Origin of the sequence: Polaromonas sp. CG_23.6, from assembly GCF_029892315.1 — a bacterium.
Lineage (GTDB): Bacteria > Pseudomonadota > Gammaproteobacteria > Burkholderiales > Burkholderiaceae_C > Polaromonas.
This window is the reverse complement of the sequence record NZ_JARXUY010000001.1, coordinates 515,923-572,657: the sequence shown is the minus strand read 5'-3', so window position 1 is coordinate 572,657 and position 56,735 is coordinate 515,923. Positions and strand designations below refer to the sequence as shown.

The window sequence follows — 56,735 nt, the reverse complement described above, 5'->3', positions numbered from 1 at the left end:
GCTCGGCGAGACCGGTTGCCCCCGGGGTTGCACCGAGTGGCGACAAACCCCGCTCCAGGCTTTCAACATACTGCAAAACCGCTTGCTTGATGAGCCAGTGCGGCGCCCTGCCCTGCTGGGCTGCGGCCTCCCGGATGCGGTCTCGGAGCGTTTCGTCAACTTTGAGGCCGAGCGTGACTGTAGACATGGGTTGCACCTTTGTTGCAAAGTAAGTGCAACCAATTTTACGCAAGGTACAACCCGAACAGAATGCGGGTTAACCCTTTTATTTTGGGCATCTGGAGCAGGAAGTGGTGCCGATCCTTAAAAACGCTGATCTGTGTGAATAAGTCAAAAGCACTCCGCCCTGGAATGCGGTTTTCCACACGGGCTCCGTAATTTGTGCGGCCTACAATCGAAAACCGTACAAAAAAGAGCTGACGGCCGCACTGACCGTCCTAGCTGGAGACTTATCGATGTCCATACCATCTGCTGCGACGCCCCACGATCTTGAAAACGAGCGTAACGAAAAGCGCGCTGAATTGCGCCGTGCCGCGCTTGAGTACCACGAGTTCCCCACGCCCGGCAAGATCGCCATAAGCGCCACCAAGCAGCTGACCAACCAGCACGACTTGGCGCTGGCTTATTCGCCGGGTGTCGCCGCGCCCTGCGAGGAAATCGTCAAGGACCCGAACGCCGCCTTCAAGTACACCAGCCGGGGCAACCTGGTCGCCGTGATCACCAACGGCACGGCCGTGCTGGGCCTGGGCGACATCGGCCCTCTGGCGTCCAAGCCGGTGATGGAGGGCAAAGCCGTGCTGTTCAAGAAGTTCGCTGGCGTTGATGTGTTCGACATCGAGATCGACGAAAAGGACCCGGTCAAGCTGGTCGAGATCATTGCTTCGCTCGAACCCACCTTTGGCGCCATCAACCTCGAAGACATCAAGGCGCCCGACTGCTTTTATGTCGAGCGCGAGTTGCGCAAGCGCATGAAGATTCCGGTGTTCCACGACGACCAGCACGGCACCGCCATCACCGTCGGCGCAGCCATGCTCAACGCCATGAAAGTGGCCGGCAAGGACCCGAAAACAGTCAAGCTGGTGACGTCCGGCGCCGGGGCAGCCGCGCTGGCCTGCCTGGGCCTGCTGCTCAAGCTCGGCATTCCGCGTGAAAACGTCTATGTCACCGACCTGGCCGGCGTGGTGTACGAAGGCCGGACCGAGCTGATGGACGAGGACAAAATCCAGTTTGCACAGCCCACGGCGGCGCGCACACTGGGCGAGATCATCGAAGGCGCCGACATTTTCCTGGGCCTGTCGGCGGGCGGCGTGCTGAAAAAAGACATGGTCGCGAAGATGGCGGCGCGGCCCATCATCTTTGCACTCGCCAATCCGAATCCGGAGATATCACCCGAAGACGTCAAGTCCGTGCGCGATGACGCCATCATCGCCACCGGGCGCACTGATTACCCGAACCAGGTCAACAATGTCCTGTGCTTCCCGTATATCTTTCGCGGTGCGCTCGACGCAGGTGCCTCGACCATCACCATCGAGATGGAAATCGCCGCTGTCCATGCCATTGCAGAACTCGCGCAAGCCGAGCAAAGCGAAGTGGTGGCGGCCGCCTATGTCGGTGAAAAGCTGTCGTTCGGCCCGGAATACCTGATTCCCAAGCCCTTCGATCCGCGCCTGATGATGAAGATTGCGCCTGCGGTGGCAAAAGCGGCGGCCGACAGCGGCGTGGCTTTGCGCCCGATTCAGGACATGAACCTGTACCGCGAACGGCTGCAGAGCTTTGTCTATGCCTCCGGCACGATCATGAAGCCGATTTTTACTGCTGCCAAGGCAGCCGCCCGCAAACGCATCGCCTATGCCGAAGGTGAAGAAGAAAAGGTCCTGCGCGCCTGCCAGATCGTGGTCGATGAAGGTGTGGCCCGGCCAACGCTGATTGGCCGCCCGGCGATCATTGCCCAGCGCATCGAGAAGTTTGGCCTGCGCCTGAAGGAAGAGCTGGATTACGACGTTGTCAATGTCGAGCAAGACCACCGCTACCGCGACTTCTGGCAGACCTACCACCGCATGACCGAGCGCAGTGGCGTGACGGTGCAGATGGCCAAGATCGAAATGCGCCGCAGGCTCACCCTGATTGCCGGCATGCTGCTGCTCAAGGGCGATGTCGATGGCCTGATCTGCGGCACCTGGGGTACCACGGCGCACCACCTGGCCTATCTGGACCAGGTAATCGGCAAGCGCCAGGGCGTCAACACCTATGCCTGCATGAACGGGCTGATGCTGCCGGGCCGTCAGGTGTTTTTGCTCGACACCCACGTGAACTACGACCCGACGGCGGAGCAGCTGGCGGAAATCACCACCATGGCCGCCGAGGAAATGATGCGTTTCGGCATCAAGCCCAAGGCGGCCTTGCTGTCGCATTCGAATTTCGGTTCGTCCAACCACCCGAGCGCGCTGAAGATGCGCCGCACGCTGGAGCTGCTGCGCGAACAGACGCCGTGGCTGGAAGTTGATGGCGAAATGCATGGCGACGTCGCACTCGACGCCAAAGCCCGCAGGCTCATCATGCCCAACAGCAGTCTGAATGGCGAAGCCAATCTGCTGGTGCTGCCCAATATCGACGCCGCCAATATTTCCTACAACCTGCTCAAGACCGCCGCCGGTGGCAACATTGCCATTGGCCCGGTGCTGCTGGGCGCCAACAAGCCGATGCATATCCTGACACCGACTGCCACGGTGCGCCGGATCGTCAACATGACGGCTCTCACGGTGGCAGACGCCAACGCTGCGCGATAAGCCAGTTCCTTTACGGCCACAACAACATCAGAGGGCTTTTGAGCCCTCTTTTTAATGCCTAAAATTTCAGCAATTGCTTGCCTTTTGTTTCAGCATGCGGCAAACTACCCTTCTTGAAATTTAAGGGTTAACCCGAAAATCTGGCTGGTTGACGCTGAATTCAAGAAAGGTATTTTTCATGCAGGGATTGCGCAGTAATGGGTCCGGACGCTGGCGTCAAGCTGGCTTGACGGTGCTGCTGGCGGTTTCGGCCGGTATGGCGATAGTGCCTTTTGGCGCGGCCCTTGCCAGAACCACTTCTTCGCCGGCGCTGGCCGACACCGTTGCGCTCGCCGAGTTGCCTCCCCAGGGACGCAGCATGCTGACGCTGATTTATCAGGGCGGACCTTTCAGGCATGACAAGGACGGCGTGGTGTTTGGCAACCGTGAACGGCTGCTTCCGGCAAATGTTCGCGCTTATTACCGCGAATACACCGTCCGAACACCTGGAGAGCGCAGCCGAGGTGCCCGGCGCATCGTGTGTGGTGGCTTGCAAGCCGCAGCGCCCGATGCCTGTTTTTACACCGATGATCACTATGCGAGTTTTCGCAAAATCGTTCATTAACCAGAACTGTGGTTGTTATTTTGACTTTAGAACTAAGAGAAAGAGAAGCGGAGATGGATACACCACTTCGTAAGGACGACGAAATACCTTTGAAGGGCATAAGGCCCAACATTGTGCAGTCCATACGCGCCTTCCGGGTGCCCGAGTTGCAGGAAGCGGCCACGAAGCTGAACCAGCATTTCCTGTATGCCAACCTGGGCAACGCCCAGAGCAAGCAGGACATCCTGGACATGATCGCGGCCCAATACACCTTTCCGGCGCATTTCGGCAAGAACTTTGACGCCCTGTACGACTGCATGACCGACCTAGTGCACAAGTCAGGCCCGCAGCCCGGCTTCATCGTCGTGCTGGAACAGATTCCCGCACACGCCAAGTTCGACAAGGAAGCGCGCGAGCAACTGCTCGACATCTTCAGGGACGCGTCCGACTACTGGGCAGACCGCAAGATACCGTTCCGCTGCTTCTATTCTTTTCTGTAGCCCGCTCCCCGGACATTGGCCAAGGGGATCGGGCGAATCAGGCCCAGCAAGTCGTGCTAGATGGTGATGAACCGATGCCGACCGACAAACTTCTCGATGTGTCGCCGTTGGCGTTGCGCATGAGCAGTCCTTTCAATGCAAGCTACTGGCTTGCAGCAGCCTGAACCACGGTTCAGGCTGAAAACAAAAAACCCGCAACTTGCGGGTTTTTTTATGGCCAAAAACAACCATTTGCACTTATCTGACGAACCTATGCAGCTACTGTTTTTACAGTGCTTCAGTGTCTTTAGTCTGAGCAGTGCCGGCTTCAACCTGCTGCGTCAGCGCCAGATACTCAGCCACCGGCACTTCTTCGGCACGCCGCTTGACATCGAAGTCACCGGAAAATTCTTTTTGTTCCAGCCACTTCCCCAGCGTGTGGCGCAGCAGCTTGCGCCGCTGGCTGAACGCCACCCGGACCAGTTCGCTGAGAAGCTTGACGTCGAGCTTTTCCGGCTCGGCATGCGGCACCATGCGCACAATGGCGCTGTCCACGCGCGGCGGCGGATCAAAACTCTGCGGCGGGACGTGCAGCACGTTTTCCATGGCATAGCGCCACTGCAGCATGACGCTGAGCCGGCCATAGTCGCTGGTCGAGGGCGAGGCCACCATGCGGTCGATGACTTCCTTTTGCAGCATGAAATGCTGGTCCTCAATCACATCGACCGCATCGAGCAGGTGAAACAGGATGGGCGTGGAAATGTTGTAGGGCAGATTGCCGACCACTCGGAGCTTGGGAGCCCCCACGCTCGCCGCTTCAGGAGACTCCAACCGGATTTGCTCAGCCAGTTGCCTGAAATCGACCCGCAACACATCCGACTCGACCACGGTCAGCTGCGGATTCGTGCGCAACTGGCGCGCCAGATCGCGGTCCAGCTCAATCACCGTCAGGTGCCCAAGCTGCGCCACCAGGGGCCGTGTCATCGCCGCAAGCCCAGGCCCGATCTCGACCATCGGCTGGCCGGGCAACGGTGCAATCGCGTCAACAATGCCGTCGATGATCAGCCGGTCGGTCAGGAAATGCTGGCCGAAGCGTTTGCGTGGGATGTGCTTCATGCAACGCAAACCATTGAACCGCGTGAAGCAGTGAGCACGATGGTTTTCTCTCTACTCCAGCAGGGGCCGCGGAACCGGCTTTGCCGGGCCGCAGGCTGCAGGCTGCGGCTCCAAGCCCGCCTGCGCGGGCTTGGACAGCCTGCAGATGCGCCGCCTCTGGCGGTGTGGCGCCCTGCAAGGGCAGCAGCCCCCTCGGGGGGCAGCGCAGCACACGAAATGGCAAGCGTGGGGGTCATTGAGGCACTTCGCGGAATTCCACGTAGGCACGGCCGCGAATGTCCTCGGCCCAGCGCACCAGCGCTTCCTCCTGCTTTTTCTCGCGCACCACGCCGCGCACCATCTCGCGCTGTTCGCGCGGTGACACGGGCACCTCGCGGCGCTCCAGCACCTGCAGCAGGTGAACGCCGAAACGCGACACCAGCGGGTCGGACACCTGGTTGGGCGCCAGAGAATTCATGACTTTTTCAAACTCCGGAACAAAGGCGCCGGCAGGTGCCCAGCCCAGGTCGCCGCCCTCTTTGGCCGAGCCGTCCTGGCTGTTCTCGCGCGCCAGTGTCGCAAAGTCGGCCTGGCCGGCCTCGATGCGCTTTTTGAAGCCCGCAAGTTTCTCGATGGCAGCTGCCTCGGTCAGCTGGGGCGTCAGCCGCAGCAGGATGTGGCGCGCATGGGTTTGCGCAACGACGGCGTCTGGCAGGCCACCCTGGCTTTTCTCGATCACCTTCAGGATGTGAAAGCCAGCGGGGCTGCGCACCGGACCGGCCAGCTCACCGGCGCGCAGATTTTTTGTCGCCTCGACAAACAGCGGCGGGTAGCGGTCAGCACTGCGCAAACCCATCTGGCCGCCATTGCCGCGCGACGCCGAAACCTCGATCGCCAACCCGGCGAAGTCGGCGCCGGAACGGGCGCGTTCCAGCACCTGCTGGGCCTTGGCCTGCAGGATGGCGATCTGGTCGGGCGTGGCTTTTTCAGGCACCGCCACCAGGATTTCAGCCAGATTGAGCGCCGCCGGCGCTGCGCTGGCCGCACCCGGCTGACCTTGCTGATCGCGCAGGTAGGCGTCGATCTCCGACTCGCTGACATTCACCTTGACTTCGCGCTGGCGCAGGCGGCTGATCAGCAGTTCGTCGCGGATCTCGGAGCGGAACTGGTCATAGTCGATGCCGTCGGCCTTCAGCCGCAAGCGCAACTCGTCAACCGTGATCTGGTTCTGTCGGGCCACCGTCTGCACCGCGCCCTCGACGGCGTTGTCGTCGATCTTCAGGCCCGAGGCCTGCGCGGCCTGCAGCTGTGCCTTGTCGCTGACCATGCGCTCGAGCAGCTGAGGCAACAGTTGGTTGCGCGGCGGCACGGCGCTGCCCTGCTGCTTGAGCAACTGCTCGGTGCGCAGCAGCTTGGCACGCACTTCGTTGTTGGTGATTGGCTCGGAATTGACCACGGCCACGATGAAATCGGCCTGGCGCTGGGCGCCTTCGCGCGGCGCCGTGCTGGCAGACGGCGGTGCAGGCACCACAAGCCGCGGCGTGGCCGAAGGGCGGGTGATTTGGGCGTGCACGGCGCCCAGGGGCAGCGCCAGCAGAAGCACCAGCGCGGCGGACAGCGGCCGGACAGTAAAAAAGCGGTGTTTAGTCATAAGTGGTGAAGCGGCTGGGAGGGCTGATTTTGTCACGCAGGTTCTGGTAGCGTGGCACGTTGTTCTTGAGGGTTTCAAGCGGGCTCGAGCCAAGGCGTGAAAAACCCACCAATTCAAGCTGGAACAAGATGCGCGTGCTGGACGTCGCGGTGCTGTTTTGCGAGCGCTGCAGCACGACGCGGCCAATCCAGCAGCAGCCATCGTATTCAACACCCACGACCGCGTCGACCAGCTTTTTCTCCAGCGTACTGTAGTTCAGCCGACCCACGCTGTAGTAGCGCCCGCCGCCCTGGCCGCGTCCGGCGCCCAGGTCTTGGCCCTTGTCGCCCCACAGGTCATTGATCGGCCACTGCCAGCCAACGTCGACCTGCTGGCTGATGTTGCGCTGGCGGCGAAAGGCGGCGCTGACGGTGCGGTAATTGCCCGGGTTATAGCGCACGCCGATGGACGCCAGTTCCGACTCCTTGATCTTGGGGTTGTACTGGACCGTGCCGTCGAACGACCACTGGGGTACCCAGTTGACCGAAGCGCCGACCAGCAGGTCGCTGACGCGGTCGGTCACCGGCAGTGCGCCGGGCACGGGTGTGGTGCCGATGCCGGGGAGGCTGACGCGCTGGTCGTCGAAGCGCAGGCGCTGCGCCACGCCCAGGCGCACCGCCTCGACGCCGGTGGCCGGGTCCAGCAGGCGCGAGGTCAGGCCCAGCGTGAGCAGGTTGGCGTCCGAGATGCGGTCGTTGCCGACAAAGGCGTTTTCGGTGAAGACGGTGGCGAAGTTGAAGCTGTTCGCGCCCGAGTCGTAGTTCGGCAGGAAATCCTGGTTGCGGTAAGGCGTTCGCACATAAAAGGCGCGCGGCTCCAGCGTCTGGGTGAAGCTGCGGCCGAAATAACTGGCGTCGCGCTCGAAGGTCAGGCCGCTGTCCAGGCTGAAGGTCGGCACGACGCGCGTGGCCGACGTGGCGCCATTGGCCAGCGGCGACTCGAACTGGTAGCTGCTGGCATGCAGTTGCACCTTGGGCGTGACGTAGCCCCAGGGTGCCAGCCACGGGCGGCTGACCTGGAGTTTGGTAAACGCGCGGTTGCCATTGGGCTGCTTCGTCAGGTTCTGGTCGGCGGAAAAGCGTGTGAAATCCGTTTCAGCCGACCAGTCAAAGCCGCTGCCCAGCCCCAGCAACGGGGCATCGACACGGGTGTAGGCCGCCGTCAGTTGCGGCAGGCGGTCATACGGCGGGATGATGGGCGAGTTCACATCCTGCAGCGTCTGCCACTTCAGCGCCCGCACCGCCGATGAAAAATAGCCTTTGTTCCAGCTGAGCGTAGCGTCCTGCGTCAGCAGCCGCTGCGTGACCTGGCCGGTGGCCACCGGAAAGTCGCGCCAATAGTCGTTGTCGCTGACCTTGTTCAAATTCAGGTTCAGCCCCACGCCGCCGATGGATGGCACGCCGGTGTCGATGGCGCCGCTGTGCTGCAGCGAGTACGACCAGCGGTCGCGGTCGCGCAGCTTGTCGCCAGGCAGCACATTGGCGCGCAACTGGCCCTTGTAGGTCGGCTCCAGGTAGCGGAACTCGCCGGCCAGATCAACGCCGCGCTTGGTCATGATGGCGGGCGAGAAGGTGGCATCCCGGTTGGGTGCGATGTCGAAGTAATACGGCTGGCGGACTTCAAAGCCGTTGAGCGAATCCAGGCCCAGCGTGGGCGGCAGGAAGCCCGATTTGCGCTTGTCGCTGAGCGGAAAGCTGATCTTGGGGAAGGCCAGGATCGGCACCTCCTTGAAACGCACGACAGCGCCCGTGGCCACGCCGACTTCGCGGTCCAGGTCAAAGTCGACACGGGTCGCGGTCATTTCCCAGGCCGGCTTCCAGCTTTCCTCGTTGCCCCGCTCACAGGTGGTGTAGGTGGCGCGGAGCGCACTGAAATGCTTGTCGTCGATGAAATCGACGCGCTCGGCCTGGCCGTTGCCGCCGTTTTGCAGAAAGCGGTAGCGCGGCGTGGTGAAAAAGCCTTCGAAACGGTCGAGCTTGAGTTGCAGCTCGGGGCCTTCAAAGCGGTTGCCGGCATTGTTGATGCGCACATTGCCGGTGCTGATGAGCTGGTCGTCGGGCTGGTAGTACTCGATGCGGTCAGCGCGCATTGATGTAGCGCCACGGCGCAGTTCGGCATTGCCCTTAATCACGGTTTCCAGGTCCGGTCGGCCCGAAATGGTGTCGCCAAAGACGAAGGTCGGTCCCTCGTCTCCGGGCTCTTTTGAAACGCTTTCGGCCAGCAGGGGCGAGCTTTTGAGCGCCAGGGGCGCGGACGCCATGGCGCTGTCGGCCACCACGGCAGCCGTTTGCGCATGGCCGGGTCCGGCGACGGCCAGCCCCAGCGCGGCAAGCATCGCCAGCCGGGAGACCGCATGGGCTACCGGGGAAAGAATAAAGAAGGGGCGGGATGCGTGGCGCATCGTTTGTATGAGATAAACCCGTTTGTAAAATCAGGGTTGATTATCCATGACCCTCCTGCCCCGGCCCGCGCCGGGCTGCCGCACCGACCAAGGGCTTTGAAAACATGACCGCTTCCCTTCCTCCCGACTGGCTTGACCCCGCGCGCGCCAGCGCCTTTGCACGGTGGCTCGCCGCCGTGGCGCCGCACCACGGTTTGCAGCCAGAGACCGTCCGGCTGGCGTCGGCCGATGCCAGCTTTCGCCGCTACTTCCGCGTGGATGCCGCCAACGGCGCGGGCAGCTTCATCATCATGGATGCGCCGCCGGCCCAGGAAGACTGCGCGCCTTTCGTCAAGGTGGCCGGCCTGATGTCGGACGCCGGCCTGAAGGCGCCGCGCGTGCTGGCCTGGGACGCGCCGCTGGGCTTCATGCTGCTGAGCGACCTGGGTGCGCAAACCATGATGGACGTGATCGCGCCGCCCGCCGCCGTCGATGCCCGCATCGAGGCGACGCCGGCGCATTTCGATCTCTACATGCAGGCGGTCGACGTGCTGGTGCAGTGGCAGCTCGCGTCCCAGCCCGGCGTGCTGCCGCCTTACGACGACGCGCTGCTGTCGCGCGAACTGGCGCTGTTTCCCGAGTGGTATGTCGGCAAGTACCGGGGTTTTGCGCTGGATGCCACGCTGATGGGCAAGCTCGATCCGCTGTTCGCGCAAATCAAGGCCAGCAACCTGAACGCGCTGGATGGCGCACGCGTCTATGTGCACCGGGACTTCATGCCGCGCAACCTGATGGTCGACGCCAACGGCGACCTCGGCGTTTTGGACTTTCAGGACGCGGTGTACGGCCCGGTCACCTATGACATCGCCAGCCTGATGCGCGACGCGTTCCTGAGCTGGGAAGAAGAATTTGTGCTCGACATCACCGTGCGCTACTGGCAAAAAGCGCGCAAGGCGGGCTTGCCGGTCGGCGATGATTTCGGCGAGTTCTACCGCGCCGTCGAATGGATGGGCCTGCAGCGCCACCTCAAGGTGCTGGGCATTTTTGCGCGCCTGAGCCTGCGCGACGGCAAGCCCAAATACCTGGCCGACACGCCGCGCTTCATCAAGTACGCCCGTGCCACCTGCGCCCGGTACCGCCAGCTCGGGCCGCTGATGGTGCTACTCGACGAAATCGAGGGCAACGAAACCCGTGTGGGGTATACATTTTGATGCCAAACTGGCCTTTCGCGCAGGCTGGCCGTGCGCAAGAAGCTATTGATTTGATAGTCAATCCAGCGTCTTTACCAACGGCGCCAACGCCATGAGCGCCCGTTTTTACGCCGACATCGCGCTTGTTCCCGGCCAGAGCATCACGCTGCCCGACCAAACCGCGCGCCATGTACAAGTGCTGCGCCTGCAGCCCGGCGGACACATCACCTTGTTCAACGGCCGGGGTGATGCAGAAGGCGAATTCGACGCCACGGTCGAGCGCATGGGGCGCAGCGAGGTGGACGTCACCATCGGCGCGTTCACCGCTACGGCGCGCGAGGCCGGCCGCAGCATTCATCTGGTCGTCGGCATGCCGGCGAACGACCGCATGGACTGGCTGATCGAAAAAGCCACCGAACTCGGCGCGGCCAGCATCCAGCCGGTGATGAGCGAGCGCAGCGTGTTGCGCCTGAAGGCCGAGCGCGCCGACAAGAAGGTCGCCCACTGGCAAGGCATCGCGATGGCTGCCAGCGAGCAGTGCGGGCGCAATCGCCTGCTGCGCGTGCAGGACGTGGTGACGCTGTCCGACTGGCTGAAAAAGACCGCCGCCCTGCCCGCCGAGGCCGGCATGCGCTTGCTGCTGTCGCTGCAGGACGGCAGCCGCCCGCTGCGCCAGGCCATTGCCAGCGTGAAGCCGGGCAGCGCCCTGACCTTTCTGAACGGCCCTGAGGGCGGACTGAGCCCGGCCGAGGAAGCCGCCGCCATCGCCTGCGGCTTCAGCCCGGTCACGCTGGGGCCGCGTGTGCTGCGCGCCGAAACTGCGCCGCTGGCCTGCCTGTCGCTGCTGAATCTCGACTGAACCCCGACGCAATCTGGACTGAAAACATGAACCGCAACCTCTGGCTGCTGACAATTTGCCAGGGCTTGTTCCTGACCAACAACGTCACCTTCATCGCCATCAACGGCCTGGTCGGCTTGAGTCTGGCGCCTCTGGGCTGGATGGCCACGCTGCCGGTGATGGCGTATGTGGTCGGCGGCGCGCTGTCGACCGGGCTGGTGGCTCACACCCAGCGCCGCTTCGGCCGCAAAACCTCGTTCCAGCTCGGGTTGCTGGTGGGCCTGGCGTCGGCCCTGCTGTGCTGCTACGCGGCCTACAGCCGCAACTTCTGGCTGCTGGTGGCAGCCACGCTGGTGGCGGGCTACTACAACGCCAATGCGCAGCTCTACCGCTTCGCCGCTGCCGAACTGGCGCTGCCGGCATTTCGCGAAAAGGCGATTTCGCTGGTCATGGCCGGCGGCCTGATCGGTGCGGTGGCCGGGCCCAACCTGGCGGCCGGCACGCGCAGCCTGACCGAGGTGCCGTTTGCCGGCGCCTATCTAGCGCTGGCGGGCGTGGCACTGCTGGCGATGGCCTTGCTGGCCTTCATCGACTTTCCAGCGCCACCGCTGAAACATGCCAGCGGCGGCGGCCGGCCGCTGGGCGTCATCATGCGCCAGCCGGTGTTCATCGTCGCAGCCGCCGCCGGCGCGTTGGGCTACGGCGTGATGAACCTCCTGATGGCCGCCACGCCGATTGCCATGCAGGTCTGCGGCCTGCCGTTTTCCGACGTGGCCTGGGTGCTGGAATGGCATGTGATCGGCATGTTCGCGCCAGGCTTTTTCACCGGCCACCTGATCAAGCGCTACGGCACGCTGCCCATCATGGCGACCGGCTTGGCGCTGAACATCGCCTGCGTGCTGATCGCGCTGTCAGGCGTCGAGTTCCAGCAGTTTGTGGCGGCGCTGTTTTTGCTGGGTTTGGGCTGGAACTTCCTGTTCACCGGCGCCACCACGCTGGCCCTGACGGCCTACCGGCCGGAAGAAAAAGACAAGGCGCAAGGCGCGCTGAATTTCTGCGTGTTCGTGGTGCTGGCGGTGTCGTCACTGGCGTCGGGCGTGCTGGTGACGACGCAGGGCTGGACGCTGCTGAATATCGGCTCGCTGCTGCCGCTCGGGCTGACCGGGCTGGCGCTGGGCTGGCTGGGGCTGCAGCAGCGCCGGCTGCGCCAGGCTTGAGGCATGAAGCGATGACATCACTGTCATCGCTGTCATCCCGGGCCTGACCCGGGATCCATTGGCGCGCCGTCAAGGCGTTTTTAAAACGCCAGACGTTGGCCGATTCAGCTGGGGGGCGGTGGCATGGATTGCGGATCAGGTCCGCAATGACAGCCAAAGAAGAACCAGGGCCTGTTTCAGCCTGGCCCCTGCCTCAGCCCGGCACGCTGGCCATCACCTGCGCCACCGCCGCCGTCAGCTTCTTGGCATACGGCACATGCAAAAATTCATTGGGTCCGTGGGCATTGCTCTTGGGGCCGAGCACGCCACAGACCATCATCTGCGCTTTCGGGAACCCTTTGCTCAGCATACCCATCAGCGGAATCGTGCCGCCCTGGCCAATCGTGCCGCAGGGCGCGCCAAAGAAGTTCTGCGATGCGGCGTTCAAGGCAGTTTCAAACCACGGCGCGGTGCTGGGCGCATTCCAGCCGGTGGCGCCGCCGTTGCTTTCAAACGTGACTTTCGCCTGGTAGGGCGCGTTGTCTTCGAGCAGCTTTTTCAGTTCCTGCACCGCCACGCCGGCATCGACCAGCGGCGGAAAGCGCAATGACAGCTTGAAGGCGGTGTAAGGCCGCAGCACGTTGCCGGCGTCGCGAAAGGACGGAAAGCCCTCGGCGCCGGTCACGCTGAGCGTCGGGCGCCAGGTGCGGTTCAGCAATGCCTCGACGGGGTCGGTGGTGGTCGGCAGCGCAAAGGCGGCGGCCCCTTCGCAGTCGTAATGCGCCCACGGAAAGCGCTTGTAGATTTCGTCGCCCAAAATAGCCGCCGTGGCCTGCGCCTGAACCAGCCGGTCGGCAGGCACTTCACAGTGAAAGCTTTGCGGCAGCAGGCGGCCGGTGGCGCTGTCTTCCAGCCGGTCAAGCACGTGGCGCATGATGCGAAAGCTGGACGGCACCAGGCCGCTGGCGTCACCGGAATGCACGCCTTCGGTCAGCACCTCGACCTTGAGCACGCCGGCCGCATTGCCGCGCAGGCTGGTGGTCAGCCAGAGCTGGTCGTAGTTGCCGGCGCCCGAATCCAGACAGACCACCAGCGCGACCTCGCCGAGACGGTCCTTGAGCGCATTCACATACGGCAGCAGGTCGTAGGAGCCGCTTTCCTCGCAGGTTTCAATCAGACCGACGATGCGCGGGTGCGGCACGTTCTGGCTTTTCAGCGCCTGCACGGCGGCGATGCTGGCATACACCGCATAGCCGTCGTCGGCGCCGCCCCGGCCGTAGAGCCTGCCATCTTCATAGGTGGCTTTCCATGGGCTCAGGTCGTTGCGCCAGCCGGTGAATTCGGGCTGCTTGTCGAGGTGGCCGTACATCAGCACGGTCTGCGTGGAGCCGGCACGCGTCGCCGGGATTTCAAAAAACAGCACCGGTGTGCGGCCTTCGAGCCGGACGATTTCGAGTGTCAAGCCTTCGACCTTTTGCGCTTCCACCCAGGTGGCAGCATGGCGCATCACGGTGTCGATGTGGCCATGCTTCTCCCAGTCGGGGTCGAAGGTGGGTGACTTGGCAGGAATGGCGATGTAGTCGGTCAGCTGCCGAACGATGTCCTCGTCCCACTGGGTGGTGACCTGGGACAGGGCCTGGGCAGCGTTGAGGATATGGGCGGGAATTTCGCGGTGCAGGGGGGCATTCATGGCGGGGACTCCGAAGTAGCAGCTCAGCACAAAGCTGTGAAGCCGCTACTTTACGCCGTCGGCCAGCGGTGCGCCAGCCGGCATCAAGCAATGCATCGAATCTGACGCCGGGCAAAGCCGCGATCCATTGATCCGGTTCAACTACACATGCCCACAATAAGCGGACACGGGTTTTCACTGATTTGTCATTAAGTTTTTGTTAAATGGGTAACACTTTCCCGCAAGACGCGGGAAGTAGGGGCTACGAAGTCCTGTGACCACACTTTTATAGAAATTCCCAATGAAAAAGTCTCTCATTACGCTGGCGGTGCTGTCTTTTGCAGGTGTTGCTTCTGCTCAATCTTCTGTCACCCTGTATGGCGTGGCCGACCTGTTTTTTGGCCAGACGGAAAAAGGCGCACCCGGCAAGCAACTCAAGCAAACGGTGGTCGATTCCGACGGTCTGAGCAGTTCGCGCTGGGGCTTCAAAGGCGCTGAAGACCTGGGCGGCGGTTTAAAAGCCAATTTCGTGCTGGAAGGCGGCATGAAGATGGACACCGGCGAGCAGAAAACGGCTGGCTCTGTCTTCGACCGTGTCGCCACCGTGGGCCTGTCGGGCGCTTTCGGTGCCGTGACCATGGGCCGTCAGGCCACGCCTTACGACGCACTGCGTTCCAGCACCAACAACACCTACGACTCCAAAGCGTTGACCGCCACGGACATCGTCTGGGGCAAAGACAAAAACTACAGCGAAGTGGCTGCCTACGAATCTCGCCTGAGCAACTCCATCGCCTTCACCTCGGCCAACTACAGCGGCTTCAGCGGTGCGGTGGCGGTGAACTTTGGCGAAAACAAGGGACTGGGTCTTAATAACGTCAGTGTGGATGCCGGACAAACCGTCAGCCTGCATGCGAAGTACGCCTCGGGCCCGCTGCTGGTGGGCGTGGCTTACCAGGAGCAAAAAACACAAACCGCTGCGACGACTGCAGCCTCAACGGGCACCACAAGCACCAAGTACACGCTGATTGCCGGTTCGTATGACTTCGGGCTTGCCAAGCTCACGGCCGGTTACAACACGGCCAAGGCCGACGCAACGAACGCGAAAGACAAGCAATACCAGGTCGGCGTGACCGTCCCCTTCAGCAAAGCTGCCAGCGTGGCATTCGGCTACGCCAAGGGCGATGGCGAAATTGCCGGCACGGATGGCAAGAACGGCTCGGGCTACAGCCTGGTGGGTGTGTATGACCTGTCCAAGCGCACGACCTTGTATGCTGGCTGGATGGACACCAAGGCAAAGAATGCGGCCGGCGCTGAGACTTACAAGAACTCGGCCGTCGCCGTTGGCGTGCGTCACAAGTTTTGATCTGAAAGCTGGCTGCAAGCCGGCTTGAAACTGAACTAAAAAAGCCTCTGGCGGTGACGTCCAGGGGCTTTTTTGATGAACTGCTGGCAGTTTTTCAGGCGCAGTGGGCCATCGCCTCGCCCAGCCGCACCGCGCCGCCCGGCGCCCAGTCAGGGTTGAAGCGCAACGGCCCCTTGGGGAACAGCAAAACCACCGTCGAGCCCAGCAGAAACCGGCCCATTTCCTCGCCCTGCTGGAGCATCACTTCAGGCTGGCCGGACGCCGGATACAGCCATTCGCGCACCACCTTGCCGCGCGGGGGATTCACCACACCGTGCCACACCGTTGCCATGCTGCCGACAATCGTCGCGCCGACCAGCACCAGCACGAACGGCCCGCGCGCCGACTCGAACACGCAGACCACGCGTTCATTGCGCGCAAACAGCCCCGGCACGCCGCGCGCCGTGACCGGGTTGACCGAGAACAATTCGCCCGGCACGTAAATCATGCGGCTCAGGCGGCCTTCGCACGGCATGTGGATGCGGTGGTAGTCCCGGGGACTGAGGTAAATCGTGGCAAAGCTGCCGTTGTCATAGTGCGCCGCCAGCGCCGCATCGCCGCCGACCAGCGCAGTGGTCGAATAGTGGTGGCCCTTGGCCTGGAAGATCTGGTTGCCCGCAATCGGGCCGAACTGGCTGATGGCGCCATCGACCGGACAAACCAGCTCGGCCTGCGCAATCGGCCGCGCACCGGGCTTCAGGGCGCGGGTGAAGAATTCGTTGAAGGTGCGGTAAGTGCTGATGTCCGAATCGAGCGCCTCGTCCATGTTCACCCGGTACTTGGCGACAAAGCGGCGAATGATCTCGGTCGTCACCCAGCCGCGCTCACGCGACGCAACAAAACCGGCGAAGTGGGTGAGCGCCTGTTTGGGCAACAGGTATTGGGGCAAAACAGCAGAACGGTCGGACACAGGCACTGACGAAAGTGAAAGGAAGGACGATTCTATAGAGGCCTGCTCAAATGGCCTGCAATCATTTGCGCCCCCCTGCAGCAGCCATCAGTTCGGCGGATATCCCGCGCTGGTCAAGGCAGCGGCCACGGTTTGCGGGTCCTGGGTGGTTTCAACGGTGACTTTTTTCGCCGGAAGGTCGATGTGGACTGTCGCGCCAGCATCGAGTTGCTTGACGGTCTGGGTGATGACACCGGCGCAGTGGCCGCAGCTCATGTCGGGAACATTGAATTCCATGGGATTTCCTTGGGAAGTAAAAGTTAAAAAGAACTGGGGACGCTGTTTTTCGCGCCTTTGGGGAAATGACGCCTGCCAATGCAGTGCTTCGCCAGATTCCCAGGCTGCAGTCTGAACCTTCCCACGGTGGCAAAGTCAACGGGTTTTGTGCAAATCCTGAAATCCTTCAGGATTAATATCGACCAATGCTTGACCCTGCCATGATAGGAAGGTTCAGACTTGCCCTATCGTCATATTTTCAGGAGACACGCATGAGCGTCAGCCACACCCTGCCAGCCCCGCTGGCCATTGCATCCACTTTGAAGGAATGGCGCTTTCCCGTGGAAGGCATGACCTGCGGGTCGTGCGTGGCCCGGGTTGAAAAAGCCCTGGCCGCCACGCCGGGCGTCGAGGAAGCCAGCGTCAATTTCGCCACCGAGCAAGCCAGCGTCAAGGCGGATCGCGAAGTCACGCTGGACATATTGAAGGCGGCGGTGGAAAAAGCCGGTTATGCCGTGGGCAGCACGGCAGGTGCCGCGCTGGGCGAGGCGTCGGTACGCTTGAAGATTGGCGACATGACCTGCGCATCGTGCGCGGGGCGGGTCGAAAAAGCCTTGAGGCAGGTGCCCGGCGTGCTGTCGGCCGAAGTCAATTTGGCGACGGAAACTGCTGAAGTCACCCTGACGGATGACGCGGCCGCGCTGCCGCAACTCATAGCGGCGGTGGAAAAAGCCGGCTACCGGGCAGAGGCGAATGCCGATGCCGCCAGCGGCGCCAGCCCGGCCACACCGTCCGGCGCGCCCTGGTGGCCGATTGCCGTGGCCGCCGCGCTGTCGGCGCCACTGGCGCTGCCGATGGTCGGCATGCTGTTTGGCCAGTCGTGGATGCTCGACCCCTGGGTTCAGTGGCTGCTGGCCACGCCGGTGCAGTTCTGGCTGGGGGCGCGTTTTTACAAGGCCGGCTGGAAAGCCGTGCGCGCCGGCGCGGGCAACATGGACTTGCTGGTGGCAGTGGGCACATCAGCGGCCTACGGGTTGAGCGTTTACCTGCTGCTCACGCAGGGCGCTGACGGCATGCCGCATCTTTACTTCGAAGCGTCGGCCGTCGTCATCACGCTGGTGCTGCTGGGCAAATGGATGGAAGCGCGCGCCAAGCGCCAGACCACCGAAGCCATCCGGGCGCTCAATGCGCTGCGGCCTGAAACCGCGCGGCTCCGCCGGGATGGTGTGGACACGGATGTGCCGATCAACAAGGTCAGGGTCGGCGATCAGGTCGTCGTACGGCCGGGCGAACGCATCGCGGTCGATGGCGAAATCATCGAAGGCATGACGGAAGTGGACGAGTCGCTGATCACCGGCGAAAGCCTGCCGGTCAGCAAGCAGGCCGGCGACCACGTCACGGGTGGCGCGGTCAATGCCGAAGGCTTAATCATCGTGCGCACCACCGCCATCGGCGCTGAATCAACGCTGGCGCGCATTGTTCGGATGGTCGAGTCGGCGCAGGCCAAAAAAGCGCCGATCCAGCGGCTGGTCGATCAGGTCAGCGCCGTGTTTGTGCCCGTGGTCATCGGCATTGCAGCGCTCACGCTGCTCGGCTGGGGGCTGGCAACGGGCAACTGGGAAACGGCCATCCTGAACGCCGTCGCGGTGCTGGTGATTGCCTGCCCGTGCGCGCTCGGGCTGGCAACGCCGACCGCCATCATGGCCGGCACCGGCGTGGCGGCGCGGCACGGTATTTTGATCAAGGACGCCGAAGCGCTGGAAGTGGCGCACCAGGTAAAAATCGTCGCTTTCGACAAGACCGGCACGCTGACCGAGGGCAAGCCTGAACTGGTCGCCCTGGAGCCCGCCGGAATGTCGCGCGATGAGGCCCTGGGCTGGGCCGCCGCCATCCAGGCGGGCAGCGAGCATCCGCTGGCGAAAGCGGTCACGCAACTGGCTGTGCAGGAAGAACGCAGTGTGCCGGCGGCCTCCAAGGTCCGCGCAGTGGCCGGACGCGGCATGTCAGCGGTGGTCGAAGGCCATGAACTGCGCTTGGGCAGCCCACGCTTCATGCAGGAGCTGGGCGTGGACCTTGGCGCCTTCGCCGCGCGCGCCGAGGCGCTGGAGGCTGAAGGCCGCACCGTGTCTTATCTGGCCGATCTGACTGGCGTGCCCGAGCTGCTGGCGCTGCTGGCCTTTGGCGACACCGTCAAGGCCAGCAGCGCCACCGCCGTCGCCAGCCTGCACGCACTCGGCATCCAGACCGCGCTGGTCACCGGCGACAACCGGGGCAGCGCCGAAGCGGTGGCGAAGCAACTCGGCATCGACATCGTGCATTTCCAGGTCTTGCCTGAAAACAAGGCCGACATCATTGGCCAGCTGAAAGACCAGGTGAAGGACAGCGGCGGCCACGTGGCGATGGTCGGCGACGGCATCAACGACGCGCCCGCGCTGGCCGCCGCCGATGTCGGCATTGCCATGTCCACCGGCACCGACGTGGCGATGCAGGCCGCCGGCATCACCTTGATGCGCGGCAACCCGGCGCTGGTGGCCGACGCCATCGACATCTCACGCCGCACCTATGCCAAGATCCGGCAAAACCTGTTCTGGGCGTTTTTCTACAACGCGGTCGGCATTCCGCTGGCGGCGTTTGGAATGCTCAGTCCGGTGATTGCCGGCGCGGCGATGGCTTTTAGCAGCTTTAGCGTGGTGATGAATGCGCTGCTGCTGCGGCGCTGGAAAGGAAGCTCGCAATGACAACTGCCCTTAAAAGCCCCGAAAAATCCGTAACTTCTGTGATCGCAGGCCCGTTCAACATCGGCCAGGCCGCCAGCCAGTCGGGCGTGTCGGCCAAGATGGTCCGGCACTACGAATCGCTGGGCCTGCTGCCTGCCGTGCACCGCACCGATGCCGGCTATCGGCAGTACGGCGACAAGGAAGTCCATACCCTGCGCTTTATCCGCCGCGCCCGGACGCTGGGCTTCAGCATGCTGGAAATTGCCGAGTTGCTCAAGCTCTGGCAAAACCAGCAGCGGGCCAGCGCCGACGTGAAACGCATCGCACTGGCCCATGTCGCCGACCTGGAGCGGCGCATCGCCGAAATGGAAGCGATGCGGCAGACGCTGGCGGAACTGGCGCATTGCTGCGCCGGGAACAACCGGCCAGACTGCCCGATTTTGAGCGGCTTGGCGGGATAGGCGTGTGGCTTTTTGCTATTTATTGAGTAGCTTCTTGCACTTTCCCTGATTGGGGATAACGCCTATTTTTCTTAAATTATGGCCAATGCCCAGCGTGGTTGATCCGTCATTTCCGCGCACCTGGAAATACTGTTTGGCGGACGTGATGTCCTGGCGCGAAAGCAGCATTCGCTTTTTTGGAACGGCTTACTGATGAAAAAAAAGTCCATTTATGCGCAAAAAGAGCGTGGACTTTTTCAAGGCCGAGGCGGCAATGCATCACAAGCCATCAGCAGCCCATGCCATTTTTCGCAACTGGTCTACAATCTGGTCTATATCAATCGCAGGCCATCTCATGCAGCTTCAATCCATAGGTTCCTACGAAACTAAAACGCATTTGGCGGATTTGTTGCGCCGGGTGCGCGATGGGCAGGGCTTCACCATCACCCAGCGAGGAGAGCCCGTGGCGGACCTGGTGCCTGCGGGCACCAGCGCCCGCCGTTTGGGCACACTGGCTGCGGCGCGCATGCAAACCTTGATGCATGAGGCCCCCCCGCTTCAAACTGTTGACATCAAAGCGTTGCTTGAGGCTGGCCGCGACTGATGCGGTTTGTACTGGACAACTCGGTGGTCATGCGATGGTTGTTCAAGGATGGCAGCGACGAACGGCTGGCTTACGCTGCCCACGTATTGGAACTGTTGACGCAGGACACTGGCGAAGCGGTAGTCCCCGGTATCTGGTCTCTGGAAGTTGCCAACGTACTTGTCAAAGCCCAGGCCAAGGGTTTGGTGTCGGAGGCGCGCGCCAGCGCCTTCGTGGGTTTGCTGGGAGAAATGGCCATCACCGCAGACCCAAGCACAGCCTCAAGGGCTTTGGGCGATACCCTGCAACTGGCGCGGCGCTTCAAGCTATCGTCTTACGATGCCGCTTATCTCGAATTGGCCTTGCGTGAAGGCCTCCCCCTGGCGACGCTGGATGCGGATTTGCGACAAGCCATGGTGCAGGTCGGCGGCATGGTCGTCGGACCCTGAAACACCCGGCCAACGCGCCGGATATTGACGCACCAGACCCTGGGTGTTCTCGATGGTGCAGCGCTGCCCTGCGCAGCGCGGCTCGCAGACCCCAAGGCGCGTCGGGTCAACGCCACGCACGTCGCCCATGCGTATGTCAATCCGCTTCAGCGCCGCATCCGACCAGCGCCTGCAGACACTAAACTTGAAAACAGCCTTTCCGTAACGGATGTCACTGGTGGCAAGGAAACCAGTCCAATGTGGACCTCTCAGGTTGATAGTTCAGATTTCCAGCGCGCGCTGGAGAACTCTCTGCGGACTACTGGACTGCTCAGCCCTGTTGGCCGCTATGGTCCTTACCAGCCAACGGCTGACTAGACGGGTCTTGATCAGCCGATGGTTGGTTTCAACATGACGGTCACCGCAACGGTCAGCTATTCACTTATTGAGCGAAGCTCAGGAAGAGAGATTTTCTTGCGCTCGATTCCGACGCCGTACACCGCAAAAATGGGTGATGCGTTTGTTGGGAGCGAACGACTTAAATTAGCAAACGAAGGCGCGGCAAGGAAAAACATTGAAGACCTGATAGCCGAACTGCTCAAGTCAAGAATCCAAGTTTCATTAAAGTAGCGGCTGGACAGCGAAGCCGCCACACGAAAGCGCCATGACACGCTTGCCTGGAAATTTATGGCCAGGCTTTACTCAACTATATTTTTAATAGCAGCTTAAGCTTATGTCCATTGCGCAAATGGCACTTTTCATCATGAAATCAGTCAGAAATAGAGGCGATTTTTGACCCGCAGCCTTTTCGATGAACCGCTAACGCACTACACCGCGCCCGAATCCATCGCACCAGGCGCTTTTCTGCTGCGGGGTTTTGCCTTGGACCAGGCTGAAGCGCTGCTTCAGGCCGTGCAGCAGATCATCGCGGTCGCGCCCTTGCGCCATCTTTTGACGCCGGGCGGACACGTCATGTCGGTCGCAATGAGCAACTGCGGCGCACTGGGCTGGGTTTCCGACCGCACGGGCTACCGTTACAGCAGCGCCGACCCGCTCTCGGGCCAGCCCTGGCCGTCCATGCCCGCCTGTTTTGCCGACCTGGCGACGCGGGCAGCGGCTGAGGCGGGTTATGAAGGCTTCGCGCCCGACGCCTGCCTGATCAACCGCTACGAACCGGGCGCGCGCATGTCGCTGCACCAGGACCGCGACGAAAGCGACCCGGGCGCGCCCATCGTCTCGGTGTCGCTGGGACTGCCGGCGGTTTTTTTGTTTGGCGGTTTGCAGCGCAGCGACCACCCTGCCCGCTGGCGGATGGTGCACGCAGACGTGGCGGTGTGGGGGGGCGCATCGCGGCTGGCGTTTCACGGTGTGTCACCGCTGGCCGACGGCGACCACCCGCGCGCGGGGCGCCAGCGCATCAACCTCACGTTTCGCCGCGCGGGTTGATGTTTGAAATGGTGGCTTGGCGCGACAGGCTTCTCACTCGCCAGCACGCCCGCCATGACGCGGATGCGCGGACAGTCCGGTGCTTGCGCGTAACCCGGCGGCTGGGACATTCCGGTGTCAAACTGCGCTGGAATGACCAGGCAGGCCGTTTGCTTTGAGCAGAGCCTTCAGCGCGCAGGCTGATTCGCGGGATCGTCAGCGCCCGCAGCCGTCTTGCATTCCTCGAAAATCCGGGCACTGCAATGCCGGCAGATGTCCGGGTCGAGCTTGCTGAAAATGGTGGAAATGGCTGTGAATTTGTCTGAGAACTGGTGCTCCCATCCCAGCACGTTGGTAAAGCCGGTCTTGCGCCACATGCTGATCACCTCCGGGCGCGGCCGGTGAAAGTACAGGTTGCCGCCCATGGCCCGGCGCGCGGCCAGTTCGGACTCCCACAGTTCAGCACCCGCCAGGTCAATGAAGTTCATGCTCTTGGCCATCACCAGCAGGTGCTTTTGCGGATTCGGCTGACTGCGCAGGGCGTGCAGGATGTCGGCAACATGCTGGGTCGCGCCGAAATACACCTCGCCCTCCATGCGCAGCAGCTTGAGTTGCGGGCACTCCGGGAGGAATGTGGCCCCCACGCTTGCCACTTCGTGTGCTGCGCTGCCCCCCGAGGGGGCTGGCCTGGCTTGGGGCGGCCCGGCGCTGGCGGCCGTTGCCCCCACGCTTGCCACTTCGTGTGCTGCGCTGCCCCCCGAGGGGGCTGGCCTGGCTTGGGGCGGCCCGGCGCTGGCGGCCGTTGCCCCCACGCTTGCCACTTCGTGTGCTGCGCTGCCCCCCGAGGGGGCTGGCCTGGCTTGGGGCGGCCCGGCGCTGGCGGCCGTTCCCCCCACGCTTGCCACTTCGTGTGCTGCGCTGCCCCCCGAGGGGGCTGGCCTGGCTTGGGGCTGCCCGGCGCTGGCGGCCGTTGCCCCCACGCTTGCCACGACATGCTCTGCGCTGCCCCCAGATGAAGGCGCTGCCCTGGCGTCTTCGAATGATTGCGGCGCATCGTCAATCACCACCAACTGCCGGTCTGGTCCGCGGCTGTCAAAGCCCATGCTGCGCATCGCGGGCCGTGAGGTGCGGTACAGAAACGACATCAGCGACAGCAGCATGCCGAGCAAAATGGCCATTTCAAGCCGGATGGTGACGGTGGCGACCATGGTGGCCAGGGCCACGCCAAAATCGGTGCGACTCAGGCTGAACAGCTGGCGCCAGCGCGCAAAGTCCAGCAGGCTCACCGCCACCAGCAGCAGCAGCGCCGACAACGCGGCCATCGGAATTTGCGCCAGCAATTGCGAGCTGACCGCCACCAGCGCCAGCAGCAGCAGCGCCGAGAACACCGACGCCAGCGGTGTTCGGGCACCGGCTTGCAGATTCGGCATGGAGCGGTTCATCGAGCCGCAGGACACATAGCTGGAAAAAAACCCGCCGATGATGTTCGACAGCCCCTGCCCTCTGAACTCGCGGTTGGCATCGATGCGCTGGCCCGAGTGCATCGCCACGGTCTTGGCAATCGAAATCGCTTGCCCCAGCGCCACGATGGTCAGTGCAAACGCCAGGCCGACCAGGTCCGACGCCTGCGCCCAGCTGATGTGCGGCAGCTCGAAACGCGGCCATGGCGTGGCGATTTGCCCGATCAGGCGCAGTGCCGAAGCCGGTGTTGCGCCGCCGCCCAGAAAGCGAGTCCACACCCACGCCAGCGCCGTCGCCACCACCAGCCCGATCAGCATGTAGGGCCAGTTGCGGCGGTAGCGGCGCAGTCCCAGCGCAGCCGCCAGCGTGATGGCGGCCACGGCCAGTGCAGCAGGTTTGGCAGACAGGAGTTGCGTGAACACATGCGCCAGCACCGCGCCCGCACCGTGTTCGGGCGAGGCGGCAATCCCCAAAAAATCGGGCAAGGCATGCACGCCAATCAGCAATGCCGCCCCGGAGGTGAAACCGAACAGCACGGACGGCGAAATGAAATTGGCCAGCATGCCCAGCCGCAGTGCGCCAATCAGCCACTGCAGCACACCCACCATCACGGTCACGGCCAGCGCCAGTTGAATGTAGGACGGGCTGAAAGCCAGGGCCAGCGGCGACAGCATGGCAAACAGTGCCAGTGAATTGGCGTTGGTCGGCCCCGACATGACATGCCAGCTGGAGCCAAACAGCGCGGCAATGATGCACGGCACCACCGCCGTGTACAGGCCATATTCGGGAGGCAGCCCGGCCAGCGTGGCAAACGCAATGCCCTGCGGCAGCACCAGCACCGCGCCCAGCAGGCCGGCCATGGCATCGGCGCGCAGCGTGGTCGGCGTGACCCAGTGGACCCAGTGACCGAACAGTCGCTCCAGCAGTCGGCTGGCGAAGCGGCGCGCCGAGGCAGCGCGGGGACTTTCAGGGGCGGCGTTCATGGTCTTGAGCATACCGCTGGCCGATAGCGATGATTACGCTGATTACGCTGAAAGCGCCGGCAGCGCACGGCAGGCTTGAGGCCGGCGCCGCCGTGGTCAAGCCCAGCCCAGCAGCCGCAGCGCAAGGCCGGCAGCGGCCGAAGCGGCAATCACCGAAATCACCCCCCACTTGAGCCGCCACAAGGCCAGCGCCGCCAGCGCGACCAGCGTCAGCGCCACGGCGTCAGGTTTTTCATCAAAACCGCTGCCTGCGCTTACGGGATAAGCGACAGCAGCTATGAAAAACAGAGCAAGATTGGCAATCACCCCGACCACGGCGGCCGTCACGGCCGCCAGCGGTGCAGTCAGTTTGAGGTTGTCACGGGTTGATTCGACCCACGGCCCGCCCGCCAGGATGAAGATGAAGGACGGTAAAAAGGTGAACCAGGTCGCCACGCAGGCGGCCACTGCAGCGCCCAGAAACAAAGCCTCCGGCCCCAGCACCTGCTTGGCCCAGCCGCCAACAAAGCCGACAAACGCCACCACCATGATGAGCGGGCCGGGCGTGGTTTCGCCCAAGGCAAGACCGTCCATCATTTGCGCCGTGCTCAGCCACTGGTAATGCTCGACCGCCATCTGGTTGACGTAAGGCAGCACGGCGTAGGCCCCGCCAAACGTCAGCAGCGCGGCCTTGGTGAAAAACCAGCCGATCTGCGTCAGCGTGTCGCTCCAGCCGTAGGTCAAAAACAGCGCGGCCATCGGCAGCAGCCAGAGCGCCGCGCCCGCCAGCAACACCATGGCCAGACGCGACAGGCTGAACAGCGCATGGGGTGGCGTGGGCGTGTCGTCATCAATCAGGGCAGTCTCGCGCAGGGCGGGGTTGGCCGACGCATGGCCTTTGCCGTGCGCCAGGCTGCCCGGGGCAATGCGCGCCAGCACGGCGCCGGTCAGCATCGCGCTCAGAACGACCAGCGGAAAAGGCAGCTTCAACGCCCAGATTGCTATAAAACTCATAGCTGTTATCGCCCATGGGACGGGCGAAAACATTGGATTTCCTAATGATTTTGTGGCAATGCGGTGCAGCGCGTGCAACACAATTGCCGCCACCGCCGGCTTGATGCCATAGAAAATCCCCGCCACCAGCGGCTGCTCGCCAAACGCCATGTAAACCCAGCTCAAGGCAATCAGCAGCACCAGCGACGGCAGGAAAAACAGGCTGCCCGCCACCACGCCGCCCCAGGTCCGGTGCATCAGCCAGCCCAGGTAGGTGGCCAGCTGCTGCGCCTCGGGGCCGGGCAGCACCATGCAAAAGTTGAGCGCGTGCAAAAAGCGCTTTTCAGACACCCAGCGGCGCTTTTCCACCAGCTCGCGGTGCATGATGGCGATCTGTCCGGCCGGGCCGCCAAAACTGATGAAGCCGAGTTGCAGCCAGAAGCGAAAGGCTTCGGCGAAGGAAACGGGAGATGGCTTTTTAGCCGTGGAATGGTTCATGTGTCGTCTTGATTTATTTAATGCACCGGGCGGTGTTCAAGCGCGCTGCAGCTTGAACACCGCCCGGCTGGCGCGTGCGTTGGGCCAAAAGCGGATTTCCTGGCCGTCCTGCAGGCCGAAGGAATCCAGAATCTGCAACTGGTTTTGACGGGCCAGCGCGGCAAAGTCACGCAGTGTGCCGACGCGGATATTGGGCGTGTCGTACCACTGGTAGGGCAGCACCTTGGTCACAGGCATGCGGCCACGCAGAACGGCCAGCCGGTTCGGCCAGTGGCCAAAGTTGGGGAAGGCAACGATGCCGATGCGCCCCACGCGGGCCGTTTCGCGCAGCATGACTTCGGCGTTGCGCAGATGCTGCAGCGTGTCGATCTGCAGCACCACGTCGAACGAAGCGTCGCCAAACAGCGCCAGCCCTTCTTCAAGGTTGAACTGGATCACGTTGACGCCACGCGCCACGCAAGCCTGCACGTTGGCGTCGTCAATCTCGACGCCATAACCCGAGCAGCCGCGCACTTTGATCAGGTAGTCGAGCAGCGCGCCGGTGCCGCAGCCCAGGTCGAGCACACGGGACTCCTTGGGCACCAGTCGGGCAATCGACAACTGGTCCGGTGACAGCGGAGAGCCGGTTTGCGTGGTTCCGGTCATGCGGCCACCTTGCTTTCGAAATAAGAGCGCACTACGCCCATGTAGCGTGCGTCATCGAGCAAAAAGGCATCATGCCCGTGCGGCGCGTCGATCTCGGCGTAACTCACATCGATCTGGTTGTCGAGCAGGGCCTTGACGATTTCGCGGCTGCGCGCCGGGGAAAATCGCCAGTCGGTGGTGAAGCTCACCAGCAGAAATTTGGCGCTGGCGTTGGCCAGGGCACGGCTCAGATCGCCGCCGAATTCAGCCCCCGGGTCGAAATAGTCGAGTGCCCGGGTGATCAGCAAATAAGTGTTGGCGTCAAAGTATTCGGCGAACTTGTCGCCCTGGTGGCGTAGATAGCTTTCAATTTCAAACTCGACGTCCTGGGTGGTGTAGCGGTAGGGCGCAGCGTTGGCCAAAGCGGCTGGCAGTCCGTCCAAGCCAGGGCCGCGAATCCGGCTTTGCCGGTTCGCAGGCGCAGCGGCCCCCTCGGGGGGCAGCGAACCACGCGCAGCGGGGAGCGTGGGGGCTCGTAACTGTCGTCCAAACTTCGCGTTCATCACGTCGTCGCTCAAATAGGTGATGTGGCCGATCATGCGGGCGATGCGCAGGCCGCGCTTGGGCAGTACGCCGTGCCGGTAGAAGTGCCCGCCGTGAAAGTCGGGGTCGGTGACGATGGCGCGGCGCGCAACTTCGTTGAAGGCAATGTTTTCGGCCGTCAGGTTGGGTGCGCTGGCCACCACCACCGCATGGCGCACGCGCTCGGGGTACTGCAGTGTCCAGGCCAGTGCCTGCATGCCGCCCAGGCTGCCACCCATGACGGCGGCCAGCGTCTGGATGCCGAGCACATCAAGCAACCGGGCCTGGGAGTTGACCCAGTCCTGCACCGTGACGACCGGAAAATCGGCGCCGTACACCTCGCCCGTGTCCGGGTGGGTCTGCATCGGTCCGGTGGAGCCGAAGCACGAGCCCAGGTTGTTCACGCCAATGACAAAAAACCGGTCGGTGTCCACCGGCTTGCCGGGGCCGATCATGGTGTCCCACCAGCCTTCGGACTTTTTCGTGACCTGCCCGGCTTCGTCCAGGTAGACGCCCGCCACATGGTGCGAGGCGTTCAGCGCATGACAGACCAGCACCGCATTGGACTTGTCGGCATTGAGCTGGCCATAGGTTTCATAACTCAGGTCGTAGGCACGAATCGAGGCACCGCTGCGCAAGGGCAAGGCCTCGGCAAAATGCATCGATTCCGGCGTGGCGACAAGTAGAGGGGCAATAGGCACTGTAGTTGGATCCACGGTAAAACAGACTCAAGATCAGGACAGGAAAAACAGCCAGACGAGGCATAAAAAAAGAAAACCCGGCATCGCCAAGGCGAGTCCGGGTTGAGGGGGAGAATCGTCTTTAGCCGTACTTTTTAAGCGCCCGCAAGCTGAGCAAATCGGCGCTTTATCAGTATAGCAATCCGGACATCCGGCAGACCCTTAGGCCGGCATCAGCAGCGCCAGCCCGCCCAGCGCGGCAAAAACCAGTGCCGACACGACATGCACCACGCGCAGCGGAATCAGGTGCATGAAGCGGCTGCCGAGCCAGACCACCGGCGCATTGGCCAGCATCATGCCCAGCGTGGTGCCGGCCACGACCCAGAAGTAGTAAGCCTCATAGCGTGCGGCCAGCATCACCGTCGCGATTTGCGTCTTGTCGCCCATTTCAGCCAGAAAAAATACCAGCAGCGTGGTGGCAAACACGCCGAAGCGGGGCGGCTTCCTGTCAAGGTCTTCTTCATCGAGCTTGTCCGGAATCAGCATCCACACCGCCATGGCGATAAAGGAAACCCCCAGAATCCAGCGCAGGATTTGAGGACCGAGAAAGGTGGTCGCCCAGGCGCCAAGTGCGCCAGCCATCGCATGGTTGACCAACGTGGCCACCAGGATGCCGAAAACGATGGGCCAGGGTTTTTGATAGCGCGCGGCCAGCACCAGCGCAAGCAGCTGGGTTTTGTCACCCATTTCGGCAAGGCCGACGATACCGGTGGAGACGAGGAAAGCTTCCATGCAAAAAAACAGCCCAGGCCGGCTCAAAAAAACCAATGACTGCACGACGTCCCCGGCCCGAAGCTTTTAAAAGTTCTGGAGGCTGTGCAGTCAAAGGTCTCGCCAGGCTTGAAAACTGTTTGCGCCATGCTGGCCTTGTTGCAAGGCCCCACAAGTCTGTTGACGCAAACCCCTCTCAGTGAAGAAGGGCGGCTACTCCCCAATGACAGCCAGAATTATAGGGGTGGCTTGCAAGACCAGCGAAGGTGGAATTCCATTCGGGGAATGACCGCTCCGCACCATAACGGCGTTTTTTTGACGGCGCATTTCTTGCTTTGTTTTGGTGCGGTTTTTCGAATTCCTCAAAAAACGCACCAACAAATCATATTTATTCAAGAGGCGCGTTATGGAAGCACCAAATCAGGGCTCAAATGCCTTGTTCATTTTGTTAGGCGGCATCATGGTGTTGGCGATGCATGCCGGTTTTGCATTTCTGGAACTCGGCACGGTGCGTAAAAAGAACCAGGTCAATGCACTGGCCAAGATCCTGGTCGATTTTTCAGTCTCTACCGTGGTTTATTTTGCCGTTGGCTACGGCGTGGCGTACGGCACCCACTTTTTTGTGGGTGCTGAGGAACTGGCCGCCAAAAACGGCTATGAACTGGTCCGTTTCTTTTTCCTGCTCACTTTCGCCGCTGCCATTCCGGCGATTATCTCGGGTGGGATTGCCGAGCGCGCACGCTTTTATCCTCAATTGATTGCAACGGCGGTCATCGTCGGATTTGTCTATCCCTTTTTTGAAGGCATCGTCTGGAATCAACACTTTGGCATACAGGGTTGGATCAAGTCGTTGACCGGAAGCGAATTTCATGATTTTGCCGGTTCTGTCGTCGTTCATGCGCTGGGTGGCTGGCTGGCGCTTCCTGCCGTGCTGTTGCTTGGCGCACGCAGCAACCGTTACCGAAAGGACGGCGCGATATCGGCACATCCGCCCTCAAGCATTCCTTTCCTGGCGCTGGGCGCTTGGATACTGATCGTCGGATGGTTCGGCTTCAACGTGATGAGCGCGCAGACACTTGACAAGATTTCCGGTCTGGTCGCAGTTAATTCATTGATGGCGATGGTGGGAGGTACATTGGCAGCGCTGGCATTTGGCAAAAACGACCCGGGTTTTGTGCACAACGGGCCGCTGGCCGGACTGGTGGCCGTGTGCGCAGGGTCCGATGTGATGCATCCACTGGGCGCGCTGGTTGTCGGCGGCGTGGCTGGCGCCGTGTTTGTCGTGATGTTCACGCTGACGCAGAACAAATGGAAAATCGACGACGTGCTCGGTGTCTGGCCGCTGCATGGAATATGCGGCACTTGGGGCGGGTTGGCTGCAGGCATTTTTGGCAGCAAAGCGTTCGGCGGCCTGGGCGGTGTCAGTTTTGGCGCGCAACTGATTGGAACGGCAATGGGCGTGACATGGGCAGTGCTAATGGGATGCGTCGTGTATGGCGCACTCAAAATGACTTTGGGATTGAGATTGACGCACGAGGAGGAATTCGAAGGTGCCGACCGCTCAATTCACCGCATTAGCGCAACACCTGAAAACGAAGTCAATTGGTAACTTTATGCAACCAGTGCAAACAAAAGAAATTCGGGCTTTTGTTGTGTTGGATATAGAGGTCGGTTTGAAACAACTTCGAAGTTAAAAAAATCTTCTCAAATATAAGTATATGTACCTACCAAATTTTAATAACCAAGACTTTCAGAACGAATTCCAGTGTTGTTCTTTCGGGGAAGTAAAGCATAATGTGCGGGTACAAATTTAGAGTTTGTACTTGTTAGGTGATCGGTCAGTTTCGCGCGCTACAGCGGTACATTGAAAGTTTGTTGTGCTTTCGGGACCCCATCGCTTTTATTTATGTGTTTTAGAGGAGTCCCTTCATGGGCAACAAACTATACGTCGGCAACCTGCCTTACTCGGTGCGTGACGAAGACCTGCAGCAATCTTTTGGTCAATTCGGCGCTGTGACCAGCGCCAAAGTCATGATGGAACGCGACACCGGTCGCTCCAAGGGCTTTGGCTTTGTCGAAATGGCCAGCGATGCGGAAGCACAAGCAGCCATCAACGGCATGAACGGTCAACCTTTGGGTGGCCGTAGCGTCGTGGTGAATGAAGCCCGTCCGATGGAGGCCCGTCCTCCACGCACCGGCGGCTTCGGCGGTGGCGGCGGCTACGGTGGTGGCGAACGCTCCGGCGGTGGCGGCTACGGTGGTGGCGATCGTTCCGGCGGTGGTGGCGGTGGTGGTGGATATGGCGGCGGCGGCGGTCGTTCTTCCGGTGGTGGCGGCGGCGACGGTGGTTTCCGCAGCCCATACGGTGGCGGCGGCGCTGGCGGCGGACGTTCCGGTGGCGGCGGCGGTGGACGCGGCGGCTACTAAGCCCTGCTATTTCCCGACAGGCCAGCTGGCCTGTAAAAACAGCGCTTTTGGTTTCTGACCAAAAGCGCTTGAAACGGCTTCAGGACTCAGGTTTTGAAGCCGTTTTGCATTTCAGCTCACAATTTTCCAAGGCCAATAAAGAACCGGGGTGGTTCTTTCCCTACTGGAAATCTGGATGTGATTGGTTAATTTTCGTGACCGCCCTGCGCAAAGCGCAAGGTCGTGATCAGTGCAGGAAATTTCTGCATCCAGCCATTGCGTTCATCAGGTCTGAATCTCATTTGGGCGAGCATTTCATCGGGCTGGCAGCAGCAAATATTTGCCCGCTATGGCGCGGGAGCAGGTGCAAGGGATCGGTTTGCTGAATTTGGCATCAACACGCCACGAACCCGGCCCGTCAAAACGGCGACCTGGTCCAGATTGTTATAGCTAAAGACATTGCCGGTGAACTGGTCAGCCCCTCGAATCAACACCACAGGCAAATGCGACTGGACGCGTTCTTCATTCAAAAAAGCATGAAGAAATTCACCACGAAACTCCAGCCTGGGTGATTCCTTTCCCTGTGCATCACGACTTGCTTTACGTACAACCCGTGCGTTGCCAGTCAATTGAACCTCCGAGCCGTCGCCATTTGAATAAGCCCGGTTGGCAGTGGCAGTCGTGAGTTGACTGTTGATGTTGATGCTGTGAATACGTGCCTGATCGATTTCCAAAATGTCGGTATCTACAAAATGACGGGCTTCTGTTCCCGTAATTTCACTTTTGAGTTTGCCGTCTACATCAAAGGTTTTAATAGTGAAATTCTGCATGAAATAATCAATTTCATGGCCCACTTCCCTGACGGCCTCCGGCGCGCTGAAAGTTGGCGTATTGCGCACCAGCCAATAGGTTCCCAAAGCCAGCGCTCCCATCATGAGAAGCGGCATGTACATAGCCGTCCGGTCCCAGAGCGATAGAACTCTTCGCCATCCACTTTTATGCGGCATTGAGACATTGCCGCCGCTGGTACGGCTGATCGAGCTTTCCGTCATTCCAAATACCCGCGCAACAGCCCGGCATAGTGGCCGCTGGCCACCAGCAGCAAATCACAAAATTCGCGAACCGCCCCCTGGCCTCCGCGGGCCTGTGTGATGTGATGGGCGCGTGACCTGACTTCAAGATGGGCATGGGCAGGCGCGCAACTCAATGCCGCCCTGCTCATGACCGGCAGGTCGGGCCAGTCGTCGCCCATTGCAGCAGCGGCATTCCAGTCCAGTCCAAGCGCTGTGAGGGTTTGCTCGGCGGCCGGGCGCTTGTCTTCGGTTCCGAAGTGGCAATGCTGGATTCCCAGCGCGCGCAGTCGCCCACGCAGCACGGCGCTGTCCCGGCCCGTGATGACAACAGGCGTAATGCCTGCTTTTTGCAGCAACTTGAGTCCGTGACCGTCCAGCGTGTTGAAGCGCTTGATGGTTTCGCCAGACGCTCTGAACCCATCTTCCACCCGAGCGTGTTCGTGTCCGTCCGGATATTCCGAAAAATACAAGCCGCCATCGGTCAGGACGCCATCCACATCAAAAAATGCCACCTTGATGCTTTGGCCTTTCAGCAGAAGTTCCGGTGGAAAATTCAGGAACGGCACAGTCGTTGTAAGACAAGTAGTTGGCATGTCAGATGACCTTTGCACGCATCAGGTCGTTGGTACTGAGAGCGCCACAAAGCCTTCCAGCTTCATCCACCACCAGCATGCTGTTGATGCGGTGCAGTTCCATCAACGCCACAGCTTCCACGGCAAGCGCGCTTTTGCTTACGGTGCGCGGATCGACATGCATCACGTCAGCGGCGTGAAGGCTTCGCAAATCCGCGCCTTTCTCAACCAGCCGGCGCAAGTCGCCATCTGTAAAAATTCCAAGGACCTGCTGGCTTCTGTCCACGACAGCGGCAGCGCCCAATCCCTTGGCGCTCATTTCGCGCATGAGTTCGGTAAATGAAGTTTCTGCAAGCACCTGCGGAACAGCGCTGCCGCTGCGCATCACGTCGCTCACATGGGTCAGCAACTTGCGGCCCAGCGCACCGCCAGGGTGTGAACGGGCAAAATCTTCTTCGCGAAAGCCGCGCGCATCAAGCAGCGCCACGGCCAGCGCATCGCCCATGGCGAGTTGCGCCGTGGTGCTGGCTGTGGGCGCAAGATTCAGCGGGCAGGCTTCCCTGGCAACGCTGGTATCAAGCGTGATGCGGGCCTGTCTGGCCAGCGTGGATTCCCGGCCGCCAGTCATGGCAACCAGCGCCACGCCCAAGCGGCCCAATACGGGAAGAATCGCGACCAGTTCCTCGCTTTCGCCACTGTTTGAAATGGCCAGCACCACGTCGCTGGCCTGGATCATCCCCAGATCGCCGTGGCTGGCTTCAGCCGGATGCACGAACAAGGCGGCTGTACCGGTCGACGCCAGCGTGGCAGCAATCTTTCGCCCAATATGACCGCTTTTCCCCATGCCCATGACGACCACGCGGCCAGGGCAGGCCACCATCAACCCGACCGCCTGAACAAACTCATCGCCGATGCGGCTGGCCAGGTCCAGCACAGCCGCGGCTTCGATTTCAAACGTTTTCCTGGCCAGGCTCAAAGCCTGCCCGGCATCAATAGTCGCAGCATCAAAATTCATGGCTGCATTCTATCGATGCCGGTCACCGACAGCCATGCCAAAAGGCCCTCAAGACTGGCCAGTCATGCAATAGCCTTCAGCTACCATCACTCAATGAGTGCGCTTGAACTGACCCTTTTGTACCTGCTGGCCGCCGTACTGGGGGTGGTTGTTTGCCGCTCGTTCAAATTGCCGCCCATGCTGGGCTACCTTGCCGTCGGCGTGGTGATCGGCCCGCATGCGCTGGCTCTGTCGCAGGACTCCGAAGGCGTGCGCCACCTGGGCGAATTCGGCGTGGTGTTTCTGATGTTCGTGATCGGGCTGGAATTCAACCTGCCCAAGCTGCGATCGATGCGCCGCCATGTGTTCGGCCTTGGCCTGCTTCAGGTTGCGCTCACGATGCTGCTGGTCACGGCCGGTTCGCTGTTTTTAACGGTCATGGCGCCGACGCTCTGGAGCATGCAGTGGCAAACCGCATTGTCGCTGTCCGGCGCCATGGCCATGAGCAGCACCGCCATCGTGGTCAAACTGCTGGCCGAGCGGCTGGAAATGGCGTCCGAACATGGCAAGCGGGTGATGGGCGTGCTGCTTTTCCAGGATCTGGCCGTGGTACCGCTGCTGGTGCTGATTCCGGCACTCGGTTCGCCTGCCGACGAGTTGTTCATGAGCCTGGGCATTGCCGCGTTGAAGGCTACGGTGCTGCTGGGTCTGCTACTGACAGGCGGGCAGCACGTCATGCGCTGGTGGCTCACGATCGTGGCGCGGCGAAAAAGTGAAGAGTTGTTCGTACTCAATCTGCTGCTGGTGACACTGGCGCTGGCATGGCTGACCGAACTCGCTGGACTGAGCCTGGCGCTGGGCGCTTTTATCGCAGGCATGCTGATTTCCGAAACCCAGTACAAGCACCAGGTCGAGACCGACATCCGGCCTTTTCACGATGTGCTGCTGGGCCTTTTTTTCATCAGCGTGGGCATGATGCTGGACTGGCACCAGGTCGTTGACCATTGGGCGTTGGTGTTGCTGCTGCTGACACTGCCAATCTTGTTCAAACTGATCCTGGTCACGCTGCTGGCACGCGTTCTGGGCGCGACCGAGGGTGTATCGCTGCGCACCGGCCTGTACCTGGCGCAAGCCGGTGAGTTTGGTTTTGTCTTGCTGTCGCTGGCGCAAGACAGCAAGCTCATTCCGCCCGCCTTGATGAACCCCGTCCTGGCCAGCATGGTGCTGTCGATGCTGGCCACGCCCTTCATCATCCTCTACGCCAACCGTATCGTGATGAAGCTGGTCTCAAGCGAATGGCTGCAGCAGTCGCTTCAGATGACCACGATTGCCAGCAAGTCCATGAGCGCCAACAGGCACGTGATCATTTGCGGCTACGGGCGTTGCGGCCAGAATCTGGGCCGCATGCTGGAACGCGAAGGCATTCCCTATATTGCGCTGGACCTGGACCCGGACCGCGTGCGCCAAGCTGCTGCCGCAGGCAGCTCGGTGGTGTTTGGCGACGCGGTTCGCTTGCAGGCATTGATCGCGGCCGGACTGGTACGGGCCAGCGCCGTGGTAGTGACCTATCTGGACACAGCCAGCGCCTTGAAAGTGCTGGCCAACGCACGCACGCACGCGCCCACGGTGCCAATTATTGTGCGCACGGTGGATGACCGCGACCTGGAAAAGCTCAAGGCAGGCGGTGCAACGGAAGTCGTTCCGGAGGCGATTGAAGGCAGCCTGATGCTGGCCAGCCATGCACTGGCGCTGGTAGGGGTTCCCATGCGCCGCGTGATCCGCGTGGTGCAGGACCAGCGTGACGAACGCTATAACCTGCTGCGGGGTTATTTTCGGGGTGCTGACGACGACACGGCAGACGAGCTGGAGCAGGAGCGTCTGTCTACCGTGATGCTGGTTCCGGGTCTCAGTTCTGTTGGCCAGACACTCGGCGACATGGCACTGCAGATGGTCGATGTGCGCGTGGTCAGCCTGCGGCGAAACAATGGCAAGACGCTCAAGCCGCTCGACGACATCAGCCTCGAGGGGGGTGACACCTTGGTCCTGTCGGGCAAACCGGAGGCACTGGCGCTGGCCGAGCAGAAACTTTTGGACGGCTAACGATTCACACCTGCATGCTCAGACGACACTTTACCGGCGTATTGCTGGCTACACCCTGGCTGGCGCAGGCGCAACCCGATGCGCTGAGCGCGCGATTGCGCGCTGGCGCTTGCGTTGTGCTTTTGCGCCATGCGCCAACTGACTCCGGCATTGGTGACCCCTCGGGCTTTCAACTGGACCAGTGCAGTACCCAGCGCAATTTGAGCGCGGAAGGACGTGCCGACGCCGAACGCATCGGCGAATGGTTCAAATCGCGCGGTTTGGAACCCAGCGCCGTCCAGTCCAGCGCCTGGTGCCGCTGCAAGGACACTGCAGACCTGGCGTTTGGCCGTCACAAGGTATGGCCGGCGCTCAATTCATTTTTTACTGAATCCCGCACCAGAGAACCCCAGACAGCGCAGTTGCGCGCTGCTTTGAAGGAAATACCCGCAGGTAGGTTTGAGGTGTGGATCACGCACCAGGTCAACATGACCGCACTGACCGGGGAAGGCATGGCAATGGGTGAGGCGCTGGTGCTGGACACCACAGGAACTGTCCTTGCCCGAAGTACTTTTGCTTGAAACTACAGCGGTCTGCACAAGGTCCGTTGAATCAAGACCTCTTTTGCAAAAATGACATGTCACCCGGCTCACTTCTTGCCGGTCAGCTTCTTTCATTTTTTTAGCCAACGGGATGTCGGGACAGGATTTTTGGTTCACAGCGCAGCCCGACACGGTTGTTATGGCAAGGGTGGAGTCGGATTTACCTTGCTCGCTGCAGCCCTCTCGTTGAGCCGCCAGTCGGCTGAAAAAACCGTCATCTGGTGAGTTCTATTTCCCAATGCAGAATTTGGAAAAAATCTCGCCCAGCAAATCATCAGCGCTGAAGGCACCCGTGATCGAACTCAGATGCAACTGCGCTTGCCGCAAATCCTCAGCCAGCAGGTCGAGTGCGGGCATCACCGAGGCCAACTGGTCCTGGGCAGTCATCAACTGCAGGTCCACCTTGCGCAAGGCGCTGACATGGCGTTCACGCGCCATGAAAACCCCTTCAGGCGAAGCCTGCCAGCCGACGACCTTTAGCAACTGCTCTCGCAGGCTTTGAAGGCCGGCGCCGGTCTTGGCAGAAATCAACACGCCGCCGTTCACTTGATTCAAGGCTTCCGGGCTGGCCATGTCGGATTTGTTCCAGACATCGATGACTGGTGTATTTTTATGAAGTTTTACAGCCAGCGCGCTTTGCAGACGAAGGTCTTCAGCTATGTAATTAATAGCGCTTTCAACGCTGTCGCCGGTATTCTTTTGGGACAGGTCACGCAGGAACAGCACGGCGTCGGCACTTTCGATCTCCACCCATGCGCGCTGAATGCCGATTTTTTCAACTTCGTCGAGTGCCTCGCGCAAGCCAGCCGTGTCCACCACATGCAGCGGCACGCCTTCAATCTGGATCAGTTGTGACACCTTGTCGCGGGTGGTGCCGGCTATTGGGGTGACGATGGCCAGTTCGGCACCCGCCAGGGCATTGAGCAATGAGCTTTTTCCGACGTTGGGTTGTCCGGCAATTACCACCTTGATGCCTTCGCGCAGAATCGCTCCCTGGGTCGCACGCTGCAACACGCTGGCCAGAGTAGCCTGCAGCCGCAGCAACTGGCCTTGCGCATCGGCCTGCTGCAGAAAATCAATGTCCTCTTCCGGAAAATCCAGCGTCGCCTCGACCAGCATGCGCAAATGAATCAGTTGCTCCAGCAACAGATTGATTGCCTGCGAAAACTCGCCTGACATCGAACGCGCGGCGGACCGCGCAGCTGTTTCAGTGCTCGCGTCAATCAGGTCGGCAATGGCTTCGGCCTGCGCCAGATCAATCTTGTCATTGAGAAAAGCCCGCTCGGAAAATTCGCCAGGCTCGGCCACCCGTATCCCTGCCAGCACTGGCTGGCCGGTTACCGGATCAGTCGCAGCCGCTGCTTCAAGGCACCGTGCCAGCAACAGCTGCAGAACGACCGGGCCACCATGCGCCTGCAGTTCCAGCACGTCTTCACCGGTAAAAGAATGCGGGGCGGGGAAAAAAATCGCCAGTCCCTTGTCAATCACCTGCCCGTGGGCATCCCGGATGGCCAAGTAGGTCGCCAGGCGTGGAGAAAGCGCGCGACCGCACAGTGCCTGAACCACCGGCGCAATGCCACGGCCTGAAACACGGACGATACCCACGGCGCCGCGACCCGGCGCAGTGGCAATCGCAACAATGGGATGGTGATGGCGAGCCAGCATGACGCCTCAATGGTAAAGGGCCGCTGAGCGGCCCTTTTTATTATTTGAACTTCGGCAGGTTGAACTGCGGAGGAACACCCATCCGGGTATTGATGACCCACTGCTGGGCAATCGACAAGATGTTGTTGGTAATCCAGTACAGCACCAGACCGGCGGGGAAGAAGAAGAACATCACACTGAAAATCAGCGGCATGAACCACATCAGTTTGGCCTGCATCGGATCAGGCGGCGCGGGGTTCAGTGCCGTCTGCAACATGGTGGTCAAGGCCATCACGACAGGCAAAATGTAATAGGGGTCTGGCGACGACAAGTCCCTGATCCACAATATCCAGGGTGCACCCCGCATCTCGACGCTGGAAAGCAGCACCCAGTACAACGCGATAAAAACCGGAATCTGGACCATGATTGGGAAGCAGCCCCCCATCGGGTTGACCTTTTCCTCGCGGTAGATTTTCATCATCGCCTGCTGCATTTCCTGCGGCTTGTCCTTGAGGCGCTCACGCATTTCCGTGATCTTGGGATTGATGGCCTTCATCTTGGCCATGCTGGCATAGGCCTTGGCGTTGAGCCAGTAAAAAGCCATTTTCAGCAGCAACACCAAGGCCACGATAGACCAGCCCCAGTTCTGGATGAAGCTGTGCAATCTGTCGAGCAGCCAGTAGAGCGGTTTGGCCAGAATCGTCAGCCAACCATAGTCCTTGACGAGTTCCAGTCCTGGCGACAGGGCTTCCAGAACTTTTTCCTCTTGAGGACCGACGAAAAATTTCGAATCGATGGTTTTTGTCGCACCCGGCGCGATTGAATCCAGTGGTGTGATCATGCCGACGGCATAAAGGTTGGCGTCCACCTTGCGAAAAAACAGGTCGCGTTTCAGGCCGTCGGGCAGTATCCAGGCCGATGCAAAATAATGCTGCACCATGGCCACGTAGCCGTTTGTCGCCTGTTTTTCTACATCCACCGAGTTGTCTTCGATTTTCTTGAATTCAACTTTCTGGTACTTCTGGGCTTCGGTGTAAATTGCCGGGCCAGTGAAAGTTGAATAAAACGACGATTCGCCGGGCGGCTTGTTTCCGTCGCGCACGAGTTGCAGGTAAAGCTGCGGAGCCACTGGCGTGCTGCCGGTGTTGATAACTTCATGGCGCACCGCCAGGTCATAGGCGCCGCGCTTGATGGTGTAGGTCTTGAGCAGTTTCACACCGCCCAGGTCGGCTGATTCAAATTGCACCTGCAATTCGTTTTGTCCATCCTTGAATGTGCGCTCGCCTGGCAACAAGGTCATTGATGTCTTGTGGGTGGGGAAAGTACCACCACTGGCGCCGGCAATCAAGCCGGTTTGCGCCACATAGACGCGGTTGGCGCTTTCATCAAGAAGCACAAATCCCTTGTCCTTGTTGACCATGTCCTTGTACTTGACGAAAGCCGAGTGAACCAGTGTCCCACCCTCGCTGTCGAACGTCAGGGAGAGTACATCGGTATTGACGACCAGGCGTTCCCTGGCAGCAGACGGTGCAACCGATGGCGCGCCTGAAGGTACCGCTGCCGGAGAACCGGACGCGACGCTGGCTGCGGGAGTCGGCACGGCAGCGCTGCCTGCAGACGCTGGTGCAGCGGCAACGGGCGCTTTGGCCGTCTGGGTACTCGAGGGGAAAAAAGTGGCTTTGTTGCCATGAGAGACCTGCCACTGATCCCACAATAAAACCATGGAAAAACCAAAAATCACCCACAAGATGGTGCGGCGGATGTCGTTCATGACGGCGTCTTTTTAGAAGGAATGGAAGCCGCAGGCGTAAACAGGCGGCTGAAAAAAGAGGCGGATTGTGGCGGCGGCACCGGATCATGTCCCCCATCGCACCAGGGATGACAGCGCGCCAGGCGGCGCAATGTCAGGTAACTGCCCGTCGCTGCACCATGCTGGCGCAATGCCTGCAGAGAATAAGCTGAGCAACTCGGCTCAAAACGGCAGTTTGAACCCAGCGAAGGGCTGATCAGCAAGCGGTAAGCCATAACCAGACCCATCAAGGTTTTTTGCGGAAGGCATACCAAGGTGGTCAAAATGCGGCTCATGCGGCCTTGGCTCCAGCTTGCATCAGGGTTTGAATTTCACGACGAACCGCTTCCCTGAGCTGATCTGAAACAGCACTGACAAATTCCGTTCGTGCAAAACCGCTGCGCAAGCGAACCACAAACGCAGCCTGGGGATACATCTGGGAAAAATCGGCACTCACCGCGTAAATTTGTCTTTTGATGGCATTTCGGGTCACAGCCCGTTTGGCCCAGCGTTTTGGAACCATCGCACCGATCCACGTGTCCTGTGGGTGAAACAATCTGTCGATCTTGGCCGGTTCGACCGTCGGCAATAGCGCAATCCTGGCATCGAGCCGATTCCGGTGCAGAGCAAAGTGTGGTGTTTTTGCAATGATGGTTCCAGCTAAAACGGCCTGAAACTGTGCCCGCGTTTTAAGCCGAAGCACTGGCACCCAGCATCAGTTGAAGCGCAAAAAAATGAGATTGCCTGCAGAAAAATCAGATTAAACAGCCAGACGTTTACGGCCTTTGGCGCGACGCGCAGCGATCACGGCACGGCCACCGCGTGTTTTCATGCGGGTCAGGAAACCGTGGGTACGGGCGCGTTTGACTTTGGAAGGTTGGTAGGTGCGTTTCATGATAAATCCTGGTGGCCCTCACGGGCTTGTTACTGGGCTGTCAGCTGTAAAGCTTCATTTGGCGATTCGAATGATCTTGGTGGCTGTACGAAACCACGACCAATCTGGCAAGTCTCAACAACCGGCGTCACATCTGCTTCACCCTGACAGGTGAATTCGATACGAAGTCACACACAAAGCTGCGCAGGCAACATCAAGCCGCTACGAATCGGGAAAACCCGTGATTATCACAGATTTCTTGGCGGTGGCAACCGGGGAAATTGACAGACTGCTGGTACAGACCGAAATCCAGGCCGACAGGGAACCGATTCAAGCCCTGAAACGAGGGCAAGGCCTCAAACCGGTCATCTGCTTCGCTGGAGTTGCTGCCGCTGTCTTCATCTTTAATTCTTTAATTCTTTAATTCAAATTAGTAGCAGTAGTAAGGGGCGCGCTTTTCTGTGGACAGCCCGATTTTTGTGTTTTATATCAAAGGCTTGGCGTTTGTTTAACCACATAGCAAAACGCTATGAAAGTAGTCGGCGGAATATGAACAACTTTACGTTTTTCCAGAAGCCTGTGGATAAGTCATCACTTGCTAAAAAGTTATCCCCAGCGTTTGGCCCGCATCTGTGGAGTGCAGACCTTATGCCGGTTGGCTAATAAACAAAAAAACACCGCAGGACGATGTTTAAGTTGTCCGACAGGTTTGGGAAATCCCTGATTTGTGGATAACTGGCCACCCCGACTACAATTGCGGGTGCTCAAAATTAACAATATCCACAAGCAGCGGGCTGCTGCTTTGCTTTGGCTTGCAGGACATAAATTGTCATGAGCAAAGCTTCTGTTTCGGATCAAACCGATGACTTGTGGCAAATCTGCATTGATCATCTGGCCCAGGAGTTGCCTGAACAGCAGTTCAACACCTGGATAAAGCCTCTCGTCGTGGTGGTTGAAGCCGACTTGTCCAAGGCGACTGTCCAAGTTGGCAATCGCTTCAAACTCGACTGGGTGCGGGCGCAATACGCGGCGCGTATTGCGGCGCTGCTCGAACAGTTTTCTGGCCAGCGAATTCCGATAGAGTTGACTCTCGCACCTCGGGATGCGCCCACGAAGTCAGAGCCGCTGATTCGAAAATTCGATGCTGTCGCAGGCATCGCCGAACAGGCCCCAACGGTCGCAACGGCAGAAGATGCGGGTTCAGCCTTCAAAAACAGACTCAATTCCGCACTGACGTTCGACACGCTGATCGAAGGCACGGCCAACCGCATGGGCCGGGCTGCAGCGCTGCATGTTGCCAGCAGTTTGGGCCAGCTCTACAACCCGTTGTTTATTTATGGCGGCGTCGGCTTGGGGAAAACCCACTTGATGCATGCGATCGGCAACAAGCTGATTGCTGACAATCCGGCCGCGAAAGTGCTGTATATCCATGCCGAGCAGTTTGTCTCGGATGTGGTCAAGGCTTACCAGCGCAAGACGTTTGACGAATTCAAGGAACGTTACCACTCGCTGGACCTGCTGCTGATCGACGATGTGCAGTTTTTGGCCAACAAGGACCGCACGCAGGAAGAGTTTTTCAATGCGTTTGAAGCCTTGCTGACGAAAAAATCGCACATCGTGATGACCAGCGACACCTACCCCAAGGGGCTGACCGACATCCACGAACGACTGGTGTCACGCTTTGACTCCGGCTTGACGGTGGCGATCGAGCCGCCCGAGCTGGAAATGCGCGTTGCCATCCTGATCCGCAAGGCGGATGTCGAGGGCGCGGTGATGCCCGAGGAAGTGGCGTTTTTCGTTGCCAAGAATGTCCGCTCCAATGTGAGGGAACTCGAAGGCGCATTGCGCAAGATCTTGGCGTACTCGCGCTTCAACCACAAGGAAATTTCCATCCAGTTGGCACGCGAGGCATTGCGCGACCTGTTGTCGATTCAGAACCGGCAGATTTCGGTTGAGAACATCCAGAAAACGGTGGCCGACTACTACAAGATCAAGGTCGCCGACATGTATTCCAAGAAACGGCCGGCCAGCATTGCCCGGCCGCGCCAGATCGCCATGTATCTTGCCAAGGAGTTGACGCAAAAGAGCCTGCCTGAAATCGGCGAGCTGTTTGGCGGGCGTGACCACACGACGGTATTGCATGCTGTACGAAAAATGGCGGCCGAACGGCAGCTGATGACCGAACTCAACCAGCAGCTCCATGTGCTGGAGCAAACACTCAAGGGCTGAAAACCAGACACTTTTAAAAGCTGTGGACAAGTTTTGAACAAGTCACCACTTATCCACAGGAGCAGATGACAATCAGAAGTTGTTCATGTTGGACATACCCTTCGCAGGGTGTGGCAGCACATGGTTAAACAACTGCCAAGTGATTGATCGGAAAGGGAATAATGGTGCTGTCCACAGAAAAGCGCCTCCTTTACTACTGCTACTAATTTGAATTAAAGAATTAAAGAGATAAGACAGAGGAAAACATGATCGTTCTGAAAGCCACCCAAGACAAGTTTTTAGGCGTCCTGCAATCGGTTGCCGGAATCGTGGAGCGCAGGCATACCTTGCCCATTCTGGCCAATGTGCTGATCCGCAAGACGGGTGCGCAGTTGCAGCTGACCACCAGCGACCTGGAAATCCAGATTCGCACGACGGCCGAGCTTGGCGGGGATGACGGTGACTTCACCACCACGGTGGGCGCCCGCAAGCTGATCGATGTACTGCGGTCCATGCCGAACGACCAGACGGTGTCGCTCGAATCCAGCCAGAACAAGCTGATTCTCAAAGGCGGGAAAAGCCGCTTCACGTTGCAAACCCTGCCCGCCGAGGACTTTCCGCTGGTGCAGGAAGCGGCCAGCTTCGGCCCGGTGTTCTCGGTGCCACAAAAGGTGCTCAAGGAATTGCTGAACCAGGTGTCGTTTGCCATGGCGGTGCACGACATCCGCTATTACCTCAACGGCATCTTGTTTGTTGCCGAAGGCAAGCAGCTGAGCCTGGTTGCCACCGATGGCCACCGGCTGGCGTTTTCGTCGGCGACGCTCGACGTCGAAGTGCCCAAGCAGGAAGTGATCCTGCCGCGCAAGACGGTGCTGGAAATGCAGCGTCTGCTCAGCGACAAGGAAGGCGCGATCGAAATGCAGTTTGCTGGCAACCAGGCCAAGTTCAGCTTTGAAGGCATGGAATTTGTCACCAAGCTGGTCGAAGGCAAGTTTCCCGACTACAACCGCGTCATTCCGAAAAACCACAAGAACATCATCACACTGGGCCGCGCGCCTCTGCTGGCCAGCCTGCAACGCACCGCTATTCTGACCAGTGAAAAATTCAAGGGCGTGCGGCTGAACATCGAGCCTGGCACATTGCGCGTGGCCTCGAACAATGCCGAGCAGGAAGAAGCCATTGATGAACTTGACATTGACTACGGCGGTGACTCGATCGAGATCGGCTTCAACGTGACCTACCTGATTGACGCCCTGAACAACATGAGTCAGGACATGGTGAAAATCGAACTGTCCGACTCCAACAGTTCGGCCCTGCTCACCATTCCGGACAATACCGCCTTTAAATACGTCGTGATGCCGATGCGCATTTGAGGCAATCGGAAGCGCAATACGCCTGAAACGTAAGACAGACCCGCGACGCTTCGCGGGTTTGGTCATTCAAGAGATTGAAGAAATTGGGAACAGCTGGCCATGACTGAAGAAAACAAACTGAACGAAGCCGATCAAGTCCACGTCTCGGACGGATTGGCGGGCGAAGGAAGCTCCAATTTCCAGCCCAAGATCGACACCAACCAGGCCGGCGCGTCCGAAGCCTATGGCGAAGGCTCCATCCAGATCCTCGAAGGCCTGGAAGCCGTGCGCAAGCGGCCCGGCATGTACATTGGCGACACCTCGGACGGCACCGGCCTGCACCACCTGGTGTTCGAGGTGGTGGACAACTCGATCGACGAGTCGCTGGCCGGCCATTGCGATGACATTTTGGTGACCATCCACACCGACAACTCGGTCAGCGTGGTGGACAACGGCCGGGGCATTCCGACCGGCATCAAGATGGACGACAAGCATGAGCCCAAGCGTTCGGCGGCCGAGATTTCGCTGACCGAACTGCACGCCGGCGGCAAATTTAACCAGAACAGTTACAAGGTGTCGGGCGGCCTGCACGGCGTGGGTGTCAGCTGCGTGAACGCGCTGTCGAAAATGCTGCGGCTGACGATTCGCCGCGACGGCAAGGTGCATGTCATGGAGTTCTCCAGGGGCTTTGTGCAAAACCGCATCCTGGAATCGGTCAACGGCATCGAGGTGTCCCCGATGAAGGTGATGGGGCCGACCGACAAGCGCGGCACCGAAGTCCACTTTTTGCCGGACACCGACATCTTCAGGGAAAACAGTGATTTCCATTACGAAATCCTGAGCAAGCGCCTGCGCGAACTGAGCTTTTTGAACAACGGCGTGCGCATTCGCCTCAAGGACGAGCGCACCGGCAAGGAAGACGACTTCTCTGGCACCGGCGGCGTCAAGGGTTTTGTCGCCTTCATCAACAAGGGCAAGACCATCCTGCACCCGAACGTGTTTGCCGCCATGGGCGACCGCCAGAGCGACCAGGGCACGAATATCGGCGTCGAAGTGGCGATGCAGTGGAACAGCGGCTACAGCGAGCAGGTGCTGTGTTTCACCAACAACATTCCGCAGCGTGACGGTGGCACCCACCTGACCGGCCTGCGCGCGGCGATGACGCGCGTCATCAACAAATACATTGACGACAGCGAGCTGGCGAAAAAAGCGAAGGTCGAGGTCACCGGCGACGACATGCGTGAAGGCCTGTGTTGCGTGCTCTCGGTCAAGGTGCCCGAGCCAAAATTCAGTAGCCAGACCAAGGACAAGCTGGTGTCCAGCGAAGTGCGCGGCCCGGTCGAAGACATTGTCAGCAAGCTGCTGCACGACTACCTGCAGGAGCGGCCGAACGACGCCAAGATCATCGTCGGCAAGATCATCGAAGCGGCCCGCGCCCGTGAAGCCGCCCGCAAGGCGCGCGACATGACGCGGCGCAAGGGCGTACTCGACGGCATGGGCCTGCCCGGCAAGCTGGCCGACTGCCAGGAAAAAGACCCGGCGATGTGTGAAATCTACCTGGTCGAGGGCGACTCCGCGGGCGGCTCGGCCAAGCAGGGACGCGACCGGAAATTTCAGGCGATTTTGCCGCTCAAGGGCAAGATTCTGAATGTTGAAAAAGCGCGCTATGAAAAGCTGCTGACCAGCAACGAAATCCTGATTTTGATCACTGCCCTGGGCACCGGCATCGGCAAGGGCGGCGGCGTGGGCGGCACACCCGGCACCGACGACTTCAACGTGGCCAAGCTGCGTTACCACCGCATCATCATCATGACCGATGCCGACGTGGACGGCGCGCACATCCGCACCCTGCTGCTCACCTTTTTCTACCGCCAGATGCCCGAGCTGATCGAGCGCGGCCACATCTACATTGCCCAGCCGCCGCTGTACAAAGTCAAGGCCGGCAAGGAAGAGCAGTACCTGAAAGACACCGCTGCACTCGACGGCTTCTTGCTGCGAATTGCGCTCAGGGACGCAGCGGTTCAAACCAGCGTCGATGAAAACGCCGTGTTGACCGGCGAAGCGCTGGCTGAACTGGCACGCAAGCACCAGCGTGCCGAGTCGGTCATCAACCGCCTGAGCGGTTTCATGGATGCCGAAGCGCTGCGCGCCGTTGCCGATGGCGTGTCAATCAACCTCGACACGGTGCTTGACGCCGAAGCGTCCGCTGTTGCACTGCAAGCCAAACTGCGGGAACTGAACACAACCGGTGCTCCCGCCGACGTTGCGGGCGAGTTCGACGAACGCAGCGACAAGCCGATTTTGCGTATCAGCCGTCGCCACCATGGCAATGTCAAAAGCAGCGTGCTGACGCAGGACTTCGTGATCGGTGCCGACTACGCCACCCTGGCCGAAGCGGCTTCTGCGTTCCGTGGCCTGATCGGCAGTGGTGCCAAGGTCATGCGCGGTGAAGGCGACCGGCGCAAGGAAGAAAAGATCACTGACTTTCGCCAGGCCATGCGCTGGCTGATCGGCCAGGCTGAAAACGGCAGCTCACGCCAGCGCTACAAAGGCCTGGGTGAAATGAACCCCTCGCAGCTTTGGGAAACCACGCTTGACCCGAAAGTGCGCCGCCTGCTCAAGGTGCAGATCGACGACGCCATCGAAGCCGACCGCGTGTTCACCATGCTGATGGGCGACGAGGTCGAGCCGCGCCGCGAGTTCATCGAACAAAACGCGCTGCGCGCCGGGAATATCGATATTTGATGTTTTTTCAGGTGTGAGCAAGGGCTTGCTGCTCAAGGTAAGCGCCAAGGCGCATGCGTTCTGGCCGGCAAGCAAATTTTTGGCAACTGTTCAGCTTTCTCCATGCTTTTCGTATTGTTTTCTGTCATTGCGATCTGAGCCTGTGCCCCGGACTCGATCTGGGGATCCGCAATCCATGACCGTGTTGGAAAAATTCATGGTTTCCGGGTCAGGCCCGGGATGACAGAGGGTAATGTCACTGCACTTCAATCTGAAAAGTGATCTGCATAGTTGCATTCTTTATAACAAAATACGCCTCTAGCGCACACTGGGTAAGCGTTAGTAGCTATTATTTAAATAGCTAAAAATACTGATGTGTTGTCTGTTGAGATACCAGTCAAACGGATTTGGTGCCAAAAATTGAATCTGTGAATTATTGAAAGCTGTATTTAGCTCGCGACCTCGAATCAGGAAAGTCCAACATGTCACCACTTCGTTCCATTGTTTACACCAGCACTGCTGTGAGTCCAATGAACTCCGGTGATCTGGAGGCGCTGCTTGTAGATGCGAGGAATTTCAATCGCCAGAATGCGATCACGGGCGTACTGCTCCAAAGTGGCGATAATTTCATGCAATGCTTCGAAGGCCCTGAAGATGCCGTGCAGCGGGTGTACCAACGCATCCTTGGCAGTCGCCAGCACACCGATGTGCTTGAGTTCATGAACCTACCAATTCAAAAGCGGACCTTCAGCGACTGGGCCATGGGTTCTGCCTTGACGACGCGGTCGGAACATCTGGCGCTCTCGACCGCGCAGTGGAGCCAATTGAACAGTGAATTGAATTTTTCACCGTTCACGCCTCCGGGCCTGGCGATGCTTCAGGTTTTCTGGAGCATGCGACAAGGCAAGCCTTGATCAGCCCTGACGTCACGCGTTTTATGATCTGTTTCCCATGACCCTTACTGCTGTCATCGACTTTGAAACCACCGGCATTTCGCCCGGCTGCGGCGACCGCGCCACCGAGGTCGCCATTGTGCTGCTCGAAGGCGGCCAGGTGGTTGACCGTTTCCAGAGCCTGATGAATGCGGGCGTCCGCATTCCATCCTTCATCACGCAGTTGACCGGCATCACCAACGCCATGGTGACCAGCGCCCCAGATGCCGGGCAGGTCATGCGGGACGCCAGCCGGTTTGTTGGCGCGGTGCCGCTGGTGGCGCACAATGCTGCGTTTGACCGCAAGTTCTGGCAGGCCGAACTGGCCCAGGCCGGGCTGGATGCACCGCAACCCTTTATTTGCACCCTGTTGCTGTCGCGCCGGCTCTACCCGCTGGCACCGAATCACAAGCTCGGATCGCTGGTCGATTACCACCGTTTGCCGCGCACCGGCCAGGCGCACCGGGCCTTGGCCGATGCGGAAATGGCCGCCGGCCTGCTGGGCCAGATCCACCACGATTTGCGTACCCGCCACGGCGTGGCGCAACCCGACAACGCCTTGCTGATGGCCTTGCAGCGTTGCGCCAAAGCGGCAGTCGGCAATTTCATGGCCAGGCACGCCCAAGCGTGAATTTTTCTATTTGCTATTAAATAAATAGCTATCAGCGCTCTCCTGACGTGCGCTAGAGCCCATAAACACCAAAAATCCAGCTTATGAACAATCGTGTCCGCCCCGCTACGCCACTTTCCACCCACGACACCACCCGCATCGACGACCTGCGCATCGGCGCGGTGCGTCCGCTGATCACGCCGGCGCTGCTGCAGGAATGGCTGCCGGCCCCCGACAGCGCACAGGCGCTGGTGGCCACCAGCCGCGCTGCGATTTCGCGCGTGCTGCACGGCGCCGATGACCGGTTGGTGGTGGTGGTCGGGCCGTGTTCCATCCATGACCACGCGCAAGCCATGGACTACGCCCGCCAGCTCAAAGCCCAAGCCGATGCACTGCAGGACGATTTGCTGATCGTGATGCGCGTGTATTTTGAAAAGCCGCGCACCACCGTCGGCTGGAAGGGCTACATCAACGACCCGCACCTGGACGGCAGCTTTGCCATCAACGAAGGGCTGGAAATGGCGCGCCAGCTGCTGCTCGACGTGCTGGCGCTGGGCCTGCCGGTCGGCACAGAATTTCTCGATTTGCTGAGCCCGCAGTTCATCAGCGACTTGGTGAGCTGGGGCGCGATTGGCGCGCGCACCACCGAAAGCCAGAGCCACCGCCAGCTCGCCAGCGGCCTGTCGTGCCCGGTCGGTTTCAAGAACGGCACCGACGGCGGCGTCAAAGTTGCAGCCGACGCCATCCAGGCCGCGCAAGCGCCGCACGCTTTCATGGGAATGACCAAGATGGGCCAGGCGGCGATTTTTGAAACCCGTGGCAACGACGATTGCCATGTGATTTTGCGCGGCGGCAAGCAGACCAACTACGCCAAAGCCGATGTCGATGCGACCTGCGCGCAGCTTTTGGCCGCCGGCCTGCGCGAGCAGGTGATGATCGACGTGTCGCACGCCAACAGCAGCAAGCAGCACCAGCGGCAGATCGAGGTCGCCGCCGACGTGGCCGGCCAGGTGGCGGCGGGCGACCACCGCATCATGGGCCTGATGATCGAAAGCCACCTGAACGAAGGCCGGCAGGACATCGTCGCTGGCCAACCCCTGAAGCACGGCGTGTCGGTGACGGATGCCTGCATCAGTTTTGCGCAGACCGTGCCGGTGCTGGAGACGCTGGCGGCGGCGGTGCGGGCGCGGCGTTTGGCGGTGCTGGCGCCAGCGTGAATTTTTGCAAGGCGATGGGTGCATGGTGCTGCTGACATAAATCGGTCTGGATGACCGTTTTGTGCGCTTGCGCGCTGCGTTGTGGATGACAAAAAGGTAGCCATGAATCTTCCATCGGGCTTGTATGACCGACTCGTGTATGCGGACGAGATGGGCGAGCTGACCCGTCTTTCCGATCAACACCAGGCCTTGATGGAAGCGCCAACATCGCACCAGCGGCGAGAGCAGTTCATTGCTGAATTGATTCATCGGCTTCCTGAGTTGCTGGATGCGGCAGGCTCCGCTCAGACCGAGGCCAGCGAAAAAGCGAAAGCTGAAATCGAACTGATCAGCCATCTCCTGATGACCTTGCGTTCACAGAACAATGGCGAGCGCCCGCTGGCGATGCCTCCGCAGCTGCTGAAGTCGGTTCATGCACCGAACGCAGAAATTGCCTTCCCGGCCACCGGATTGCGCCATCCCTGGCTGTTCACTTCAGCCAGGGCTGATCCGTCCTTGCTCAACGAACTGCGCGCGGAACTGCGCAACGTGGACCGCGTGGATATCTTGGTCAGCTTTATCACCTGGAGCGGCGTGCGCAAATTGCTCGATGTGCTGACGCAGGTGACGGCGCTCGATGCCAACGGTCAGCCCAGGACGAAATTCAGGATTCTCACCACCACCTACATCGGCGCCACCGAAGTGCGTGCGGTCGATGCATTTGCAAAACTGCCGGGTGTCGAATTGCGTATTTCGCTCGATGGTCGCCGAACGAGGCTGCATGCCAAAGCGTGGATTTTTCACCGGAAAACTCACTTTGGAACGGCCTTTGTCGGCAGCGCCAACCTGTCTGAATCGGCATTGATTGGCGGTATCGAATAGACCGTGAAATTTGCACAAGCCAGCGGGTCGTCGCTGTTTTCGGCAGCTGTCGCAAACTTCGAAACGCTCTGGAATGACCGGGAGTTCCAGCCCTACGATCCCCACGATGCGCAACACAGAGAAGCCCTGACGCGTGCACTGGCCAATGAGCGTGGACATGGAAATAAGCAAGGCGCTGCCAGCGCCAACGGCAATGTCGTCGCGATTCAAACCTGGTTTGACCTGCAGCCCAAGTCCTATCAGCAGGAAATGCTGGACCGGCTGGCCGCTGAACGCCGGCTTGGGCGACGCCGGAACCTGGTGGTGGCCGCGACAGGAACTGGGAAAACCGTGGTCGCGGCTTTTGACTATCTCCGCCTGAAAAATGAAGAAGGTACGGCGCCCAGGCTTTTGTTCATTGCGCATCAATCTCAAATCCTCGCGCAAGCGCTTTCCACCTTTCGGCAAGTGCTTCGTGATCCGGCTTTTGGCGAGTTGCTCGATGGCAACAACACGCCAGAGCAATACGGGCATTTGTTCGCCACGATCAACACCATTCACGGCCGCCGCCTGGTGGGGCAGTTGGGCGCAGACTTCTGGCGCGTGGTCATTGTTGACGAGGCACACCATTTGCCCGCAGCCACCTTCGATCAATTCATGCGCGCCGTGCGGCCGCACTATTTGCTGGGCTTGACGGCAACCCCGGAACGCTCAGACGGACAAAGCCTCAGCCCCTATTTCGATTCCCGGCCGGACGGCTCGCCTGCCGTTTCGCTGCGGCTGTGGGATGCGCTCGATCAACAACTGCTGGCCCCGTTTGAATACTACGCAAGCGCCGATGACACGGACCTGAGCGCGGTCGAATGGGGCCGTGGTTCGGAAGTTGCGCAGTTGTCGAACCTCGTGACCGGCAACGATATTCGCGCTCGAACTGTGGTGAACGCCGTTTCCACGTATGTGTCAGACCTGGATGCATTGAAGGGCCTGGCGTTTTGCGTCAGCGTTGCCCATGCCAGGCTCATGGCGGCGTATTTCTGCCGTTCCGGTTTGCCGGCCGTCGCCTTGTCGGGTGCTGATTCACAGGCAGAGCGGGCGGCTGCCGTGCACCGGCTGCGTAGCGGTGAAATCAAGATTATTTGCAGCTGTGATGTGTTCAACGAAGGCATCGACATACCCGAAGCCAATGCAGTCTTTCTGCTGCGCCCGACGCAGAGTCCGGTTATTTTTCAGCAACAAATCGGCCGTGGCCTGCGCTTGGCGAGCGGCAAGGAAGCCTGCCTGGTGCTTGATTTTGTGGGGGTGCACAACGCCAGTTTCCGCTTTGATGTGCTGCTGCGCGCCCTCACTGGCATGTCTCGGCGCCACATCCAGAACGCAGTGGCCAACGGCTTTGGCACCTTGCCCGCTGGTGTTCATATCCAGTTTGATCGCGTGGCGCGTCATCGGGTGCTGGAAAATTTGAAGCAATCGCTGAACCTGAATGCTGCCCGCTTGTGCAGCGAGTTGACGGCCTGGGCTTCGCTTCAAAACGGCCGGTCCGTGTCGCTGCGCGAATTTTTGCTGGACTGCCAGTTGGACCTGTCCGAGATCTACACCAGCGGCAGCCAGGCGCGCTCCTGGACCAGCCTGAAGCGGCGCGCAGGGCTTGAAACCCGCGCCGTGGGAGAACGCGAGCCGGATATCGCAAGGCGAATTTTCAGCATTTTGCATGCTGACGATCCCTTGCTGTTGGGCGCCTGGCTTGATGCCTTTGACGGCAAACCTGCCAATGGGCGCCGCGTTCAGATGCTCGCGCATCAGTTGCTGCCGTCGCGCAGCGAGTTGGTGACGCCCAAGGCATTTTTGGCGTTAATCGGCAGCAACCCGGTGGTGCTGGCGGAGCTTCGCGAGATTTGCGAATTGCTCAGAGAGCGCAGTTCACTGGCGCCCGTTCATCTGCCGGGTACGCCAGATGCCTGGACCCTGATTTTGCATGGACGCTACACGAGGACGGAGCTTTTGGCCGCCGTCGGGCATGCCAATGCATCGGTGCGGCCTCTATCGGACGGCGGCTGCCTGGTTTTGGAAGATTGCAGGATTGAGCTGTTGTTTGTCACGCTGGACAAGCGCGAAGGGTTTGCTGAAAACGTCCAGTTTAATGATTATGCGATCAGTCCGGAATTGTTCCACTGGCAAACGCAAAACAGAGCGGGACCGGACAACATGACGGGGCGCCGCTATGTTCAGAGTCCTGGCAATGGCTGGTCGTTTCAGCTTTTTGTCCGGGAGCATCGCGATGCAGCTTATGTTGCGGTCGGGCCGGTTCACCTGGTTTCGCATGAAGGCGACCGGCCCATTTCCATCACTTGGCGGCTTCAGGCACCCTTGCCAGCCGAGTTGTTTCGTAAGTTCAGTGTGCTGCGTGGCTGAAGCGATTGCCCGGATGGCCGCCTTGCCAGGCCAAGCTGATTAGGCGTTGAGCGTCGGCCCGGTCGGCGCACGCCAAGCGCCTCTGTTTGCATTCTCAACAGCGCTTGCAGGCGCATCCGCCAACACAGCGGCCTCGCTTCCCGGCACCAGGTACACCGTGCGCGTCGGGAAGGCGAAATCGACGCCCAGTGCGGCCAGCTCGCGCATTAGTTGCAGGTTCAGCGTCTGCTGGGCGTCCATGTAGGCGTTGTAGCTTGGCTCCTTGACGATATAAACCACTTCGTAATCGAGCGAGCTGTCGCCAAAACCCAAGAGGTGCGCGCGGTCAAAACGCAGCGTGTCGATGGCTTCGACCAGCCGCTTGACAAGTTCCGGAATCGCCTCGGCCTGCTCCGGCGTGGTGCTGTAGGTCACGCCAAACTTGAAGACGATGCGGCGCTCTTCCATGCGCTTGTAATTCTTCACCACCTGCTTGAGCAGGTCGGTGTTGCTGATGATGATCTGCTCGCCGTTCAGGCTGCGGATGCGCGTTGTCTTGAGGCCGATGAACTGCACCGTGCCGACAAAGCTGTCGATGCCGATGAAGTCGCCGACCTCGAATGGCTTGTCCACTGCAATCGACAGCGAGGCGAACAAATCGCCCAGGATGTTCTGCACCGCCAGCGCCACCGCGATGCCACCCACGCCCAGGCTGGCGACAAAGGCGGTGATGTTAACCCCGACATTGGACAGCACGGCCAGCAGCACCACCGCCCACAGCACGGTGCGCAGCGCCCACGACATCAGCGTGGCCGAGGCACCTGCCTGCGTCATGCCGGAGGGCGTGTGGCGGTCCTGGTAGCGGCGCAGGCCGATGGTGATGGCCCGCGTGAGCCACAGCCCAAGTTGCAGGGCAACGGCGACAAACCACAACTGCCCGACACGTGAATTCCAGCGGTCGTTCATATCGAGCATGCCCAAGCCGATGAGCAGTGCAGCCAGCAGCATCAGCCAGCGGTTGGTGCTGCTCAGCACTTCGACCACCGTGTCATCGACACGGTTGGTGGTGTGCGCTGCAATCTTGCGCATGCGCCCCACGGAAAAACGCAAGGCCATGCGCATCAGCAGGTAGGAAATCAGCGTGGCGGCAATGGCCAGTGACAGGCTGGCAAGGGACAAGGAAAAAATACCGGTGGTTTGAAACCAGTCAAGAAAATCATTCATTCAAGCCAGCTTAGCAAAAGGGCAGTAACTCGGAAAAACTGCGGGATTGGCTGGCCAGCCATGGTCCGCCTGTTTTGCGCTGCAGGCCAATGGCTGAGGGCAAAATTTCAGTGATGACGAATGTGTCATTTCCGCTTATCTGCCAAGCGTTTTATGCTACTAAAAATATAGCAGCTTAAAAAATCCGGAACAACGCCATATTTCCCTTGCCCGCCCTTTCGCCGTGGATGGCGTCGTTGTCTGACACCGCACGCTGGTGCCGGGCGCGCAGAATGACACCATCGGCCGGTGTCAACGTTTCACAGACATTTTTCCTGTGCTTTATGGGCGCGGGGAGAACTTTCGGGAAGGGATGGCAAGCCGGGCGAACCGCGAAGGGATTTAAAAATTCCGATTTTCTTCACACTCCAGAAGGATGCGTATGTCCAAAAAACCGACCCAGACTGACAACCCACCCGCACAAGACGAGGAAACTGGCCAGGGACACGGCGGCAAGGTTGAAAACGACACCAACAAGGTGGGCGACCAGGAGCCCACGCAAAAGAACGAAGGCCGGCGAACCGCGGAAAGCCGGAGCGACCGCGTGGCGCATATTGGCAGTGGCAACCATTCGCAGTCACGGCAGGGGAAAAGCGGTGGCACTTCGGGCGGCCATTAGCCGCCAGGCGTGATGTTTTTTTGAGTCCGGTTACAGCGCGCCGGTAGCCATGCCTTGCGAAACCGTATCAGGGCGCACCTGAACAGTTCGAAAGGCTGAGCATGTTGCCTTTGACGGGGTCCGGTTGCCACAAGCAACCGGAGTTTTCCCCAAAAAGAACCCGTTACCGTGCATGTCTCGAACGGGTAACGAGAAAAGCAGCAATTACTTGTCGGGCAACTCGATCTTGACTTCAAGCACGTCAAGATTGTCTTGCCGCTCCAGGTTGAGCTTGATGTCGTCCGGGTTGATGTTGATGTATTTGGCGATCACGGCAATCAGGTCGCGCTGCAGGGCCGGCAAATAGTCGGGTTCGTAGCTGGTGCGTCCCGAGCGTTCATGCGACAGGATGATCTGCAGCCGCTCTTTGGCAACGTTAGCCGTTTTCTTCTTTTCACCCAGAAGGAAGGAGAAAAATGAGGCCATGGCTTTTTACTTTCCCCCAAACAGGCGTTTGAAGAATCCGGGTTTTTGCGCATCGATGAAGCGCATCGGCTTGTTTTCGCCCAGAAAGCGGTCAATCACGTCCTTGTAGGCTTCCGACACGTCGCTGCCCTCCATGTGGACCGCCGGCACGCCCTGGTTGGACGCCTGCAACACGGTTTCGGATTCGGGAATCACGCCGATCAGCTTGATGCGCAGGATGTCCTGGATGTCTTCGAGCGACAGCATCTGCCCCTGGTCGACACGGCTCGGGTTGTAGCGGGTGATGAGCAGGTGTTCCTTGATCGGGTCGCCGCCGTCGATGGCGCGCTGCGTCTTGCTCGACAGCATGCCCAGGATGCGGTCCGAGTCGCGCACCGACGAGACCTCGGGGTTGGTCACCACCAGCGCCTCGTCGGCGAAATGCATCGCCATCAGCGCGCCGGTTTCGATGCCGGCGGGCGAGTCGCAAATGATGTATTCAAAGTCCATGGCCGCCAGGTCGTCAAGGATTTTTTTCACGCCTTCCATCGTCAGCGCATCCTTGTCACGGGTTTGCGAGGCGGCCAGCACGAAGAGTTCAGGACACTGCTTGTCCTTGATCAGCGCCTGGTTGAGCGTGGCTTCGCCCTGGATGACGTTGATCAGGTCGTACACCACCCGGCGCTCGCAGCCCATGATGAGGTCCAGGTTGCGCAGGCCCACGTCAAAATCGATCACGACGGTCTTGTGCCCGCGCAGGGCCAAGCCGGATGAAAAGCTGGCACTGGTGGTGGTTTTGCCGACGCCGCCCTTGCCGGAGGTGACCACAATGATTTTTGCCATTCGAAAAAGTCCTTTTGAAAACGGTAGGTAAGTCAGTCAGGTCGGCAGGCCGTGAGTGCAGCATCATGCATCAAATCCAGCTCGACAGTAAGGTTTAATAGGCGCATTGATGCGGAGTGAGCCTTGAATGCTTCAATTTCACAGCATCGGCGTCATGATCAGCTTTTCGCCGTCCGGGCCATCCACCAGCCGGACCTGCGTGGGGCGGCCGGTGACTTCGGGCGGCAGCGGGTTCTCGCTGGTGCGGTAGATGCCGGCAATCGACAGCAGTTCAGCCTCCAGGTTCAAGGCAAAGATACGCGCTTCGCCATTGCCGCGCGCACCGGCAATGGCCCGGCCGCGCAACGGCGCATACACATGGATGTGGCCGTCGGCAATCACTTCCGCCCCGGCATTGACCATCGCCAGAACGACCAGGTCGCGTCCGCGCGCATACACCTGCTGGCCGGAACGCAGCGGCTTGTCGATGACCAGCGCCCCCAGCGGTGGCGCATGTACCTGCTGTTGCGGTTCTTGCGGCTGTTCGGGTGACACCGGCGCGGGCCGGGGCGTCAGCAGGTGTGCATCGTTGCCGGGTACCAGGCCGGCCTTGAAGGCAGCGGCCATTTGTACCGAATTGCCGCCC

The 56,735-nt window shown here is 60.2% G+C and carries 51 protein-coding genes and 1 riboswitch (2 of these 52 only partly in view); of the genes, 27 read left to right on the top strand and 24 right to left on the bottom strand.

Features of this window, described 5'->3' with window-relative positions:
* Positions 1-187, bottom strand: the start of a protein-coding gene (gene putA, locus H4V98_RS02755; protein WP_196862530.1) for a trifunctional transcriptional regulator/proline dehydrogenase/L-glutamate gamma-semialdehyde dehydrogenase. Its footprint begins 3,893 nt before the window's first position; only the first 187 of its 4,080 coding nucleotides appear in the window; its start codon is at positions 185-187; its stop codon lies off the left edge, out of view.
* Between the two features lie 268 nt (positions 188-455).
* Between putA and H4V98_RS02750 the strand changes: the two genes are divergently transcribed.
* From H4V98_RS02750 to H4V98_RS02740, 3 genes are all read left to right on the top strand, one after another.
* Positions 456-2,786, top strand: a complete 2,331-nt coding sequence (locus tag H4V98_RS02750) for an NADP-dependent malic enzyme (protein WP_231374615.1) — start codon at positions 456-458, stop codon at positions 2,784-2,786.
* A 256-nt stretch (positions 2,787-3,042) separates the two neighbouring features.
* A complete protein-coding gene (locus H4V98_RS02745) occupies positions 3,043-3,390 on the top strand; it encodes a ribonuclease domain-containing protein (RefSeq protein ID WP_196862678.1) in 348 nt (115 codons plus the stop codon).
* A gap of 53 nt (positions 3,391-3,443) precedes the next feature.
* Positions 3,444-3,869 carry a barstar family protein gene (locus tag H4V98_RS02740; protein WP_196862531.1) on the top strand — a complete coding sequence of 142 codons (426 nt, stop codon included), beginning with the start codon at positions 3,444-3,446 and terminating at the stop codon, positions 3,867-3,869.
* A 267-nt stretch (positions 3,870-4,136) separates the two neighbouring features.
* On the opposite strand, the gene rsmA is transcribed toward H4V98_RS02740, so the two are convergent.
* The 3 genes from rsmA to H4V98_RS02725 all read right to left on the bottom strand — a co-directional run bounded on the left by rsmA (position 4,137) and on the right by H4V98_RS02725 (position 9,034).
* Positions 4,137-4,964 carry a 16S rRNA (adenine(1518)-N(6)/adenine(1519)-N(6))-dimethyltransferase RsmA gene (gene rsmA, locus H4V98_RS02735; RefSeq protein ID WP_196862532.1) on the bottom strand — a complete coding sequence of 276 codons (828 nt, stop codon included), beginning with the start codon at positions 4,962-4,964 and terminating at the stop codon, positions 4,137-4,139.
* Between the two features lie 232 nt (positions 4,965-5,196).
* Positions 5,197-6,594: a peptidylprolyl isomerase gene (locus H4V98_RS02730; RefSeq protein WP_196862533.1), complete on the bottom strand. Its 1,398-nt coding sequence runs from the start codon at positions 6,592-6,594 to the stop codon at positions 5,197-5,199.
* Positions 6,587-9,034 (bottom strand): LPS-assembly protein LptD, encoded by a 2,448-nt coding sequence (locus tag H4V98_RS02725; RefSeq protein WP_196862534.1) that lies wholly within the window; start codon positions 9,032-9,034, stop codon positions 6,587-6,589. The genes H4V98_RS02730 and H4V98_RS02725 overlap by 8 nt, the downstream gene beginning before the upstream one ends.
* 104 nt (positions 9,035-9,138) lie before the next feature.
* On the opposite strand from H4V98_RS02725, the gene H4V98_RS02720 reads away from it, so the two are divergent.
* The 3 genes from H4V98_RS02720 (at position 9,139) to H4V98_RS02710 (ending at position 12,258) form a co-directional block, all read left to right on the top strand.
* Positions 9,139-10,224, top strand: coding sequence for a phosphotransferase (locus H4V98_RS02720; protein ID WP_196862535.1), 1,086 nt, complete (start codon positions 9,139-9,141; stop codon positions 10,222-10,224).
* Between the two features lie 91 nt (positions 10,225-10,315).
* Entirely contained in the window at positions 10,316-11,062 is a 747-nt protein-coding gene (locus H4V98_RS02715) for a 16S rRNA (uracil(1498)-N(3))-methyltransferase (protein ID WP_196862536.1), read from the top strand.
* A gap of 26 nt (positions 11,063-11,088) precedes the next feature.
* Positions 11,089-12,258 (top strand): MFS transporter, encoded by a 1,170-nt coding sequence (locus H4V98_RS02710; RefSeq protein WP_196862537.1) that lies wholly within the window; start codon positions 11,089-11,091, stop codon positions 12,256-12,258.
* A gap of 193 nt (positions 12,259-12,451) precedes the next feature.
* Here the strand turns inward: H4V98_RS02710 and H4V98_RS02705 are convergent, their stop codons facing one another.
* Complete coding sequence (locus H4V98_RS02705; RefSeq protein ID WP_196862538.1) at positions 12,452-13,927, bottom strand: M20 family metallopeptidase; 1,476 nt, start codon at positions 13,925-13,927, stop codon at positions 12,452-12,454.
* 280 nt (positions 13,928-14,207) lie between these two features.
* On the opposite strand from H4V98_RS02705, the gene H4V98_RS02700 reads away from it, so the two are divergent.
* Positions 14,208-15,269 carry a porin gene (locus H4V98_RS02700; protein WP_196862539.1) on the top strand — a complete coding sequence of 354 codons (1,062 nt, stop codon included), beginning with the start codon at positions 14,208-14,210 and terminating at the stop codon, positions 15,267-15,269.
* A 94-nt stretch (positions 15,270-15,363) separates the two neighbouring features.
* On the opposite strand, the gene asd is transcribed toward H4V98_RS02700, so the two are convergent.
* Both asd and H4V98_RS02690 read right to left on the bottom strand, forming a co-directional pair.
* Complete coding sequence (gene asd, locus H4V98_RS02695) at positions 15,364-16,218, bottom strand: archaetidylserine decarboxylase (RefSeq protein ID WP_196862540.1); 855 nt, start codon at positions 16,216-16,218, stop codon at positions 15,364-15,366.
* An 87-nt stretch (positions 16,219-16,305) separates the two neighbouring features.
* Positions 16,306-16,494, bottom strand: a complete 189-nt coding sequence (locus tag H4V98_RS02690) for a heavy-metal-associated domain-containing protein (protein ID WP_196862541.1) — start codon at positions 16,492-16,494, stop codon at positions 16,306-16,308.
* 251 nt (positions 16,495-16,745) lie between these two features.
* Between H4V98_RS02690 and H4V98_RS02685 the strand changes: the two genes are divergently transcribed.
* From H4V98_RS02685 to alkB, 6 genes are all read left to right on the top strand, one after another.
* Positions 16,746-19,211, top strand: coding sequence for a heavy metal translocating P-type ATPase (locus H4V98_RS02685; protein WP_196862542.1), 2,466 nt, complete (start codon positions 16,746-16,748; stop codon positions 19,209-19,211).
* Complete coding sequence (gene cueR / locus H4V98_RS02680) at positions 19,208-19,651, top strand: Cu(I)-responsive transcriptional regulator (protein WP_196862543.1); 444 nt, start codon at positions 19,208-19,210, stop codon at positions 19,649-19,651. Before H4V98_RS02685 ends, cueR begins: the two co-directional genes overlap by 4 nt.
* A 211-nt stretch (positions 19,652-19,862) precedes the next feature.
* On the top strand, positions 19,863-20,234 hold the full coding sequence (locus H4V98_RS02675; RefSeq protein ID WP_196862544.1) for a type II toxin-antitoxin system prevent-host-death family antitoxin: 372 nt from the start codon (positions 19,863-19,865) through the stop codon (positions 20,232-20,234).
* Positions 20,234-20,662: a type II toxin-antitoxin system VapC family toxin gene (locus tag H4V98_RS02670; RefSeq protein WP_196862545.1), complete on the top strand. Its 429-nt coding sequence runs from the start codon at positions 20,234-20,236 to the stop codon at positions 20,660-20,662. Before H4V98_RS02675 ends, H4V98_RS02670 begins: the two co-directional genes overlap by 1 nt.
* A 390-nt stretch (positions 20,663-21,052) precedes the next feature.
* A complete protein-coding gene (locus H4V98_RS02665) occupies positions 21,053-21,271 on the top strand; it encodes a hypothetical protein (RefSeq protein ID WP_196862546.1) in 219 nt (72 codons plus the stop codon).
* Positions 21,272-21,433: 162 nt separating this feature from the next.
* Positions 21,434-22,087 carry a DNA oxidative demethylase AlkB gene (gene alkB, locus H4V98_RS02660; protein WP_196862547.1) on the top strand — a complete coding sequence of 218 codons (654 nt, stop codon included), beginning with the start codon at positions 21,434-21,436 and terminating at the stop codon, positions 22,085-22,087.
* A gap of 167 nt (positions 22,088-22,254) precedes the next feature.
* Here the strand turns inward: alkB and H4V98_RS02655 are convergent, their stop codons facing one another.
* The 5 genes from H4V98_RS02655 to H4V98_RS02635 all read right to left on the bottom strand — a co-directional run bounded on the left by H4V98_RS02655 (position 22,255) and on the right by H4V98_RS02635 (position 28,658).
* On the bottom strand, positions 22,255-24,510 hold the full coding sequence (locus tag H4V98_RS02655) for a SulP family inorganic anion transporter (protein WP_255532124.1): 2,256 nt from the start codon (positions 24,508-24,510) through the stop codon (positions 22,255-22,257).
* Positions 24,511-24,606: 96 nt separating this feature from the next.
* The gene (gene chrA / locus H4V98_RS02650) at positions 24,607-25,980 is read right to left on the bottom strand and encodes a chromate efflux transporter (RefSeq protein WP_196862548.1); all 1,374 of its coding nucleotides are present in this window, start codon (positions 25,978-25,980) and stop codon (positions 24,607-24,609) included.
* Between the two features lie 36 nt (positions 25,981-26,016).
* The gene (metW, locus tag H4V98_RS02645; RefSeq protein ID WP_196862549.1) at positions 26,017-26,625 is read right to left on the bottom strand and encodes a methionine biosynthesis protein MetW; all 609 of its coding nucleotides are present in this window, start codon (positions 26,623-26,625) and stop codon (positions 26,017-26,019) included.
* Positions 26,622-27,902, bottom strand: coding sequence for a homoserine O-acetyltransferase (locus H4V98_RS02640; protein WP_280757259.1), 1,281 nt, complete (start codon positions 27,900-27,902; stop codon positions 26,622-26,624). The genes metW and H4V98_RS02640 overlap by 4 nt, the downstream gene beginning before the upstream one ends.
* A 186-nt stretch (positions 27,903-28,088) precedes the next feature.
* Positions 28,089-28,658, bottom strand: a complete 570-nt coding sequence (locus H4V98_RS02635; protein ID WP_196862550.1) for a TMEM165/GDT1 family protein — start codon at positions 28,656-28,658, stop codon at positions 28,089-28,091.
* A 61-nt stretch (positions 28,659-28,719) separates the two neighbouring features.
* Positions 28,720-28,871, bottom strand: a riboswitch (yybP-ykoY riboswitch).
* Positions 28,872-29,043: 172 nt separating this feature from the next.
* Here H4V98_RS02635 and H4V98_RS02630 point away from each other — a divergent pair.
* Together H4V98_RS02630 and H4V98_RS02625 are read left to right on the top strand one after the other, a co-directional pair.
* Complete coding sequence (locus tag H4V98_RS02630; RefSeq protein ID WP_196862551.1) at positions 29,044-30,246, top strand: ammonium transporter; 1,203 nt, start codon at positions 29,044-29,046, stop codon at positions 30,244-30,246.
* A 320-nt stretch (positions 30,247-30,566) separates the two neighbouring features.
* Entirely contained in the window at positions 30,567-31,064 is a 498-nt protein-coding gene (locus H4V98_RS02625) for an RNA-binding protein (protein WP_196862552.1), read from the top strand.
* Between the two features lie 326 nt (positions 31,065-31,390).
* Here the strand turns inward: H4V98_RS02625 and lptC are convergent, their stop codons facing one another.
* Genes lptC through H4V98_RS02610 form a run of 3 tightly spaced genes read right to left on the bottom strand, consistent with a single transcriptional unit; the run spans position 31,391 to position 33,703 of the window.
* Positions 31,391-32,050 carry an LPS export ABC transporter periplasmic protein LptC gene (lptC, locus tag H4V98_RS02620; protein ID WP_231374638.1) on the bottom strand — a complete coding sequence of 220 codons (660 nt, stop codon included), beginning with the start codon at positions 32,048-32,050 and terminating at the stop codon, positions 31,391-31,393.
* A gap of 41 nt (positions 32,051-32,091) precedes the next feature.
* Positions 32,092-32,709 carry an HAD hydrolase family protein gene (locus tag H4V98_RS02615; protein WP_196862554.1) on the bottom strand — a complete coding sequence of 206 codons (618 nt, stop codon included), beginning with the start codon at positions 32,707-32,709 and terminating at the stop codon, positions 32,092-32,094.
* Position 32,710: 1 nt separating this feature from the next.
* Entirely contained in the window at positions 32,711-33,703 is a 993-nt protein-coding gene (locus H4V98_RS02610; protein ID WP_196862555.1) for a KpsF/GutQ family sugar-phosphate isomerase, read from the bottom strand.
* A 93-nt stretch (positions 33,704-33,796) separates the two neighbouring features.
* On the opposite strand from H4V98_RS02610, the gene H4V98_RS02605 reads away from it, so the two are divergent.
* Complete coding sequence (locus H4V98_RS02605) at positions 33,797-35,782, top strand: monovalent cation:proton antiporter family protein (protein ID WP_196862556.1); 1,986 nt, start codon at positions 33,797-33,799, stop codon at positions 35,780-35,782.
* Between the two features lie 14 nt (positions 35,783-35,796).
* Entirely contained in the window at positions 35,797-36,342 is a 546-nt protein-coding gene (locus H4V98_RS02600; RefSeq protein WP_196862557.1) for a histidine phosphatase family protein, read from the top strand.
* A 249-nt stretch (positions 36,343-36,591) separates the two neighbouring features.
* Here the strand turns inward: H4V98_RS02600 and mnmE are convergent, their stop codons facing one another.
* From mnmE to rpmH, 5 genes are read right to left on the bottom strand one after another with little or no spacing between them, the layout of a single operon-like run.
* Positions 36,592-38,028 (bottom strand): tRNA uridine-5-carboxymethylaminomethyl(34) synthesis GTPase MnmE, encoded by a 1,437-nt coding sequence (gene mnmE, locus H4V98_RS02595; RefSeq protein ID WP_196862558.1) that lies wholly within the window; start codon positions 38,026-38,028, stop codon positions 36,592-36,594.
* Positions 38,029-38,068: 40 nt separating this feature from the next.
* Positions 38,069-39,778, bottom strand: a complete 1,710-nt coding sequence (gene yidC / locus H4V98_RS02590; RefSeq protein WP_196862559.1) for a membrane protein insertase YidC — start codon at positions 39,776-39,778, stop codon at positions 38,069-38,071.
* Complete coding sequence (gene yidD, locus H4V98_RS02585) at positions 39,775-40,092, bottom strand: membrane protein insertion efficiency factor YidD (RefSeq protein ID WP_196862560.1); 318 nt, start codon at positions 40,090-40,092, stop codon at positions 39,775-39,777. Before yidD ends, yidC begins: the two co-directional genes overlap by 4 nt.
* Positions 40,089-40,499 carry a ribonuclease P protein component gene (locus H4V98_RS02580; protein WP_196862680.1) on the bottom strand — a complete coding sequence of 137 codons (411 nt, stop codon included), beginning with the start codon at positions 40,497-40,499 and terminating at the stop codon, positions 40,089-40,091. Before H4V98_RS02580 ends, yidD begins: the two co-directional genes overlap by 4 nt.
* Positions 40,500-40,556: 57 nt before the next feature.
* Positions 40,557-40,691 carry a 50S ribosomal protein L34 gene (gene rpmH, locus H4V98_RS02575; RefSeq protein WP_007862708.1) on the bottom strand — a complete coding sequence of 45 codons (135 nt, stop codon included), beginning with the start codon at positions 40,689-40,691 and terminating at the stop codon, positions 40,557-40,559.
* 220 nt (positions 40,692-40,911) lie between these two features.
* Between rpmH and H4V98_RS02570 the strand changes: the two genes are divergently transcribed.
* From H4V98_RS02570 to H4V98_RS02530, 9 genes are all read left to right on the top strand, one after another.
* Positions 40,912-41,094 (top strand): hypothetical protein, encoded by a 183-nt coding sequence (locus tag H4V98_RS02570; RefSeq protein ID WP_196862561.1) that lies wholly within the window; start codon positions 40,912-40,914, stop codon positions 41,092-41,094.
* 407 nt (positions 41,095-41,501) lie between these two features.
* Complete coding sequence (gene dnaA, locus H4V98_RS02565) at positions 41,502-42,899, top strand: chromosomal replication initiator protein DnaA (protein WP_196862562.1); 1,398 nt, start codon at positions 41,502-41,504, stop codon at positions 42,897-42,899.
* 245 nt (positions 42,900-43,144) lie between these two features.
* Positions 43,145-44,251 carry a DNA polymerase III subunit beta gene (gene dnaN / locus H4V98_RS02560; RefSeq protein WP_196862563.1) on the top strand — a complete coding sequence of 369 codons (1,107 nt, stop codon included), beginning with the start codon at positions 43,145-43,147 and terminating at the stop codon, positions 44,249-44,251.
* Positions 44,252-44,350: 99 nt separating this feature from the next.
* Positions 44,351-46,975, top strand: a complete 2,625-nt coding sequence (gyrB, locus tag H4V98_RS02555) for a DNA topoisomerase (ATP-hydrolyzing) subunit B (protein ID WP_196862564.1) — start codon at positions 44,351-44,353, stop codon at positions 46,973-46,975.
* A 461-nt stretch (positions 46,976-47,436) separates the two neighbouring features.
* Positions 47,437-47,868, top strand: coding sequence for a BLUF domain-containing protein (locus tag H4V98_RS02550; RefSeq protein WP_196862565.1), 432 nt, complete (start codon positions 47,437-47,439; stop codon positions 47,866-47,868).
* Between the two features lie 37 nt (positions 47,869-47,905).
* Positions 47,906-48,517: a 3'-5' exonuclease gene (locus H4V98_RS02545; RefSeq protein WP_196862566.1), complete on the top strand. Its 612-nt coding sequence runs from the start codon at positions 47,906-47,908 to the stop codon at positions 48,515-48,517.
* A gap of 83 nt (positions 48,518-48,600) precedes the next feature.
* A complete protein-coding gene (locus H4V98_RS02540; RefSeq protein WP_196862567.1) occupies positions 48,601-49,713 on the top strand; it encodes a 3-deoxy-7-phosphoheptulonate synthase in 1,113 nt (370 codons plus the stop codon).
* A gap of 102 nt (positions 49,714-49,815) precedes the next feature.
* Positions 49,816-50,574 carry a hypothetical protein gene (locus H4V98_RS02535; protein WP_231374617.1) on the top strand — a complete coding sequence of 253 codons (759 nt, stop codon included), beginning with the start codon at positions 49,816-49,818 and terminating at the stop codon, positions 50,572-50,574.
* 3 nt (positions 50,575-50,577) lie between these two features.
* The gene (locus H4V98_RS02530; RefSeq protein ID WP_280757258.1) at positions 50,578-52,962 is read left to right on the top strand and encodes a DUF3427 domain-containing protein; all 2,385 of its coding nucleotides are present in this window, start codon (positions 50,578-50,580) and stop codon (positions 52,960-52,962) included.
* 39 nt (positions 52,963-53,001) lie between these two features.
* On the opposite strand, the gene H4V98_RS02525 is transcribed toward H4V98_RS02530, so the two are convergent.
* The gene (locus H4V98_RS02525) at positions 53,002-54,165 is read right to left on the bottom strand and encodes a mechanosensitive ion channel family protein (protein WP_280757257.1); all 1,164 of its coding nucleotides are present in this window, start codon (positions 54,163-54,165) and stop codon (positions 53,002-53,004) included.
* 421 nt (positions 54,166-54,586) lie between these two features.
* Between H4V98_RS02525 and H4V98_RS02520 the strand changes: the two genes are divergently transcribed.
* Entirely contained in the window at positions 54,587-54,823 is a 237-nt protein-coding gene (locus H4V98_RS02520; protein ID WP_196862689.1) for a hypothetical protein, read from the top strand.
* Positions 54,824-55,027: 204 nt separating this feature from the next.
* Here the strand turns inward: H4V98_RS02520 and minE are convergent, their stop codons facing one another.
* The 3 genes from minE to minC all read right to left on the bottom strand — a co-directional run.
* Positions 55,028-55,288, bottom strand: a complete 261-nt coding sequence (gene minE, locus H4V98_RS02515) for a cell division topological specificity factor MinE (RefSeq protein WP_196862569.1) — start codon at positions 55,286-55,288, stop codon at positions 55,028-55,030.
* Between the two features lie 6 nt (positions 55,289-55,294).
* Positions 55,295-56,110, bottom strand: coding sequence for a septum site-determining protein MinD (gene minD, locus H4V98_RS02510; RefSeq protein WP_196862570.1), 816 nt, complete (start codon positions 56,108-56,110; stop codon positions 55,295-55,297).
* A gap of 138 nt (positions 56,111-56,248) precedes the next feature.
* On the bottom strand, positions 56,249-56,735 hold the 3' portion of the coding sequence (gene minC / locus H4V98_RS02505; RefSeq protein ID WP_196862571.1) for a septum site-determining protein MinC. It continues 257 nt past the right edge of the window; only the last 487 of its 744 coding nucleotides appear in the window; the start codon falls outside the window, past its right edge; the stop codon is at positions 56,249-56,251.

What these genes read in the sequence shown, in the direction of transcription:
- H4V98_RS02750 (WP_231374615.1), top strand. Translation starts at nt 456, where the DNA reads ATGTCCATACCATCTGCTGCGACGCCCCACGATCTTGAAAACGAGCGT.
- H4V98_RS02745 (WP_196862678.1), top strand. Translation starts at nt 3,043, where the DNA reads ATGGCGATAGTGCCTTTTGGCGCGGCCCTTGCCAGAACCACTTCTTCG.
- H4V98_RS02740 (WP_196862531.1), top strand. Translation starts at nt 3,444, where the DNA reads ATGGATACACCACTTCGTAAGGACGACGAAATACCTTTGAAGGGCATA.
- rsmA (WP_196862532.1), bottom strand. Translation starts at nt 4,964, where the DNA reads ATGAAGCACATCCCACGCAAACGCTTCGGCCAGCATTTCCTGACCGAC.
- H4V98_RS02730 (WP_196862533.1), bottom strand. Translation starts at nt 6,594, where the DNA reads ATGACTAAACACCGCTTTTTTACTGTCCGGCCGCTGTCCGCCGCGCTG.
- H4V98_RS02725 (WP_196862534.1), bottom strand. Translation starts at nt 9,034, where the DNA reads ATGCGCCACGCATCCCGCCCCTTCTTTATTCTTTCCCCGGTAGCCCAT.
- H4V98_RS02720 (WP_196862535.1), top strand. Translation starts at nt 9,139, where the DNA reads ATGACCGCTTCCCTTCCTCCCGACTGGCTTGACCCCGCGCGCGCCAGC.
- H4V98_RS02715 (WP_196862536.1), top strand. Translation starts at nt 10,316, where the DNA reads ATGAGCGCCCGTTTTTACGCCGACATCGCGCTTGTTCCCGGCCAGAGC.
- H4V98_RS02710 (WP_196862537.1), top strand. Translation starts at nt 11,089, where the DNA reads ATGAACCGCAACCTCTGGCTGCTGACAATTTGCCAGGGCTTGTTCCTG.
- H4V98_RS02705 (WP_196862538.1), bottom strand. Translation starts at nt 13,927, where the DNA reads ATGAATGCCCCCCTGCACCGCGAAATTCCCGCCCATATCCTCAACGCT.
- H4V98_RS02700 (WP_196862539.1), top strand. Translation starts at nt 14,208, where the DNA reads ATGAAAAAGTCTCTCATTACGCTGGCGGTGCTGTCTTTTGCAGGTGTT.
- H4V98_RS02690 (WP_196862541.1), bottom strand. Translation starts at nt 16,494, where the DNA reads ATGGAATTCAATGTTCCCGACATGAGCTGCGGCCACTGCGCCGGTGTC.
- H4V98_RS02685 (WP_196862542.1), top strand. Translation starts at nt 16,746, where the DNA reads ATGAGCGTCAGCCACACCCTGCCAGCCCCGCTGGCCATTGCATCCACT.
- cueR (WP_196862543.1), top strand. Translation starts at nt 19,208, where the DNA reads ATGACAACTGCCCTTAAAAGCCCCGAAAAATCCGTAACTTCTGTGATC.
- H4V98_RS02675 (WP_196862544.1), top strand. Translation starts at nt 19,863, where the DNA reads ATGCGCAAAAAGAGCGTGGACTTTTTCAAGGCCGAGGCGGCAATGCAT.
- H4V98_RS02670 (WP_196862545.1), top strand. Translation starts at nt 20,234, where the DNA reads ATGCGGTTTGTACTGGACAACTCGGTGGTCATGCGATGGTTGTTCAAG.
- H4V98_RS02665 (WP_196862546.1), top strand. Translation starts at nt 21,053, where the DNA reads ATGACGGTCACCGCAACGGTCAGCTATTCACTTATTGAGCGAAGCTCA.
- H4V98_RS02655 (WP_255532124.1), bottom strand. Translation starts at nt 24,510, where the DNA reads ATGAACGCCGCCCCTGAAAGTCCCCGCGCTGCCTCGGCGCGCCGCTTC.
- chrA (WP_196862548.1), bottom strand. Translation starts at nt 25,980, where the DNA reads ATGAACCATTCCACGGCTAAAAAGCCATCTCCCGTTTCCTTCGCCGAA.
- metW (WP_196862549.1), bottom strand. Translation starts at nt 26,625, where the DNA reads ATGACCGGAACCACGCAAACCGGCTCTCCGCTGTCACCGGACCAGTTG.
- H4V98_RS02635 (WP_196862550.1), bottom strand. Translation starts at nt 28,658, where the DNA reads ATGGAAGCTTTCCTCGTCTCCACCGGTATCGTCGGCCTTGCCGAAATG.
- H4V98_RS02630 (WP_196862551.1), top strand. Translation starts at nt 29,044, where the DNA reads ATGGAAGCACCAAATCAGGGCTCAAATGCCTTGTTCATTTTGTTAGGC.
- H4V98_RS02625 (WP_196862552.1), top strand. Translation starts at nt 30,567, where the DNA reads ATGGGCAACAAACTATACGTCGGCAACCTGCCTTACTCGGTGCGTGAC.
- lptC (WP_231374638.1), bottom strand. Translation starts at nt 32,050, where the DNA reads ATGCCGCATAAAAGTGGATGGCGAAGAGTTCTATCGCTCTGGGACCGG.
- H4V98_RS02615 (WP_196862554.1), bottom strand. Translation starts at nt 32,709, where the DNA reads ATGCCAACTACTTGTCTTACAACGACTGTGCCGTTCCTGAATTTTCCA.
- H4V98_RS02610 (WP_196862555.1), bottom strand. Translation starts at nt 33,703, where the DNA reads ATGAATTTTGATGCTGCGACTATTGATGCCGGGCAGGCTTTGAGCCTG.
- H4V98_RS02605 (WP_196862556.1), top strand. Translation starts at nt 33,797, where the DNA reads ATGAGTGCGCTTGAACTGACCCTTTTGTACCTGCTGGCCGCCGTACTG.
- H4V98_RS02600 (WP_196862557.1), top strand. Translation starts at nt 35,797, where the DNA reads ATGCTCAGACGACACTTTACCGGCGTATTGCTGGCTACACCCTGGCTG.
- mnmE (WP_196862558.1), bottom strand. Translation starts at nt 38,028, where the DNA reads ATGCTGGCTCGCCATCACCATCCCATTGTTGCGATTGCCACTGCGCCG.
- yidC (WP_196862559.1), bottom strand. Translation starts at nt 39,778, where the DNA reads ATGAACGACATCCGCCGCACCATCTTGTGGGTGATTTTTGGTTTTTCC.
- yidD (WP_196862560.1), bottom strand. Translation starts at nt 40,092, where the DNA reads ATGAGCCGCATTTTGACCACCTTGGTATGCCTTCCGCAAAAAACCTTG.
- rpmH (WP_007862708.1), bottom strand. Translation starts at nt 40,691, where the DNA reads ATGAAACGCACCTACCAACCTTCCAAAGTCAAACGCGCCCGTACCCAC.
- dnaA (WP_196862562.1), top strand. Translation starts at nt 41,502, where the DNA reads ATGAGCAAAGCTTCTGTTTCGGATCAAACCGATGACTTGTGGCAAATC.
- dnaN (WP_196862563.1), top strand. Translation starts at nt 43,145, where the DNA reads ATGATCGTTCTGAAAGCCACCCAAGACAAGTTTTTAGGCGTCCTGCAA.
- gyrB (WP_196862564.1), top strand. Translation starts at nt 44,351, where the DNA reads ATGACTGAAGAAAACAAACTGAACGAAGCCGATCAAGTCCACGTCTCG.
- H4V98_RS02550 (WP_196862565.1), top strand. Translation starts at nt 47,437, where the DNA reads ATGTCACCACTTCGTTCCATTGTTTACACCAGCACTGCTGTGAGTCCA.
- H4V98_RS02545 (WP_196862566.1), top strand. Translation starts at nt 47,906, where the DNA reads ATGACCCTTACTGCTGTCATCGACTTTGAAACCACCGGCATTTCGCCC.
- H4V98_RS02540 (WP_196862567.1), top strand. Translation starts at nt 48,601, where the DNA reads ATGAACAATCGTGTCCGCCCCGCTACGCCACTTTCCACCCACGACACC.
- H4V98_RS02535 (WP_231374617.1), top strand. Translation starts at nt 49,816, where the DNA reads ATGAATCTTCCATCGGGCTTGTATGACCGACTCGTGTATGCGGACGAG.
- H4V98_RS02525 (WP_280757257.1), bottom strand. Translation starts at nt 54,165, where the DNA reads ATGAATGATTTTCTTGACTGGTTTCAAACCACCGGTATTTTTTCCTTG.
- H4V98_RS02520 (WP_196862689.1), top strand. Translation starts at nt 54,587, where the DNA reads ATGTCCAAAAAACCGACCCAGACTGACAACCCACCCGCACAAGACGAG.
- minE (WP_196862569.1), bottom strand. Translation starts at nt 55,288, where the DNA reads ATGGCCTCATTTTTCTCCTTCCTTCTGGGTGAAAAGAAGAAAACGGCT.
- minD (WP_196862570.1), bottom strand. Translation starts at nt 56,110, where the DNA reads ATGGCAAAAATCATTGTGGTCACCTCCGGCAAGGGCGGCGTCGGCAAA.